Origin of the sequence: Salmonella sp. 2020_1459, assembly GCF_043847915.1 — a bacterium.
GTDB lineage: Bacteria > Pseudomonadota > Gammaproteobacteria > Enterobacterales > Enterobacteriaceae > Salmonella > Salmonella enterica.
Map to the genome: position 1 here is coordinate 230,687 of NZ_JBCMFA010000002.1, position 57,671 is coordinate 288,357.

51 protein-coding genes and 3 pseudogenes (2 of these 54 running past the window's edge) are annotated in these 57,671 nt (G+C 51.1%); 18 read left to right on the forward strand and 36 right to left on the reverse strand.

Going from position 1 to position 57,671, the window contains the following annotated elements; genetic code table 11:
• The 6 genes from citS to ACH0VJ_RS06050 all read left to right on the forward strand — a co-directional run.
• A protein-coding gene (gene citS, locus ACH0VJ_RS06025; RefSeq protein WP_000183596.1) for a citrate/sodium symporter CitS crosses the window boundary here: on the forward strand, positions 1-837 show its 3' portion. The gene continues 504 nt to the left of window position 1, outside the view; 837 of the gene's 1,341 nt are visible here — the last part of the coding sequence; the start codon falls outside the window, past its left edge; its stop codon occupies positions 835-837.
• Positions 838-995: 158 nt separating this feature from the next.
• Entirely contained in the window at positions 996-1,235 is a 240-nt protein-coding gene (locus ACH0VJ_RS06030; protein WP_001001151.1) for an oxaloacetate decarboxylase subunit gamma, read from the forward strand.
• A 15-nt stretch (positions 1,236-1,250) separates the two neighbouring features.
• On the forward strand, positions 1,251-3,020 hold the full coding sequence (oadA, locus tag ACH0VJ_RS06035; protein ID WP_000150404.1) for a sodium-extruding oxaloacetate decarboxylase subunit alpha: 1,770 nt from the start codon (positions 1,251-1,253) through the stop codon (positions 3,018-3,020).
• A gap of 15 nt (positions 3,021-3,035) precedes the next feature.
• Positions 3,036-4,337, forward strand: a complete 1,302-nt coding sequence (locus tag ACH0VJ_RS06040; protein ID WP_000444905.1) for an oxalacetate decarboxylase subunit beta — start codon at positions 3,036-3,038, stop codon at positions 4,335-4,337.
• 134 nt (positions 4,338-4,471) lie between these two features.
• Entirely contained in the window at positions 4,472-6,091 is a 1,620-nt protein-coding gene (locus ACH0VJ_RS06045) for a sensor histidine kinase (protein ID WP_031606551.1), read from the forward strand.
• 1 nt (position 6,092) lies between these two features.
• Entirely contained in the window at positions 6,093-6,779 is a 687-nt protein-coding gene (locus ACH0VJ_RS06050) for a response regulator (RefSeq protein WP_000377415.1), read from the forward strand.
• A gap of 21 nt (positions 6,780-6,800) precedes the next feature.
• Here the strand turns inward: ACH0VJ_RS06050 and rihC are convergent, their stop codons facing one another.
• The 8 genes from rihC to ACH0VJ_RS06090 form a co-directional block, all read right to left on the reverse strand.
• Positions 6,801-7,721: a ribonucleoside hydrolase RihC gene (rihC, locus tag ACH0VJ_RS06055; protein ID WP_000127274.1), complete on the reverse strand. Its 921-nt coding sequence runs from the start codon at positions 7,719-7,721 to the stop codon at positions 6,801-6,803.
• Positions 7,722-7,736: 15 nt separating this feature from the next.
• Positions 7,737-8,939, reverse strand: a complete 1,203-nt coding sequence (locus tag ACH0VJ_RS06060; RefSeq protein ID WP_000516325.1) for an XAC2610-related protein — start codon at positions 8,937-8,939, stop codon at positions 7,737-7,739.
• Between the two features lie 199 nt (positions 8,940-9,138).
• Positions 9,139-10,089, reverse strand: coding sequence for a 4-hydroxy-3-methylbut-2-enyl diphosphate reductase (gene ispH, locus ACH0VJ_RS06065; protein ID WP_001166428.1), 951 nt, complete (start codon positions 10,087-10,089; stop codon positions 9,139-9,141).
• Positions 10,090-10,091: 2 nt separating this feature from the next.
• The gene (fkpB, locus tag ACH0VJ_RS06070) at positions 10,092-10,541 is read right to left on the reverse strand and encodes an FKBP-type peptidyl-prolyl cis-trans isomerase (protein WP_000047269.1); all 450 of its coding nucleotides are present in this window, start codon (positions 10,539-10,541) and stop codon (positions 10,092-10,094) included.
• A gap of 154 nt (positions 10,542-10,695) precedes the next feature.
• Positions 10,696-11,196 (reverse strand): signal peptidase II, encoded by a 501-nt coding sequence (gene lspA / locus ACH0VJ_RS06075; protein ID WP_000042736.1) that lies wholly within the window; start codon positions 11,194-11,196, stop codon positions 10,696-10,698.
• Entirely contained in the window at positions 11,196-14,030 is a 2,835-nt protein-coding gene (gene ileS / locus ACH0VJ_RS06080; protein WP_001674865.1) for an isoleucine--tRNA ligase, read from the reverse strand. Before ileS ends, lspA begins: the two co-directional genes overlap by 1 nt.
• Before the next feature lie 44 nt (positions 14,031-14,074).
• Positions 14,075-15,013, reverse strand: coding sequence for a bifunctional riboflavin kinase/FAD synthetase (gene ribF, locus ACH0VJ_RS06085; RefSeq protein WP_000767311.1), 939 nt, complete (start codon positions 15,011-15,013; stop codon positions 14,075-14,077).
• A gap of 7 nt (positions 15,014-15,020) precedes the next feature.
• Positions 15,021-15,236 carry a DUF2575 family protein gene (locus tag ACH0VJ_RS06090; protein ID WP_001726890.1) on the reverse strand — a complete coding sequence of 72 codons (216 nt, stop codon included), beginning with the start codon at positions 15,234-15,236 and terminating at the stop codon, positions 15,021-15,023.
• Positions 15,237-15,341: 105 nt separating this feature from the next.
• On the opposite strand from ACH0VJ_RS06090, the gene rpsT reads away from it, so the two are divergent.
• The 3 genes from rpsT to ACH0VJ_RS06105 all read left to right on the forward strand — a co-directional run bounded on the left by rpsT (position 15,342) and on the right by ACH0VJ_RS06105 (position 19,513).
• Positions 15,342-15,605 (forward strand): 30S ribosomal protein S20, encoded by a 264-nt coding sequence (rpsT, locus tag ACH0VJ_RS06095; RefSeq protein WP_001518655.1) that lies wholly within the window; start codon positions 15,342-15,344, stop codon positions 15,603-15,605.
• Positions 15,606-16,060: 455 nt separating this feature from the next.
• A complete protein-coding gene (locus tag ACH0VJ_RS06100; protein ID WP_000099989.1) occupies positions 16,061-17,434 on the forward strand; it encodes an MFS transporter in 1,374 nt (457 codons plus the stop codon).
• 39 nt (positions 17,435-17,473) lie between these two features.
• Positions 17,474-19,513, forward strand: a complete 2,040-nt coding sequence (locus ACH0VJ_RS06105; RefSeq protein ID WP_001116452.1) for a TIM-barrel domain-containing protein — start codon at positions 17,474-17,476, stop codon at positions 19,511-19,513.
• A gap of 54 nt (positions 19,514-19,567) precedes the next feature.
• Here the strand turns inward: ACH0VJ_RS06105 and nhaR are convergent, their stop codons facing one another.
• From nhaR to ACH0VJ_RS06145, 8 genes and pseudogenes are all read right to left on the reverse strand, one after another.
• Positions 19,568-20,467 (reverse strand): transcriptional activator NhaR, encoded by a 900-nt coding sequence (gene nhaR / locus ACH0VJ_RS06110; RefSeq protein ID WP_000062872.1) that lies wholly within the window; start codon positions 20,465-20,467, stop codon positions 19,568-19,570.
• A gap of 61 nt (positions 20,468-20,528) precedes the next feature.
• Positions 20,529-21,695: a Na+/H+ antiporter NhaA gene (nhaA, locus tag ACH0VJ_RS06115; RefSeq protein WP_000681340.1), complete on the reverse strand. Its 1,167-nt coding sequence runs from the start codon at positions 21,693-21,695 to the stop codon at positions 20,529-20,531.
• Positions 21,696-21,857: 162 nt separating this feature from the next.
• Positions 21,858-22,085, reverse strand: a pseudogene (locus ACH0VJ_RS06120) (arylsulfatase); the annotation flags it as partial.
• Positions 22,007-22,264 carry a hypothetical protein gene (locus tag ACH0VJ_RS06125; RefSeq protein WP_000528983.1) on the reverse strand — a complete coding sequence of 86 codons (258 nt, stop codon included), beginning with the start codon at positions 22,262-22,264 and terminating at the stop codon, positions 22,007-22,009. The gene ACH0VJ_RS06125 and the pseudogene ACH0VJ_RS06120, both read right to left, overlap by 79 nt.
• Before the next feature lie 118 nt (positions 22,265-22,382).
• The gene (locus ACH0VJ_RS06130; protein WP_000457885.1) at positions 22,383-23,636 is read right to left on the reverse strand and encodes a hypothetical protein; all 1,254 of its coding nucleotides are present in this window, start codon (positions 23,634-23,636) and stop codon (positions 22,383-22,385) included.
• A 17-nt stretch (positions 23,637-23,653) separates the two neighbouring features.
• The gene (locus tag ACH0VJ_RS06135; protein WP_001189145.1) at positions 23,654-24,850 is read right to left on the reverse strand and encodes an anaerobic sulfatase maturase; all 1,197 of its coding nucleotides are present in this window, start codon (positions 24,848-24,850) and stop codon (positions 23,654-23,656) included.
• A gap of 103 nt (positions 24,851-24,953) precedes the next feature.
• Positions 24,954-26,447 (reverse strand): sulfatase, encoded by a 1,494-nt coding sequence (locus ACH0VJ_RS06140; RefSeq protein WP_000754366.1) that lies wholly within the window; start codon positions 26,445-26,447, stop codon positions 24,954-24,956.
• Between the two features lie 20 nt (positions 26,448-26,467).
• Positions 26,468-27,232: an outer membrane protein OmpK gene (locus ACH0VJ_RS06145; RefSeq protein ID WP_371354646.1), complete on the reverse strand. Its 765-nt coding sequence runs from the start codon at positions 27,230-27,232 to the stop codon at positions 26,468-26,470.
• A 440-nt stretch (positions 27,233-27,672) separates the two neighbouring features.
• Between ACH0VJ_RS06145 and ACH0VJ_RS06150 the strand changes: the two are divergent.
• Positions 27,673-28,070, forward strand: a pseudogene (locus ACH0VJ_RS06150) (5'-nucleotidase C-terminal domain-containing protein); the annotation flags it as partial.
• Between the two features lie 137 nt (positions 28,071-28,207).
• On the opposite strand, the gene ACH0VJ_RS06155 reads toward ACH0VJ_RS06150, so the two are convergent.
• On the reverse strand, positions 28,208-28,399 hold the full coding sequence (locus tag ACH0VJ_RS06155) for a hypothetical protein (protein ID WP_012218477.1): 192 nt from the start codon (positions 28,397-28,399) through the stop codon (positions 28,208-28,210).
• Between the two features lie 747 nt (positions 28,400-29,146).
• On the opposite strand from ACH0VJ_RS06155, the gene ACH0VJ_RS06160 reads away from it, so the two are divergent.
• Positions 29,147-29,596 carry a transcriptional regulator gene (locus ACH0VJ_RS06160; RefSeq protein WP_001248822.1) on the forward strand — a complete coding sequence of 150 codons (450 nt, stop codon included), beginning with the start codon at positions 29,147-29,149 and terminating at the stop codon, positions 29,594-29,596.
• A gap of 99 nt (positions 29,597-29,695) precedes the next feature.
• Here the strand turns inward: ACH0VJ_RS06160 and ACH0VJ_RS06165 are convergent, their stop codons facing one another.
• The 12 genes and pseudogenes from ACH0VJ_RS06165 to ACH0VJ_RS06220 form a co-directional block, all read right to left on the reverse strand.
• Entirely contained in the window at positions 29,696-29,983 is a 288-nt protein-coding gene (locus tag ACH0VJ_RS06165) for a hypothetical protein (protein WP_000839833.1), read from the reverse strand.
• Between the two features lie 38 nt (positions 29,984-30,021).
• On the reverse strand, positions 30,022-30,867 hold the full coding sequence (locus tag ACH0VJ_RS06170) for a DsbA family protein (protein WP_000291394.1): 846 nt from the start codon (positions 30,865-30,867) through the stop codon (positions 30,022-30,024).
• A 64-nt stretch (positions 30,868-30,931) separates the two neighbouring features.
• Positions 30,932-31,663: a fimbrial chaperone BcfG gene (gene bcfG, locus ACH0VJ_RS06175; protein WP_023994349.1), complete on the reverse strand. Its 732-nt coding sequence runs from the start codon at positions 31,661-31,663 to the stop codon at positions 30,932-30,934.
• Positions 31,629-32,147, reverse strand: a complete 519-nt coding sequence (locus ACH0VJ_RS06180) for a fimbrial protein BcfF (protein WP_001243232.1) — start codon at positions 32,145-32,147, stop codon at positions 31,629-31,631. Before ACH0VJ_RS06180 ends, bcfG begins: the two co-directional genes overlap by 35 nt.
• A gap of 15 nt (positions 32,148-32,162) precedes the next feature.
• Positions 32,163-32,708, reverse strand: coding sequence for a fimbrial protein BcfE (locus tag ACH0VJ_RS06185; protein ID WP_001082038.1), 546 nt, complete (start codon positions 32,706-32,708; stop codon positions 32,163-32,165).
• Positions 32,709-33,716 carry a fimbrial protein BcfD gene (locus ACH0VJ_RS06190; RefSeq protein ID WP_000701240.1) on the reverse strand — a complete coding sequence of 336 codons (1,008 nt, stop codon included), beginning with the start codon at positions 33,714-33,716 and terminating at the stop codon, positions 32,709-32,711.
• Positions 33,717-36,338 carry a fimbrial usher BcfC gene (gene bcfC / locus ACH0VJ_RS06195; protein WP_001245850.1) on the reverse strand — a complete coding sequence of 874 codons (2,622 nt, stop codon included), beginning with the start codon at positions 36,336-36,338 and terminating at the stop codon, positions 33,717-33,719.
• Positions 36,339-36,342: 4 nt separating this feature from the next.
• Positions 36,343-37,029 carry a fimbrial biogenesis chaperone BcfB gene (bcfB, locus tag ACH0VJ_RS06200; protein ID WP_000742551.1) on the reverse strand — a complete coding sequence of 229 codons (687 nt, stop codon included), beginning with the start codon at positions 37,027-37,029 and terminating at the stop codon, positions 36,343-36,345.
• 100 nt (positions 37,030-37,129) lie between these two features.
• Complete coding sequence (locus ACH0VJ_RS06205) at positions 37,130-37,672, reverse strand: fimbrial protein BcfA (protein WP_000743357.1); 543 nt, start codon at positions 37,670-37,672, stop codon at positions 37,130-37,132.
• Between the two features lie 429 nt (positions 37,673-38,101).
• Entirely contained in the window at positions 38,102-38,806 is a 705-nt protein-coding gene (locus ACH0VJ_RS06210) for a winged helix-turn-helix transcriptional regulator (RefSeq protein WP_000738617.1), read from the reverse strand.
• Positions 38,807-39,086: 280 nt separating this feature from the next.
• Positions 39,087-42,083, reverse strand: a pseudogene (locus ACH0VJ_RS06215) (chitinase).
• Between the two features lie 91 nt (positions 42,084-42,174).
• Positions 42,175-44,274, reverse strand: a complete 2,100-nt coding sequence (locus ACH0VJ_RS06220; protein ID WP_000235812.1) for a glycosyl hydrolase family 18 protein — start codon at positions 44,272-44,274, stop codon at positions 42,175-42,177.
• Positions 44,275-44,654: 380 nt separating this feature from the next.
• On the opposite strand from ACH0VJ_RS06220, the gene ACH0VJ_RS06225 reads away from it, so the two are divergent.
• Positions 44,655-45,098, forward strand: coding sequence for a transcriptional regulator (locus tag ACH0VJ_RS06225; protein ID WP_000860682.1), 444 nt, complete (start codon positions 44,655-44,657; stop codon positions 45,096-45,098).
• A 16-nt stretch (positions 45,099-45,114) separates the two neighbouring features.
• Positions 45,115-45,648 carry a glycoside hydrolase family 108 protein gene (locus tag ACH0VJ_RS06230; RefSeq protein WP_001068132.1) on the forward strand — a complete coding sequence of 178 codons (534 nt, stop codon included), beginning with the start codon at positions 45,115-45,117 and terminating at the stop codon, positions 45,646-45,648.
• 60 nt (positions 45,649-45,708) lie between these two features.
• On the opposite strand, the gene ACH0VJ_RS06235 is transcribed toward ACH0VJ_RS06230, so the two are convergent.
• The 4 genes from ACH0VJ_RS06235 to dnaK form a co-directional block, all read right to left on the reverse strand.
• Positions 45,709-46,053 carry a phage holin family protein gene (locus ACH0VJ_RS06235; RefSeq protein ID WP_000026889.1) on the reverse strand — a complete coding sequence of 115 codons (345 nt, stop codon included), beginning with the start codon at positions 46,051-46,053 and terminating at the stop codon, positions 45,709-45,711.
• Between the two features lie 126 nt (positions 46,054-46,179).
• Positions 46,180-47,127, reverse strand: coding sequence for a LysR family transcriptional regulator (locus tag ACH0VJ_RS06240; RefSeq protein ID WP_000534905.1), 948 nt, complete (start codon positions 47,125-47,127; stop codon positions 46,180-46,182).
• A 284-nt stretch (positions 47,128-47,411) separates the two neighbouring features.
• Positions 47,412-48,551, reverse strand: a complete 1,140-nt coding sequence (gene dnaJ, locus ACH0VJ_RS06245; protein WP_001119009.1) for a molecular chaperone DnaJ — start codon at positions 48,549-48,551, stop codon at positions 47,412-47,414.
• Between the two features lie 85 nt (positions 48,552-48,636).
• Positions 48,637-50,553, reverse strand: a complete 1,917-nt coding sequence (gene dnaK / locus ACH0VJ_RS06250) for a molecular chaperone DnaK (protein ID WP_000516125.1) — start codon at positions 50,551-50,553, stop codon at positions 48,637-48,639.
• Positions 50,554-50,901: 348 nt separating this feature from the next.
• On the opposite strand from dnaK, the gene ACH0VJ_RS06255 reads away from it, so the two are divergent.
• The 3 genes from ACH0VJ_RS06255 (at position 50,902) to satP (ending at position 52,771) form a co-directional block, all read left to right on the forward strand.
• Positions 50,902-51,306 (forward strand): DUF2541 family protein, encoded by a 405-nt coding sequence (locus tag ACH0VJ_RS06255; RefSeq protein ID WP_001258090.1) that lies wholly within the window; start codon positions 50,902-50,904, stop codon positions 51,304-51,306.
• 35 nt (positions 51,307-51,341) lie between these two features.
• Positions 51,342-52,055: an acidic protein MsyB gene (gene msyB, locus ACH0VJ_RS06260; RefSeq protein ID WP_001103477.1), complete on the forward strand. Its 714-nt coding sequence runs from the start codon at positions 51,342-51,344 to the stop codon at positions 52,053-52,055.
• A gap of 149 nt (positions 52,056-52,204) precedes the next feature.
• Entirely contained in the window at positions 52,205-52,771 is a 567-nt protein-coding gene (gene satP, locus ACH0VJ_RS06265; RefSeq protein ID WP_000528527.1) for an acetate uptake transporter, read from the forward strand.
• Positions 52,772-52,827: 56 nt separating this feature from the next.
• Here the strand turns inward: satP and mog are convergent, their stop codons facing one another.
• Together mog and tal are read right to left on the reverse strand one after the other, a co-directional pair.
• Complete coding sequence (gene mog, locus ACH0VJ_RS06270; protein WP_001094677.1) at positions 52,828-53,418, reverse strand: molybdopterin adenylyltransferase; 591 nt, start codon at positions 53,416-53,418, stop codon at positions 52,828-52,830.
• A 110-nt stretch (positions 53,419-53,528) separates the two neighbouring features.
• Positions 53,529-54,482, reverse strand: coding sequence for a transaldolase (tal, locus tag ACH0VJ_RS06275; protein ID WP_000130175.1), 954 nt, complete (start codon positions 54,480-54,482; stop codon positions 53,529-53,531).
• Positions 54,483-54,750: 268 nt separating this feature from the next.
• Between tal and ACH0VJ_RS06280 the strand changes: the two genes are divergently transcribed.
• Both ACH0VJ_RS06280 and yaaA read left to right on the forward strand, forming a co-directional pair.
• Complete coding sequence (locus ACH0VJ_RS06280; RefSeq protein ID WP_001113817.1) at positions 54,751-56,181, forward strand: sodium:alanine symporter family protein; 1,431 nt, start codon at positions 54,751-54,753, stop codon at positions 56,179-56,181.
• A gap of 78 nt (positions 56,182-56,259) precedes the next feature.
• Positions 56,260-57,033, forward strand: coding sequence for a peroxide stress protein YaaA (yaaA, locus tag ACH0VJ_RS06285; protein WP_000906175.1), 774 nt, complete (start codon positions 56,260-56,262; stop codon positions 57,031-57,033).
• A gap of 93 nt (positions 57,034-57,126) precedes the next feature.
• Here yaaA and thrC read toward each other — a convergent pair whose 3' ends face one another.
• A protein-coding gene (thrC, locus tag ACH0VJ_RS06290; RefSeq protein WP_000781107.1) for a threonine synthase crosses the window boundary here: on the reverse strand, positions 57,127-57,671 show its 3' portion. The gene runs 742 nt beyond the window's last position; 545 of the gene's 1,287 nt are visible here — the last part of the coding sequence; its start codon lies beyond the right edge, outside the window; its stop codon occupies positions 57,127-57,129.

Sequence of the window (57,671 nt, forward strand, 5' to 3'; positions counted from 1 at the left end):
CCGGTCGACCGTATCATGATGCTGTACGTTCTGCCGATTATGGGCGGTGGTAACGGCGCGGGCGCCGTGCCTCTGTCTGAAATTTATCACTCGGTTACCGGACGTTCTCGCGAAGAGTATTACTCAACGGCTATTGCTATTCTGACCATTGCGAATATCTTCGCCATTATTTTCGCCGCCCTCCTCGATATGATAGGCAAAAAATACACCTGGCTTAGCGGTGAAGGTGAATTGGTTCGTAAGGCTTCCTTCAAAACCGAAGATGATGAAAAGGCCGGTCAGATTACCCATCGTGAAACGGCGGTTGGCATGGTGCTATCCACCACCTGCTTCCTGCTGGCCTATGTCGTTGCCAAAAAAATTCTGCCAAGCATCGGCGGCGTCTCTATTCACTACTTCGCCTGGATGGTCCTGATTGTTGCTGCGCTGAACGCATCAGGTCTTTGCTCACCGGAGATTAAAGCCGGGGCGAAACGTCTTTCTGACTTCTTCTCCAAACAACTGCTGTGGGTGTTGATGGTAGGTGTGGGTGTTTGCTACACCGATCTGCAAGAGATCATCGATGCCCTGACGTTCGCGAACGTCGTTATCGCCGCAATCATTGTGGTCGGCGCTGTCGTTGGCGCAGCTATCGGGGGCTGGTTGATTGGCTTCTACCCGATTGAATCATCCATTACTGCGGGTCTTTGTATGGCCAACCGCGGCGGCTCCGGCGATCTGGAAGTGCTCTCCGCCTGTAACCGTATGAACCTCATTTCATATGCACAAATTTCCTCTCGTCTGGGCGGCGGTATTGTGCTGGTTATCGCTAGCATCGTGTTCAGCATGATGGTGTAAAAAAACGCACGGCGGTGTCTTTGCCGCAAACGACCTGGAGAAAAGTAGAGGCCAAAGCCAGAGGTGGCCAAGGGAAATCCACTCTACTCCTTAGCCGGATTCACCAGGAAGGTTGTCGTCAAGGCCACCGTCGTGCCTCTCATTATGGAAAATGATTCATGAATGAAGCTGTACTACTGGGTGAAGGTTTCACCCTGATGTTTTTAGGGATGGGGTTCGTACTGAGCTTTCTGTTCCTGCTCATCTTTGCCATTCGCGGCATGTCTGCCGTGATTACTCGCTTCTTCCCGGAACCCGTCGCCGCGCCCGCACCGCGCGCCGTTCCCGCCGTGGACGACTTCACCCGCTTAAAGCCGGTGATTGCCGCCGCCATTCACCATCACCGCCTTAACGCTTAATTCCCGGAGGGATCCATGACTATTGCCATTACCGACGTCGTCCTGCGTGACGCCCACCAGTCCCTGTTCGCCACCCGCCTGCGCCTTGACGATATGCTGCCGATTGCCGCCGCGCTCGATGACGTGGGCTACGGCTCGCTGGAGTGCTGGGGCGGCGCCACCTTTGACGCCTGTATCCGTTTTCTCGGCGAAGACCCGTGGCTGCGCCTGCGCGAACTCAAAAAAGCCATGCCCAAAACCCCGCTGCAGATGCTGCTGCGCGGCCAGAACCTGCTCGGCTACCGCCACTACGCCGATGACGTGGTGGAGCGCTTCGTCGAACGCGCGGTGAAAAACGGCATGGACGTGTTCCGCGTCTTCGACGCCATGAACGACCCGCGCAATATGAAAGCCGCCCTGCAGGCGGTGCGCAGCCACGGCGCGCACGCCCAGGGCACACTCTCCTACACCACCAGCCCGGCGCACACGCTGCAGACCTGGCTGGACTTAACCGAACAGTTGTTAGAGACCGGTGTTGACTCGATTGCGATTAAGGACATGTCCGGCATTCTCACCCCGATGGCCGCTTTTGAGCTGGTCAGCGAAATCAAAAAACGTTTTGAGGTGCGCCTGCACCTGCACTGTCACGCCACCACCGGGATGGCGGAGATGGCCCTGCTGAAGGCCATCGAGGCGGGTGTTGACGGCGTCGACACGGCGATTTCGTCCATGAGCGCCACCTACGGCCACCCGGCCACCGAAGCGCTGGTGGCGACGTTGGCAGGTACTGAGCACGACACCGGGCTGGATATCCTGAAGCTGGAGAGCATCGCGGCCTACTTCCGCGAGGTGCGCAAGAAATATCACGCCTTTGAAGGCCAGCTGAAGGGCTACGACAGCCGCATCCTCGTGGCCCAGGTGCCGGGCGGGATGCTCACCAACCTGGAAGGCCAGCTGAAGCAGCAGAACGCGGCGGACAAACTCGACCAGGTGCTGGCGGAAATCCCCCGCGTGCGCGAGGACCTCGGCTTTATCCCGCTGGTCACCCCGACCTCGCAGATTGTCGGCACCCAGGCGGTGCTCAACGTCCTGACCGGCGAGCGCTACAAGACCATCGCGAAGGAAACCGCCGGGATACTGAAGGGCGAGTACGGCCACACGCCGGTGCCGGTGAACGCCGCGTTACAGGCCCGCGTGCTGGAAGGGGGCGCTCCGGTGACCTGCCGTCCGGCGGATTTACTCAAACCGGAACTGGCTGAACTGGAAGCGGACGTGAAGCGCCAGGCGCAGGAGAAGGGCATTCAGCTTGCGGGAAACGCCATCGACGACGTGCTCACCGTGGCGCTGTTCCCGCAGATTGGGCTGAAATTCCTCGAAAACCGCCATAACCCGGCGGCGTTTGAGCCACTGCCGCAGGCGGAAGCCGCGCAGCCGGTGGCAAAAGCAGAGAAGCCTGCCGCTTCCGGTATCTACACCGTGGAAGTGGAAGGCAAAGCCTTTGTGGTGAAGGTCAGCGACGGCGGCGATATCAGCCAGCTCACTGCGGCTGCACCTGCTGCCTCTTCTGCTCCTGCCACCGCCCCGGCAGGCGCCGGCACCCCGGTCACCGCGCCGCTGGCGGGCAACATCTGGAAGGTGATTGCCACCGAAGGCCAGACGGTGGCCGAAGGCGATGTGTTGCTGATTCTGGAAGCCATGAAGATGGAAACCGAAATCCGCGCCGCGCAGGCCGGGACGGTACGCGGTATCGCGGTGAAGTCCGGGGACGCGGTCTCCGTCGGCGACACCCTGATGACGCTGGCGTAAGGACGAGGAGCGGAAATGGAAAGTCTGAACGCCCTGCTTCAGGGGATGGGGCTGATGCACCTTGGCATCGGCCAGGCCATCATGCTGCTGGTGAGCCTGCTGCTGCTGTGGCTGGCGATTGCGAAGAAGTTCGAGCCGTTGTTGTTGCTGCCGATTGGCTTCGGCGGCCTGCTCTCCAACATCCCGGAAGCGGGTATGGCGCTGACCGCGCTGGAGAGCCTGCTGGCGCATCACGACGCCGGGCAGCTGGCGGTGATTGCCGCGAAGCTCAACTGCGCGCCGGACGTGCATGCCATTAAAGAGGCGTTAGCGCTGGCGCTGCCGTCGGTGCAGAGCCAGATGGAGAACCTGGCGGTGGACATGGGCTACACGCCGGGGGTGCTGGCGCTGTTCTACAAAGTGGCGATTGGCTCCGGTGTCGCGCCGCTGGTCATCTTCATGGGCGTCGGCGCGATGACCGACTTCGGCCCGCTGCTGGCGAATCCGCGCACCCTGCTGCTCGGCGCGGCGGCGCAGTTCGGCATCTTCGCCACCGTGCTGGGGGCGCTGACGCTGAACTACTTCGGCCTGATTTCCTTCACCCTGCCGCAGGCGGCGGCCATCGGCATTATCGGCGGCGCGGACGGCCCGACGGCGATTTATCTGTCGGGCAAGCTGGCGCCGGAGCTGCTGGGGGCCATCGCGGTGGCGGCGTACTCGTATATGGCGCTGGTGCCGTTAATCCAGCCGCCGATTATGAAGGCGCTGACCACGGAGACGGAGCGGAAAATCCGCATGGTGCAGCTGCGCACGGTGAGTAAGCGGGAAAAAATCCTGTTCCCGGTGGTGCTGTTACTACTGGTGGCGCTGCTGCTGCCGGACGCCGCGCCGCTGCTGGGGATGTTCTGCTTTGGCAATCTGATGCGCGAAAGCGGCGTGGTGGAGCGTCTGAGCGACACGGTGCAGAACGGTCTGATTAATATCGTGACCATTTTCCTGGGGCTTTCCGTTGGCGCAAAACTGGTGGCGGACAAGTTCCTGCAGCCACAGACGCTGGGCATTCTGCTGCTGGGTGTGATTGCCTTTGGTATCGGGACGGCGGCCGGGGTGCTGATGGCGAAGCTGCTGAACCTGTGCAGTAAGAACAAAATCAACCCGCTTATCGGTTCGGCAGGGGTGTCGGCGGTGCCGATGGCAGCCCGCGTATCGAACAAAGTGGGGCTGGAATCAGACCCGCAGAACTTCCTGCTGATGCACGCGATGGGCCCGAACGTGGCGGGGGTTATCGGTTCGGCGATTGCCGCCGGGGTGATGCTGAAATACGTGCTGGCGATGTAATAGTGGATGGGATACGCATGTCGTATCCCATTTTCATCCAAATTTTTTCTGAAAGAAAAGTAAGTATGAACTGGTTCAGGTTCCGGTGATGCCGAATGCAAGAAAATACCGTAATTAAATATCTAAATACCAATATGTTTATACGGGAAATTACACGCTGGTTTGCCAGACGCTCGTTTCAAAACCGGATATTTCTACTGATCCTGTTTACATCCACCATCGTGATGCTGGCAATCACCTGGTATCTGACCGATATCACGAAAGAGCGCCTGCATTATCAGGTGGGCCAACGTGCGCTTATTCAGGCAATGCAAATATCCGCTATGCCAGAATTAGTTGAAGCCGTAGAGGCGCATGATTTGTCACGCATCAAAGCGCTGATTGACCCAATGCGCTCGTTTTCGGACGCGACTTACATTACCGTTGGCAACGAAAAAGGTCAGCGACTGTATCACGTCAACCCGGATGAGATCGGCAAATATATGGAGGGCGGTGATAGCGACGACGCTCTGTATAACGCTAAAAGCTACGTATCTGTGCGCAAAGGTTCATTAGGCTCTTCCTTACGTGGTAAATCCCCGATTCAGGACAGTACCGGTAAAGTCATCGGTATTGTTTCCGTCGGCTATACTCTGGAACAGTTGGAGAGCTGGCTTAACTTACAAATCAGCTCGTTGCTGTTCCCGATGGCGTTACTGCTGCTGGTACTGTTGTACTGCGCCCGCCGCTTCTCGCTGCATATTAAAAAGCAGATGCTTAACATGGAGCCGCAGCAGCTTTCACAACTATTAATTCAGCAAAGCGTGTTGTTTGAGTCGGTATTTGAAGGGTTGATCGCCATTGACTCCCATCACCGTATTACCGCTATTAACCAAACGGCTCGCCGCTTACTGAATCTGAGCCAACCGGAGTCTGAACTCATTGGCTATGCAATCCACCATGTCGTGTTGCCGGAGGCCTTCTTTTACGATGCGCCGCAAAAAAACAAAAAAGATGAGATCGTCACCTTTAACCAAATGAAAGTCATCGCCAGTCGCATGGCGGTCATTATTGACAACCAGCCTCAGGGCTGGGTTATTAGCTTTCGCAACAAAGACGATATCAATACACTCAGCCTGCAGTTAAGTCAGGTGCGGCAATACGCCGATAACCTGCGCACTGTGCAGCATGAGCATCGCAACCTTATTTCCACCATTGCCGGACTGCTGTTCCTGAAGCGCTACGATAATGCGCTGGCGCTGATTCAGCAGCAGTCGGAAAGCCACCAGAAAGTACTCGATTTTATTTCCCATAATTTCCGCGACCACCACCTTGCGGGGCTATTAATCGGTAAATATTATCGGGCAAAAGAGCTGGGGCTGGAGCTGATTTTCGATCCTTCAAGCTTTGTTGAACACCTGCCGTCATCGCTCTCGCATAATGAATGGATTTCGATTGTTGGCAATTTATTGGACAACGCCTATAACGCCACCCTGCTCAATCGCGAAGGCTCGCGACAGATTGAGTGCCTGATCAACAGCGAAGGTAATGAAGTCATTATTGAAGTTGCCGATCAGGGATGTGGTATTGACGAAAATATCCGCCAGCATATTTTCGAGCGTGGAGTGACCACCCACAATAACGGCGATCACGGAATTGGATTATGGTTGGTGCACAGCTACGTCAAGCAGGCCAATGGCGACATTATCGTCGATAACAATAATCCTTTTGGCACCATTTTTACCCTCTATATCCCTTTTACCAGAGAAGAATAACATGGATAGCATTACGACACTCATCGTTGAAGACGAACCGATGCTAGCGGAAATCCTGGTGGATACCATCAAGCTTTTTCCCCAGTTTTCAATCGTCGGCATCGCAGACAAACTGGAAAGTGCGAAGAAGCAAATACGCCTCTATCAACCACAGTTAATTCTATTGGATAATTTTTTACCCGATGGCAAAGGGATCGATTTAATTCGTCATACCATCAGCACCAACTACACAGGGCGAATTATTTTCATTACCGCCGACAATCATATGGATACCATCAGCGATGCCTTACGCATGGGCGTATTCGATTATCTGATTAAGCCGGTACATTATCAGCGCCTGCAGCATACCCTGGAGCGGTTCACCCGTTACCGCAGTTCGTTACGTTCCAGTGAGCAGGCAAACCAGACGCACGTTGATGCCTTATTTAATATCCAGGCCAAAGAACAAACCGCAGAACCGAATAGCGGACTGCGGGGAATTGATGAAAACACCTTCAACCGGGTACGACAAATATTCGCCGACCCGCAGGCAGTACATACAGCAGACACTCTGGCGCAAATTCTGGGCAGCAGTAAAACCACTGCCCGACGCTATCTGGAACAAGGCGTGAAAAATAACTTTCTCGAAGCGGAGATCAGCTACGGAAAAGTGGGCAGGCCGGAGAGACTCTATCGCGGCAAAGTATGAGATTATGGCGCCAACATGTAATTACGGCGCATAGGCAAACACCTCAGCCACCCACTGACGAAAACCGTCCACATCCAGCGCCAGCGCCACCTGCGCGTTGGCGGGCTGCCCAAGACGCCCTTCAATATCTACCACCGTGGTACCGGCGGTATATTGCCCCTGCGTTTCTACGGCCACAAAACAGGATTGCAGGGTAAAAAGCTCCGGACGCACCAGCCAGGCGATCGCGCAGAGATCGTGCATCCGGACGCCAGTGCGCATACTACCACTGCGATAATGGTTGAACAGGCTGTGCAACATCTTACCGGTACGATTAAGCGCAGGCAGTTTATTCAGAAAATCTGGCGAGAGCATTGCCTGATTCGTGACGTCCAGCCCACACATCACAATCTCCAGACCGCTGCGGAACACCAGCGCCGCGGCCTCCGGATCGACAGCAATGTTAAATTCAGCATTAGGCGTAAAATTGCCGCGCCCTGCGGAACCGCCCATCAACACCAGACGGCGAATGTTACACGCGCACTCCGGATAGTGCATCAGTAGCAACGCAATATTGGTCAATGGCCCAATCGCCACTAATGTCATGGGCTCCGGGGCGTTCATCAACACATCCCGGATAGCGATAAACGCAGGCTTCGCCAACGGTTGGCGCTGATGGTCGACAAAATCATAGCCTTCCATACCGGATTCGCCGTGGACGTATGCCGCATCGCGTAACGGACGCAGCAGCGGCGTCGCGGCCCCTTGTGCAAGTGGCACATCGGCGTCCCAGAAATGCAGAAGCTGCAACGCATTACGGGTCGTTTTTTCAACCGAAACGTTGCCGGCAACGGTGGTTATTAGTTGCAGATCCAGCTCGGGGGCGAACAGCGCAGCGGCAATCGCAGCCGCGTCATCAATGCCCGGATCGGTATCAAGAATAATGTGTAGGGATGCTGTCATTAACGCTCTCCTGACCTATTGTTTTATATCTTCATACTCAGCGCGACTGATACAGGTATCAGGCACATCGTCATCCGTCACCAGACGCGGACTTAGCTTATCACCTTCGATAAACGGAACTAATGGGCAAAAACGCCCTGGCGATGCTTTGTTTTCCTGCCACTGAATCTCAAGCGATTCGGGCTCAGCGCCGGGTTTTTCTGCCTGAATCACGGTACGAACATTACCGGTTAGCCAAAAAGGTTGACACGTCTCATCAAGGCTAAAAGGCGGCGTCAAATGACCATTTTTACGTACTAGCGGATAAATAATACGCCCATCAGCGTAGGAAGGTGTCATGTAGCAGTTATACATTTTGCCTTTACTTATCACAGGCTGAAAGTAGCTTTCACCGCGATCGATCAGTTCAATCGTTTTTCCTTTCCAGCGATACACATTGACGCCATGGCTGCAGCAACCGCCGCGCCAATAGCTGACAATCTGTTTATGTTCAGCATCGATCTCTGGTGAAGTGATTTCCTGATAAGACGCTGGCGCATCAACATAACGCTGTTTGGCGGGGTCATAGAGCCATGTTTGAACTGGAGCATTCGGCCCTGCAAGTAACTCTGTTACAATCGACAGATCCGGGTAGCCATCAAAATTGACATCCCCCCATTGAGGCATAAACGGGCTACAAGTGCCCACCGAGGCGGTATCTAAGGTCTGTATGAGTTTACCATCACGGTATAATTTTATCGCCGAAATGGCCGGCGTATTGCCGCAATCAATCTCTTTGGAAGGGTCGTAACCCCCTGCATCATTCGTGTTCGTGACCAGCACAATATCAGGGGAGTTTTTAGGTTTGTAATAGATAAGGGCAACAGGAAAATGTCGTTTTTTATCTGCGGACGTCCATTCGCCTTTAATCTCACTGCTGGAGATTTCCGCATTCCAGTAACCCGAAAGCGCCTTTACGCGTTCTTCAAGATGCACCTCTTTATCCTGGAGTGAGCCGCGTAGAACAATCACTGCCTTGTGCTGATTGCAAGGTTCATAGCAGTAATACCCATTAAGAGAGTTACCAAATCGCGTGATATTAACGTTTACCGGTTTCCCCGCGATAGTCCCGGTATAGTTTCGCTCCCAGGCAGGTAGCTCCAGCACCGTGGCGCTTGTTGCGTCCATCCAAAAGCCGATGGCGAGTAACGTTGGCAATCCATATTTTATTTTGCCCATTTCCCTTATCCCTGTAGGCATTACAACCAAAAAACCAGCAACGATTGTGCTGGTTTTTCAGATGAATAGCAAAAAGGTGGGGCATTAGCAACGGATGACGACTACGCCTTATTCTTCCTGTCGCACATTGAATATCAAAAGAAATTCTTAAGATCTGGTCAACGTAGCGTCATCAGGCAGATTTCTGAATTGTGAAATCTTATTCGACCTCACGAACATCCACACGCAGCTCTTTCGGCACTTCAAAAACAATATTTTCTTCGCGCCCCTCAAGCGTGACGGCTTCGCCGCCGCCAAACTCGCGCAGACGCGCAATAACATTCTGCACCAGAATATCCGGCGCGGAAGCGCCAGCGGTGACGCCGACGCAGGCGGCTTCTTTCACCCACGCCTCCTGGATATCCGCCGCATCGTCGATAAGAAACGCGGTTCTTCCCATCCGTTGGGCCAGTTCCGCCAATCGGTTAGAGTTAGAAGAGTTTTTCGAGCCGACCACCAGCACCACGTCAGCCTGCTCCGCAAGCGCCCGCACCGCTTCCTGACGATTAGTAGTGGCATAGCAAATATCGTCTTTGCGCGGGCCGACGATTTTCGGAAAGCGTTTACGCAGCGCATCAATCACATCGGACGTATCGTCCACGGAAAGCGTGGTTTGCGTCATGAAGGAGAGCTTGCCTTCATTTTTGACATTCAGCGTCCAGACGTCCTCTGGCGACTCAACCAGGTACATCCCCCCTTCCGGGTTGCTGTACTGACCCATGGTGCCTTCCACTTCCGGGTGCCCGGCGTGGCCGATGAGAATAGATTCTTCACCGCGACGGCTGGCGCGCGCCACTTCCATATGGACTTTCGTCACCAGCGGGCAGGTGGCGTCAAAAACGGTAAGATCGCGGCTTTTCGCCTCGTTACGCACCGCCTGGGAAACCCCATGAGCGGAGAAGATCAGAATGGCGCCATCCGGCACTTCGCTAATTTGCTCTATAAAGATCGCCCCGCGCTGGCGCAGGCTGTCCACTACATAGCGGTTATGCACGACTTCGTGCCGAACGTAAATTGGCGCGCCGTAAATGGCGAGCGCATTTTCAACAATGCTGATAGCGCGGTCTACCCCGGCGCAAAAACCGCGTGGGTTGGCCAACAGGATCTGCATGTTTATGCCTCCAGCGCCGGATCGATTTCCAGCACTTCAATATCAAAGTGAACGGTATGCCCGGCCAGCGGATGGTTAAAATCAACGGTAATCGAGTCGCCGTTGATTTCGCGAATCACGCCAGGCATTTCGCTGCCATCCATTGCGGTAAAAAGCATAATCGCCCCGACTTCCGGTTCGCCCGCCGCCATAAACTCACGGCGTGAGAAATACTGGATCAAGTCCGGACTGGGGACGCCAAACGCGGCGTCAGGCTCCAGCGAAAACGCTTTCTTTTCCCCTTCTTTCAACCCCAGAAGCTGCTGCTCCAGACCTTCGGAAAGCGAGGTATCGCCAAGACGGAACAGGGCTGGCTTGCCGTTATTGCGGGTAGATTCCGCCGTTGAGCCATCATCCAGTTTCAGGGTGAAGTGAACGAGGATCGCGCTGTTGCTCTGTACGGATTTAGACATGCAAATTGCTCACGTGTTTTGCCCGGAGGCATAAAGAACGATAAAACCGTAGGCCGGATAAGGCGTTTTCACCGCCATCCGGCACCACGTTTGCCTGATGGCGCTGCGCTTATCAGGCCTACAAAACCGGATAAGCGCTACCCGGTATTTACGCTTATGCCTGTTCTTTCGCTGTCGGCTTCGGCAAAAAGCCTTCCAGTACAATCAGCGCCGCGCCGATACAGATCGCGCTATCGGCAAGGTTGAACGTCGCGAAATGCCAGTCGCCGACGTAAAAATCGATCATATCGACAACAAAGCCGTGCCACAGGCGGTCGAACAGGTTACCCAGCGCGCCGCCGATGATTAACGCATAAGCGATGTTATTCAGCTTCTGCGTCGCTTTCGAGCGATACATCATCACCAAAAGAATTACGCAGATCCCTATCGCAATCCCGGCAAAGAACCAGCGCTGCCAGCCGCCGCTATCCGCCAGGAAGCTAAAAGCCGCGCCGTAGTTACGCGCATAATGCAGATTAAGCGACGGGAACAGCCCTACCGTATCCCCCAGAGCGAAATTCTGGAGGATCAGGTACTTGCTGCCCAAATCGATAATCAGCACGACTACTACCAGCCATAGCCAGCGTAGTCCTGTTGAACAGAGTGGTTTACTCATCAGGCAAATTTACGTTGTTCGCCATTACCGGCGATGTTGCTGACACAGCGTCCGCAGATATCTGCATGTTCCGCCACCTTGCCGACATCAGTAGTGTAGTGCCAGCAGCGCGGACACTTATCACCCTCGGCACGCGTTACCACTGCCTGAACTGTCGTATTACCAGCATTGTACTGAATATTTTCATCATCAATACCCCCCGCTTGCTCAGAAATCACGAACTGGGAAGTAATGAAGATAAATCTGACCTCTTCACCCAACAGTTTTAGCTTCTTGATCGTACCGTTAGCATCGTCAGCATATTTCAGCGTCACTTTTGCTTCCAGGTTCGATTTGATGCCATTGGCTTTCTGATTTTCCAGCTCTTTGTTGACCTGGTCCTTGATATAGCGGACATCGTCCCAGAATGCGTCATTAAATTCTTCATTCTCTTCCAGGCCAAACAACCCGTCGTACCATTCGCCGGTGAAGACATATTTTTCACGCTCGCCCGGCAGGTAGCCCCAGATTTCATCAGCCGTGAAGGACATGATCGGCGCCATCCAGCGAACCAGCGCTTCTGCGATATGATACAGCGCAGTCTGGCAGCTACGACGCGCGACGCTATCAGCCTTCGCGGTGTACTGGCGGTCTTTGATGATGTCGAGGTAGAACGAACCCATTTCAACGGAGCAGAAGCGCATCAGGCGCTGTACCACCTCATGGAAGTCGTAAGCTTCGTATGCCTTCAGAATCTCTTGCTGCGCCGTTTTCGCGCAGCCCACCGCCCACCTGTCCAGCACAACCATCTCTTCCGGTTTGACCATATCGGTGGCCGGATTGAAGCCATTAAGGTTCGCCAGCAGGAAGCGCGCGGTATTACGGATACGGCGATAGCTGTCGGCAGCACGTTTCAGGATTTCGTCAGAGACCGCCATTTCGCCGGTATAGTCAGTAGACGCTACCCACAGACGCAGGATATCCGCGCCCAGTTTATTCATCACATCCTGCGGCGACACGGTGTTACCGATGGACTTGGACATCTTGCGCCCCTGACCATCGACGGTGAAGCCGTGAGTCAGTACCTGGCGGTATGGCGCTTTGCCTTTCATCGCCACGCTAATCATCAGGGAGGACATAAACCAGCCGCGATGCTGGTCAGACCCTTCCAGATACATATCGGCAGCATGACCGGCGAATTCCGGACGTGCATCAACCACGGAGTAACTGGTGGAACCGGAATCAAACCAAACGTCCAACGTATCCGGAACTTTCTCGTATTGATCGGCATCTTCGCCGAGGATCTCTTTCGGGTCGAGATCCCACCACGCCTGGATACCGTCAACTTCGACGCGTTTCGCTACCTCTTCCATCGCCGCCAGAGTACGCTCAATCGGCAGCAGCTCCTGCGTTTCTTTATGCACGAACAGCGACATCGGTACGCCCCAGGTACGCTGACGTGAGATACACCAGTCAGGACGGTTAGCGACCATTGATTCAATACGCGCCTGACCCCAGTCCGGGATCCACTGAACGCCTTTGATCTCTTTCAGCGACTGTTGACGAAGCCCTTCTTTATCCATGCTGACGAACCACTGCGGGGTCGCGCGGAAAATGATCGGCGTTTTGTGACGCCAACAGCACGGATAGCTGTGCTGCATTTTTTCGACATGCAGTAGCGCGCCTTTTTCTTTCAGCAGTTCAATAACGATATCGTTCGCTTTGAAGACGTTAACACCGTCAAGCGTTGGATATGTGCCTGGCAGGTAAGCGCCGTCCGGGCCAACCGGGTTAGCGGTTTCCAGGCCATACTTTTGACCGATCACGTAGTCATCCGGGCCGTGACCAGGGGCGGTATGTACCGCGCCGGTACCGGCGTCCAGGGTGACGTGATCGCCGAGGATCGCCGGCACGTCAAAGCCCATAAACGGATGGGTAAAGCGCAGCAGTTCCAGCTCCGCGCCTTTAACGGTGCCGAGAATGGTGTATTCAGCCGCGCCAATACGCTGCATGACGCTTTCAACCAGATCTTTCGCCAGAATCACCGCCTGGCCGTCAATCTGCACCAGCGCATAATCAAAGTCCGGCGCCAGGGAGATGGCGCGGTTAGCCGGTAGTGTCCACGGCGTGGTGGTCCAGATAACCAGCGACACAGGGCCGCTCACGCCCGGCAAACCAAACTTCGCTTTCACCGCATCCTGATCGACGGCGCGGAACGCCACGTCGATAGACGGCGACGTTTTGTCGTAATATTCAACTTCCGCTTCCGCCAGCGCGGAACGGCAGTCAACGCACCAGTGCACCGGCTTAGCGCCTTTGTGCAGATGACCGTTTTTGATAATTCTGCCCAGCGCGCGGATGATGTTGGCTTCGGTTTTGAAGTCCATGGTCAGGTACGGATGCGACCAGTCGCCCAACACGCCCAGACGAATGAAGTCTTTACGCTGGCCGTCAACCTGCGTAGCGGCATATTCGCGGCACTTGGCGCGGAATTCAGCGGCAGTGAATTTCTCGCCCGGCTTACCGAACTCCTGCTCGACTTTCAGCTCGATAGGCAGACCGTGACAGTCCCAGCCCGGCACGTAAGGCGAGTCAAATCCCGACAGTCCTTTGGACTTCACGATAATGTCTTTCAGAATCTTGTTAACTGAGTGACCAATATGAATGCTGCCATTCGCATATGGAGGGCCATCATGCAGAATGAAGGTTTTTTTGCCTTTTTTGGCCGCACGAATGATGCCGTACAGATCATCATCGGTCCAACGCGCCAGCATTCCCGGTTCACGCTTGGCGAGGTCGCCGCGCATCGGGAACCCTGTTTCCGGCAAATTCAGGGTCGATTTATAGTCACTCATCAGATTCTCGGTTCCGTATTTCGGTTTGATAAACACCGTCAGGGTTACACCTGCCCGGCTAGCCCAAAAAACTTGCGGGCCGTTAACTCATCGCGTGCGATTTGCGCTTTTAGCTCATCAAGCGACGCAAATCGCTGCTCATTACGTATCTTTTTACGCAGTATTACATCTATATGGCGACCGTAGAGGTCCATTACAACATCCAGCAGATGCACTTCCAGTTGTTGACGCACGCCAGCCACCGTTGGACGAGTGCCAATGTTCGCTACGCCGGGTAACGGCTTATCGCCAAGCCCGGTGACTTCCACCGCATAGACCCCTTTGACCGGGGAGACCTGACGGCGCAGCGGTAAGTTCGCCGTCGGGAAGCCAATGGTACGTCCCAGCTCGTCGCCATGAACGACACGCCCGGAAATAGTAAAGGGATGTCCCAGCAGGCTTTCGGCAAGCGCCAGGTTATCCTCCGCCAGCGCCTGTCTCACTGCGGTACTACTGATACGCACGCCGCCTTCACAAAAGGTTTGGGTGCTGGAAACCGCAAAACCATACTCCGCCCCCGCCTTCTGTAATAACAAGAAATCGCCCGCGCGGCTAGCACCAAAGCGGAAATCATCGCCGACGGCAAGAAATTGCACGCCAAGTCGCTCCACCAGCAGTTCGCTGATAAACGTTTGCGCCGTCAAAGCGGCAAAGCGGCGATCGAATTTCACGCACAGCACATAGTCCACGCCGCACTGCGCAAGGTAATGCAGTTTTTCACGCAGGCGCGTCAGGCGGGCGGGCGCTTTATCCGTCGCGAACAGCTCCAGCGGCTGCGGTTCGAAAATCATGACCACCACCGGCAGACCGCGTCTGCGTCCTTCTTCCTGCAAACCCTGCAGTAGAGCGCGATGCCCCCGATGTACGCCGTCGAAATTACCAATGGTCAGCACACACCCATGCGGGGCCTGACTGAGATTATGTATGCCGCGTATCAGCTTCATGTCTGACTCAAAACAGTGAAAATCGCAAGAGTATACCTTGTACAGCGGTCAAGGTTAACCGACTATTGCCCTGATGAAACATAAAGAAGATGCTTTTCATCGCCATGCGGCAAACTCCGCCCCAAAACCCGCCGCTTAATGCAATTTTTCTCATGGAAAGGCTGTATTCACAGCACGCAAGCTGGTAGAATCCTGCGCCATCACTACGCAACGAGTGCTGCAATTTAAACGGCGCTTATTTGCACAAATCCATTGACAAAAGAAGGCTAAAAGGGCATATTCCTCGGCCTTTGAATTGTCCATATAGAACACATTTGGGAGTTGGACCTTGGCTAATATCAAATCAGCTAAGAAGCGCGCCGTTCAGTCTGAAAAGGCTCGTAAGCACAACGCAAGCCGTCGCTCTATGATGCGTACTTTCATCAAGAAAGTATACGCAGCTATCGAAGCTGGCGACAAAGCTGCTGCACTGAAAGCATTTAACGAAATGCAACCGATCGTGGACCGTCAGGCTGCTAAAGGTCTGATCCACAAAAACAAAGCTGCACGTCATAAAGCTAACCTGACTGCACAGATCAACAAACTGGCTTAATCGCCTGCTTGTTATCAGCTTTGTAGAAAAACCCGCGTAAAGCGGGTTTTTTTATGCCTGCTATCTGCCGTTTTGCTCGACAACCGCTGGCTCTGACCTCACTCGTTCACGCTCTTCCTGACCAGCCTATTTTTTCAGCTACCCCTCCCTCAGTCACGTAATACTTGAAAGTTATTTTCTTTCACTGTTTTCCTTTTCTTATTTCATTACTGAAAAAACTGTGACCACCTTAGCAAATAAAAACATCGCTCATTCAAAAACTAATAAACGCAATCCTGATGTAAGATTTAATAATTGATTGATGCCGTCGGGTTAACTACTTTTCATGTACACCTTACTTACTCATTTTAATCTGAGGTTAAATTCAAAAACGACATAAAAATAATATTCAAAACTTGCTTAGAAAGTAGAGGTTGTTTTTCTGGGCGTATCGTACCAATATCGGAGTTATCATTATGAGTTCTGTCATTGAGGATACCCAGCCTTCCGGGTCAGCATCATTGTCTTTACTACAGCGTATTAGCTACGGCTCTTTGGATGTGGCGGGTAATCTGCTGTACTGCTTCGGTTCAACGTACATTTTATATTTCTACACAGACGTTGCGGGCATTAGCCTTGCCGTAGCAGGCGTTATCCTGCTGCTGGCGCGTATTATCGATGGCATAGACGCCCCCATATGGGGGATCATCATCGATAAAACACGTTCACGCTACGGTAAATGTCGTCCCTGGTTTTTATGGTTACCGCTGCCTTTTGCGGTATTCAGTGCGCTGTCATTTTGGTCTCCAGATATCAGTATGACAGGAAAAGCCATCTATGCAGCAATATCTTATATGATTGCCAGCATTCTATTTACCGGACTTAATACACCACTCAGTGCAATATTACCCCTGATGACCTTATCTCCCAAGGAAAGACTGGTTTTAAATTCCTGGCGAATGACCGGTGGGCAAATTGGGGTTTTATTAATGAACGCGACCGCCTTGCCGTTAGTCGCTTTTTTAGGTAACGGTGATGATCACGCTGGTTTTATTTATACGGCAATTACGTTTGCCATTATATCCTGCGCGCTAACGCTCTTTGCGTTTAAAAACATTCGTGAAATGGATACGGATAAAATACAGCATGAACCTAAGTTGCCGATGAAAAAAAGTTTCGCGGCGATGAAAGGTAACTGGCCGTGGATCCTGATGGTGCTGGCTAATCTGATCTTCTGGATTGCCCTACAGCAGCGCAACACGACCATTGTCTATTATCTGACCTACAACCTCGACCGTAAAGATCTGGTACCGCTGATTAACAGCCTGGCGACGATTCAGATCCTGTTTATCATCGCTATCCCCTTCTTTAGCAAATATCTGGCTAAAACCTGGATATGGGTAGGCGGTCTGCTGGTCGCCACGTTTGGCGGCGTCATGATGTGGCTGGCAGCGGACAACATTACTTTCCTCATCGCCGCCTGGATACTCGGCAATATCGGCAGCGGTATCGCCTGCTCAATGCCGTTTGCCATGCTGGGCTTCGCCGTTGATTTTGGCGCCTGGAAGACCGGTATTAAGGCTACCGGCATTCTTATCGCCTTCGGCAGTACCTTCTGCATCAAGATGGGTAGTGGCCTCGGCACCGCTTTCGCCGCCTGGATCATGAACAGTTTTGGCTATGTCCCCAACCATGCCCAGAGTGCTGCGGGTCTGGAGGGCATTATCTGGGCCTTTATCTGGGCACCCGCCCTACTCTTCGCGCTCGCAGCGATCCCACTACTTTTCTTTCGCAAATACGAAGCGATGGAAGAGAAGATTCGCCACGATCTGGAAACCGTCAACTCATAACGTTCTTTACCTTCACCCTCGAATATGGGAGGCACCACCATGCCATTTATGCAACAAGACCCGCGTCGTCTGGTCTGGCAGCAAAACGATCGCTATTTATGGATTGAACCCTGGGGCGAGAACAGCCTGCGCGTACGCAGCGGCCGTCATCTGCCGGTAATGAGAAATGAAGACTGGGCATTGACTGAGCCAGTCGCAGAAAGCCAGTGCCACATTGATTATGAGCACCACCAGGCAACGCTGACCAACGGCAAAATTATCGCTATCGTCAATCAAAAAGGACAGGTTACCTTTTACCGCCATCCACACAAACCCCTGTTGCAGGAGTTCTGGCGCCTGCGGGGCGAAATTGGCGAGGATGAATCATCTCACGGCCAGTACGTCAGCGCACTCAACCTTGAGGGACGCGAGTTCCGCCCTATTCAGGGTGGGAAATATTCACTGAAAGCCCGCTTCGAGGCCACCGAAGGGGAAAAAATTTATGGTATGGGGCAGTATCAACAGGCCAACCTGGATCTCAAAGGATGCGTGCTTGAGCTGGCGCAACGTAACTCCCAGGCCTCAGTACCGTTTATGCTCTCCAGTCTGGGCTACGGATTTTTATGGAACAACCCGGCAGTCGGACGCGTAACCTTTGCCCAAAACGTTACCGAATGGGAAGCGCAGGTCAGCGAACAGCTGGACTACTGGATCACGGCTGGCGATACCCCGGCAGAAATTAGCCGGGCTTACGCGCTGGCTACCGGCACGCCGCCGATGATGCCGGACTACGCCATGGGCTTCTGGCAGTGCAAACTCCGTTATCGTACGCAGGAAGAGCTGCTGGAGGTCGCCCGCGAATATAAGCGCCGCAATCTGCCTATCTCAGTGATCGTAATCGACTTCTTTCACTGGCCGAATCAGGGTGACTGGATGTTCGATGCGCGCGACTGGCCCGATCCTGATGCCATGATTGCCGAGCTGAAATCGCTGGGAATTGAGCTGATGGTCTCCGTCTGGCCGACGGTGGATAACCGTACCGAAAGCTATCGGGAGATGCGCGAAAACGGCTGGCTGGTACAAACGGAACGTGGCTTGCCGATCAATATGGATTTCCTCGGCAATACCACTTACTTTGATGCGACTCATCCGGGCGCGCGCGACTACGTCTGGGGCAAAGCCAAACGCAACTATTACGATAAAGGCGTGAAGTTATTCTGGTTAGATGAAGCCGAACCTGAGTTCAGCGTTTACGACTACGACAACTATCGCTACCATGCCGGGCCGGTACTGGAAGTGGGCAATATCTACCCACGTATGTACGCTAAAACCTTTTTTGACGGCATGAAAGCCGATGGCGAAGACCAGGTTATCAACCTGCTACGCTGCGCCTGGGCCGGCAGTCAGAAGTACGGCGCTCTGGTCTGGTCTGGGGATATTCACTCCTCGTTTAGATCGCTGCGCAACCAGTTTGCTGCCGGACTCAATATGGGAATCGCGGGGATACCGTGGTGGACGACGGATATCGGCGGTTTTCATGGTGGCAATATTCACGACCCGAAATTCCATGAATTGCTGATTCGCTGGTTCCAGTGGGGCGTCTTTAGCCCGGTGATGCGTCTGCACGGCAACCGCGATCCGCAGATTTTACCCGCGCAACCATACCGGGATGGTATCGCCCAGTGCCCTACAGGTGCGCCGAACGAGGTCTGGAGCTACGGTGAGGAAGTATGCGACGTACTGACAGGTTGCCTGGCGTTGCGAGAAAAACTCAAGCCCTATATCAAAGCGCTGATGGAGGAAACCCATAAGCACAATACGCCAGTGATGCGCCCCCTGTTCTTTGAATTCCCCGAACAGGAAACAAGTTGGGCAATCACCGACCAGTATTGTTTTGGTCCTGACCTGCTGATCGCCCCCGTCATGCATGAAGGTATGCGCGAACGTGATGTCTGGCTACCGGAAGGGGAAACATGGACGGATCTTGCGACCGGTGAAAGCTATTCAGGAGGGCAGACGCTGCATTACGCTACGCCACTGAACAGAATTCCGGTGTTTATCCGCGAAGGTGGGCAGTACCGTAGCCTGCTGAACTTGTAGAATGATTCCGGCTGCGGGCTAGTTCCGCAGCCGGAAGTATTACAGTAGGTACGTCTACTGTAGCTTAAACAATGCCGAGTAGTCCGCATTGCAAATACGCTGCACCGCCGGATGCTGGATCATTCTCTCGGCAAAAATCGCATGATATTCTTCCATGACATTCTCCACGCGCCCAATCTCTATTACCGACTCATCGGCATAAAAATCCAGCGAATAAAGGCTCGGCGCCACAAAAATCGCATCGTGCGTCGCGCCAAACGCCTTCATTAAGGCCGCGTCATCAAATTCGCCGAGGATCTCAACCTGCAACCCCTGCGAATTAAACCAGTTCAACAATTTACGCCCCAGCATCGAGCGCCGTCCCGGCACCAGCAAACGTCGCTCTTCCAGGCAGGCAGGGAACGCTTTTTCGGGAAGTGGATTCGTACACCAGAAACTGACGCTACATTCGCCGATTTTGACTGAGAATAGCCCCTCCTGCTGCGTGGAATCTATCGGGCAGTCGGAGATAATCATATCCAGCTTGTGCTGGCTGAGCTGTTCGAGCAACATTTCGTGCGTGGACTCGAAGCAACGCAGATGTATGGGTTCGTCTACCACCACCGCCGCATCCAGAACGCTGCTGACCAGACGCTTGGATAAAGCATCGGCGACGCCGACATCAAACAACAGGTTTGATTCTTTGCGGTAATTGACGATATCCAGCATCTCCTGGCTTAGCGTAAACATTTTGTCCGCATAGCGAAAAACCAGCTCGCCCAGTTCGCTGGGTTCAAGACCGCGTCCCTTACGTTTAAATAGCTTCCCCTGTAAACGCTCTTCCAGGGCTTTAATTTGACCAGTAATGGTTTGCGGCGTCAGAAAAAGCGCCTCTGCGGCACCCACGACAGAACCTTCTTTATAGACATGCCAGAAGTAATAAAGATGGTTGTAGTTAATATGAGACATGCTCATTCCTCTCCCTGTTCAATGTCGCAAGGGAGCGATACATCGCTCCCCCTTTCCTTCGTACTGGTTATGCCGGCGCGTTCAAACGCGCGCGCAACCAGCTATACCCCACCACTGCGGAGAGCAATGAACCAATCAAAATGCCCAATTTCGCCCAGTTAATAAGTTCCGGATCGACATTGCCAAATGCCAGGCTGGCGATAAAGATGGACATCGTAAAGCCAATGCCACACAAAATGCCGACCGCCATGATTTGCTGATAAGTGGTCCCCTGCGGCAGATGCGCCAGCTTGAAACGCAGCGCCAGCCAGCAAAACAGGCTAATCCCCAGCGGCTTACCAATCAGCAGACCGGCAATAATTCCCAACGGCAGCATGGAGGTCAGACCGTCAATCGTGACGCCCTGAAGAGAAACACCGGCATTCGCAAAAGCGAAGAGCGGCAGGATCAGGTACGCGACCCACGGGTGCAGAACATGCTCCAGACGCTTGGCCGGCGAGCGACCGTGTTTTTCTTTCAGCGGAATAAAGAAACCGACAATGACGCCTGCCAGCGTCGCGTGAACGCCGGACTTCAGTACCGCCGTCCACAGCACTGCCCCGACCAGAATATATACCCCTGTCCGTCTGACGCCGCACAGGTTCAGCAGCGCCAGCACGGCAATCGCGAACGCCGCCACGCCCAGCGATACGATAGAAAGATCGCTGGTATAAAACAGTGCGATAATAACGATGGCGCCGAGATCATCGATGATCGCCAGCGCCATCAGGAATATTTTCAGCGCCAGCGGAACCCGGCTGCCCAACAGCGCCAACACGCCCAGCGCAAAGGCGATATCCGTCGCGGCAGGAATAGCCCAGCCCTCGCGAGTGACCGGATCGGAGTAGTTAAAGGCCAGATAGAGCAATGCCGGTACAATCATCCCGCCGATGGCGGCAATCACCGGAAAAGCGGCCTGGCGCAGACTGGCTAACGAGCCTTGCATCAGTTCGCGCTTAACTTCCAGGCCAATCAACAGGAAAAACACGGCCATCAGCGCATCGTTGATCCACAGCAGCATGTTTTTGTTGATTTCAAGCGCCCCAACCCGTAGCTGAACCGGCGTCTCCAGAAAATCATGATACCATCCACTGGTCGCGCCCATATTGGCCATCAGCATAGCCAGCGCAGCGGCGATGATGAGAATGATGCCCCCAGAGGCATCGCTGCTAAAAAATCGGTGCAGATGTTTCACTTTTTATTCTCTCAATCAGGTGAATTCTTCGAATCTACTATCTTACCTCGCCTGACTCATCGTTAAAATTAGATTATATATGATGAATAGCTCGTTTTTTACGAAATGAAGTCCGACTTACGCCGGACTTTTTTAGTGCAGTCAGTCATTGATGATAGACCGCTACGCGTACAGATCCATTTTATACACCCGGAAACTGGTAATATCGTAGCGATAGCCTTCCCCGTTCGTTTCCGCGTTTTTGTAGTAACCTGACGTCATGGTCGCTTCAAAAAGCACGGTTTTCTCCGTAGGCGCAATCTCCTGTAAAATTAGCAGCCCCATCGCCTCGCTGCCCGCCTGCGGATCGATAATATCGCTCTCGCCAGGCTGGCAAGAGATGGCGCGGCCATAAGCGGATTAAGAATAATCAGCGCATTTTGTACTGTATTACTTTCTGTAATCTGGCTGAGGCTGTGCTCATAAATCGCCGTATGGTTGAGCACCATCGCATTTTGCTTATCAAGCCTCTGATTGACGGCAAGACACGGGGCAGGAAGCGTATTCTTTTGATGTTTGAACGGCCCCATGATCTCTCCAGTATATCGTTGTCGTTCCTTGCTGGAACAACGAAATAGATACGCTGGAGAGGGTTGGGCTGATAATCAAAAGCCATCGACTCAGCTCTATCACACGGCATGCGATGCGTTATCCGACCTTACGGGATTGATTATATTCATACTTCAGATAATCCAGCGTTGCCGTCACATTTGCCGGTGACAGACGATTAAGCTGCGCCAAAAAAGGATGCGCATACAGATAATTAATGAACGCCGTCGCGCCTTGTAACGTAGCATAACGTTGCTGGGTAATTTTTTTATTACCGGTGAGATTACACACCGCCATAGCATAATCGCGGGTAGAAAAAGTACGCCAGACATTGTTACGGATACCGCCGCTTAAAAACAGGCGTGGCGGAATATCTTTTTGCAGCGGCGTCGTACCGCGTTCTTTGACAAATGAAATATGGCAACGGCCCTGATGGACATGCGGCATATTCGCCATCATGCATCCCCCCAGAATAAAGCATTCATGATCGAGGTAATGCTGAACGTTTAAGGAGCGTTCGTCCGTCAGCATCCGCACCAGTTCAAAATGGCGGTAGGCAGGCAACACCGGCTTTACGATCATTCCGGAGTCATTCTTATATAACGAGGCCGGACCGTAGTCGATATCAAATAAAGTTTCGCGGCGCGCTGTAATCGCTTCCTTACGTTGCACCATATGCGCCAGCGTACCCGGAGGTAGCCGTTCTTCATAATACGACTGATACTGCCAGGCTTTATCCAGCGGCTGTGCTGAATAATTTGACGAAATCGCCACCACCCTTCCGCTTTGTTCTTCTGCCGTCACCAGAACATACAGGCTGCTGTCTCCACCGTTATAGTTCACCCTGAAAGCGCGGGTGCTGAGTGCGATATCGAAGGCCGGAAACTGCTGGCATCGCTCTGCAAGGTTTGCATTACGGGATAGTTTAAACAGCGCCCGGTTAAGACCTGTGCTGTCTAATTTCAGCTGTGAGCGGATCCCGGCAAGCGACGTCCCTTCCTCAATTAGGGTTGCCAGCTCGTCCTGTCGGCAATCGCTTTTTGCCTTTTCGGGGACGATGAACGTTTTCCGACACTGACTACACGCCATGCGGTGTTCGCCCTGAGTCGAGAAGCCGTATTTCTTTAATGAGGTGCTGCCGCAGGCAGGACACTGTTTGACCAGGCCTTTCCATCCCCGGTTTACCGTGTGGCGAAAAAGATTTAACGCCCCAGCGGAAATAACAGGAAACAGGAAACCACATTCCCGACAAAGAACATCTTTTCCCTGGCGGACATAATCCGGACTGTTCAACACGCCCAGATTTTTACATCCCGGCGTTTTACAGCAGTCCACATTAATATTGGCAAACATGCGTTCCTCCTTGAGCATTACTTAAAAAAAACAGACCGGATCTCCGCCGGTGACAGGTTATTTACGTAAAGGGTTTTCATCGCTTTCATCATTGGCGCGGTATGAGAGAAAAAGCACTGATAGCCGGCACAAAGATAGTTTTGCTTCATCGGTCCGCAAGCCGAAGGCAAAAAGCGGTGTTTAGGGCAACCGCCATAACAGGCGAATTGCCACGGGCAGGTATGGCATTCCTGCGCCATCGTGCGGCTTTTATCGAGACCAAACTGCTGGTTTTGCGCGCTATTATTCATCTGACGCAGCGGCGTGTCGTTAATATTGCCGAGCTTATATTGCGGGTAAACGAAATGATCGCAGTTATACACATCGCCATTCATTTCCATTGCAAAAGCGCTACCGCAAACGGGCGCAAAAACGCAAACCTGAGGGGGGAGTCCACACCATGCCGCCAGCGTTTGTTCAAAGAGTTGAATGCCGATATCACCAATATCTTCGCGGATCCAGATATCAAAAATGGCATTCAGGAACTTTCCAAACTGTAATCCGTCCACTGACCAGGGGGTTACTGCGGTTTGCTCGTCCTGCGGATGCGCCAGCATTCCGTCTTTATTTGCCGCTCTTTCCACTAGCGGAATAAACTGCATATAGCGGCTGCCGATAGATTTCAGATACGCATAAACCCGCTGCGGGTGCAGCATATTGCTCTGACTCACCACCGTGAGAGTATTAAATTCAACGCCATGACTCGCCAGGCATTTTATCGCCTGTTCAACTTTATGATGGGTAGGTTGCCCTGCGCGAGTTACTCGCCATTCGTCGTGCAGCGCCGCATCGCCATCAATCGAAATACCAACCAGAAAGTCATGCGCCCTGAAGAATCTCGCCCATTCATCATCAATCAGAATGCCATTGGTCTGAAAAGTATTAACGATGGCTTTTCCATTAGCATAACGTTGCTGGAGCGCTACAGCCTGGCGGTAAAATGGCAGCCCCATCAGCGTCGGTTCCCCACCCTGCCACGCAAAAATCACTTCATCCACGTCCTGCGCCGCAATATGCTGTTGCACAAACAACGCCAGCGTTTCTTCCGTCATCTTGTAATGGTTTTTTCTATCGGGATAGAGCATTTCCTTTTCCAGATAGAAGCAATATTTACAATCAAGATTACACACCGACCCGGTCGGTTTGATCATTACCTGACAGCTTTTCCGTTGCATATTTTCCGTATCCCTAAAATAAAAGAACCTGACTCAGCACGAGGGCGCTGAATCAGGCGGGCAGAGCCCTAAGTGGCATACTTAATTTTTTATAATTATCCTTTTAGCCCCAGGTCACCGGCGTTGGTTTGTCGCCACGGGCTTTCATTAATGAGTCGTTATCGATGTCCTGTTTCATTTTCAGGAACTTGCCATACAGCTGTTTTTCAATTTCAGGCTGTTTGCCAATTTGGTTCAGCGTTTCGAACCGATCTTTTTTCAGGTTATAGAGGTATTTAGGTTTATTTTCACGATCGATGATCATTTTCCAGTCACCGTCGCGGATCGCCCATTCATCGGTCGGATCATCCTGGAACGGCATATCAATACCGAAGATCAGCGGCTTATTACGTTTTAACGTTTTCTGCTCCAACAGCGGAACCAGCGATTGCCCGTCGTATGTACGATCAGTAGGCAGTTTGAAATCCATCATGTTCGCCAGCGTCGGCATCCAGTCCAGACCATACACAGGCGTATCGGTAACGACGCCCTGTGGAATGTGTTTACCGTATTTGATAATTGCCGGAACGCGAATACCGCCTTCCCACAGGTTATCTTTACGTCCGCGCAGACCGTCAGTCTCGCCTGCGAGGTTCAGCTCGTAGACTTTACGCGCTTCACGCGTCACCGGGCCGTTATCACTGGTGAAGATGACAATGGTATTATCTTCTTCCCCCATCGCTTTAATTTTATCCAGTACTTTACCGACTTGCGCATCCATATAGCTGATATTGGCGTAATATTCACCGGTACCGCGCCACGGTTTATCCGCCCAGTCGCCGTAGAACAGATCGGGATGCTGCTTCTGGTATTCGCTCATGTATTGTGAATACATATCGAGGTATTTTTTCGGCGAGGCCAGTGGGCTGTGAACTTCCGTAAAGGCAACGTATAAGAAGAACGGTTTGTCGTCTTTCTTGTTATCTAGCCAGTTCACCACTTCAGAACTGACAAATTCGCCGCTGATGCTATCGGCACGATCAATATGTTTGCCGTTACGCATCCAGCCGGTTGGGTGGACGACGCCGTAACGCGGGCGCTCTTTGGCATTATCCAGCGTAGCATCGGTCACAAAGCCAGCCGGGTTCACCAGAGAGTAATCAAAACCTAACTCTTTCGGCTGCGGCTGATCGGTACGATCGCCCCCGGCGTTGAGATGCAGTTTACCCATCATCGCGGTATCGTAACCCTGCTGTTTCAGCAGATTGGCTATGGTCAATTCGTTACGTCCAATAGAAACATTAGTACCTTCAGGGATCCAGGAGCGTACACCGGTGCGGAAGGGCATACGGCCTGTTAACATCCCGGCGCGGGAAGGAGAACACAAAGGAGCCGGCGCATAGTATTCAGTGAATTTGACCCCTTCTTTCGCCAGGCGGTCAATATTCGGGGTTTTCACTATCTGGTGACCGTAAGTCGCCAAATCACCATAGCCAAGATCATCTGCCACAATAAAAACTAAGTTCGGGCGTTTTTCGGCAGCCGCGTGCACGACAGATAACGTACTTGTCGCACAAAGCGCCAGTCCAATCATGCTGGCAATGACTGTTTTTTTCATTTCAACTCCTTTGATTTTATTTAAAATGAATATCCGACCATATAAATCATCTGGTCTCCATATCCGTCATAACCTAGTTTGTTCGCGAAATAACGATATGTCACAGTAGCTTTCCAGCGGGGATAAAATTTCCATGCCAGTGTTAATCCACCATTTAATCCATTTCGACCGAATTGCTGCTCCGTATAAGCGTCATTTCTATCTAGTTCGATTTCATTCCAGTCAGATAAAACAAAATCTTCACCAAATAAATTAAAATTATAGGCTGCAGTCCAGCCAATAACATAGCCATTCCAGCCGCTTGTCTGCCCATATTTCTGCGAGACATAATCACCAGATTGATTATGCAGATCAATATAGGGTTTGAAGAACCCCCAACTCCCGCTCCAACCTAAATACCCCGCTCCATAAAACATATCGAGGTCATCGCCCCATGAGTTATCCCATTGACCATATATCTTACCGAAGAAAGTATAATCTGAATCAAAGAGTCGTACATGAGTCATGGCAGAAACAGTATGATTTCTTCCAGCAACAGCGTGATTTAACACGTTGCTTTCAATAAATGAATAGAATTCTGCCTCTTTGAAATTGACACCAAAGTCAGCAGTTACTTTCCACACCTCCCCACGATGTACATTGACGAATCCACTATTCCAGTCAGCATAACCGGCATTAATTGATCCAAATGAATTCTTATATTCCAGTGCATGTACAGAATGGCTAAAAACAGTAGATATTGTAAGTAAGAGACTAAATAATACTGTTCGCTTTATCAGAGACATTGAATATATTTCCCATAGTTATATTTTATTCATCAATGAATATGTTTTACTCCGGTGTCGAAGTTTAACCAAATCTAGTTATAGAATAGTGATATAAATCTCACATCACGCAGGATAAAAGTATTTAAAAATAATGTGTCGAGAAATGTTTTTTTATAAAAAATAACTCAATGTTTATTATTAAATCAACACTTCATCTTTTTAGGTCATACCGCAGATTTAGTGTTGTACTAAGCTTTACCTTTTGGATAACTGATAGCAAAGATTGATGTGATTTGCCCCGCTGTTCCGTAACTCAGGGGGTGATCCGAAACGGTCATTTCCCCCTCAGGAGTGCAACTCTATCGCTGTAAGCAATACCTGAAAACCTGCCAGCACAGCCATCACAACAACGGTGCCCTCCATCACACCATTATTGATATGACGATGATTACCTGCTCGGCGATGTTCTGAGTATGTATCCTTTTACTAACGACGTAATGAACGTGGAAATTAGCGGTAAAGATCTGAAGGCGATGATGTCTCATGCAGCCGATCCGAAGAACGGCATGCTGCATGTGTCGAAAACGGCCAAATTCAAACACTACAACACAAAACCGCTGGGACAGCGTATTGTCGAATTTGATATCAAAGGTAAACAGGTCGCAGACAAGATATTCAGTACCGTCGCGCTGACTCCTTTATCGGTAAAGGCCGTGGCGGATTTGACTTCACGAAAGGTAAAAATGTCAAAGACATTAAAGGGCTGTAAACCTCGCAGGCAATTGCTGATTATATGGAACATATCAATAACATCGTTCCGGATCACACCATGCGTGTTGACGACATCAGTAAATAAAACAACTCTCATGCGGTCGTTACCCGGTGGCGGCAGATTGATATTATCTTCGCGGAAACGGTAATTACCGTTGTCAAAAACCAGAAACTCCACGATACCCGGTTCGCTGCTTTCAACTCAGACACCAGGATAAAGGCTTAACGGCGCGGTGCCATAAGGATTAAGGTAATAACGGCATGTGTATATGTATTGTCATCACGAATTTGGTCGAGGAGCTGTTGGTATATGGCGTTATGGTTTTGCACCATCGCGTTATCGGTATCAATTTTCTGATTCATCGGCGCTCTTGGTGCAGGCATGGCGAGTGAGGACTGTTGGTTTACGTACATAATGCTCTCCAGACTATACGTTATGAGACTTCTGCAATGCAGAGGCAATTTCTCTGCCCGTCCAACATAATATTCCGAAGATGTTCAGCATAGTTATCATGTATAACGCAATAACAAAAAAAATCATAAAAATATTTTATATCGCCATCTACTCATAAAATTTCATCCTGAGAAAGCAAGTCATCATCGAATATTTATTTAGTTCTTTTTACCTATATCCTATAGCATCCATAAGACCGACCAATAGGCCGAAATAAAAGTTACACCAGATAACATAAATTATCATTCAAGCACATAAAAAATGCTTAACCTAAAATCATAGCACCACTTAATAAAATTAATCATAAACGGTGGCAAAATATTATTTTTATGTCCTTTTTTGTAACTAACCGCATTTTCAAATTAATGAATCACAACAGACAATTCTCATCAACTGAATAAAAAATAATGACATACATATTATTTACCGCTCAAAAACATGGTTTGAGAATCCTTAAACGACACGTTATATGCATACCTCATTAAATATTGATAAAACAGAATCAACATGCTTATAGAAAGAACACAAAAACAATAACACAATAACATTTATTTCACTTAAACAATTTAGCCAATTTAATGACAGTTGATTTTTCAGGCCTGTCGCCCCAACCTATCCTTGCTCATAGCATAGCGGACACGTTGCAACGATGCTGACTATACGGAACAAGTGGGATGTCATGGCCTGAAAGCACAAATGGAGTAATCATGAGACAGCATAAAATAAATAATGAGTTTATTTACAATGAATCATTAAGGGAAATCACGTCCTTGCGCAGCAATGCAGCGTTCAAAATGACATTTATGCGGGCCTGGTGCCTAAGCTATTTAATAGAAAACGCACATCAGGAATTGATTATCCGTGAAGGTGTCGCGTACGCAGTTTGGGGAGAGCGAAGTCAATTTGTTAGCGATGCTAATTTGACGCAACTTCTTTATCTGCTGCGACGAGATTTACAACAAATCGGGCTTTTCGAACTGTTTGTTACGCTCCCCAGGCAGGGGATAAAAATCGATGAAAGATTTATCATTGACGCTGCTGACATACCGCCACAAGCTATTCAATATCATACTCACCGATGTAATAAAATTATATCCATTGGTATTCCCACTCTTTTTTTATTGATGGTACTTTTCTTTTTAGCGCCGTTTATCTGAAGATAAAGTCTGTAGACCGTGTCCCGGGAAGGTGAGAACATTTTTCATAATATCCTCACACGACACTGACGGGACACTACCTGCGGTCTGCTACGCGGTTCAGTCATAGACAATGCGTAGCACTGTTAATTGCTTATCTTCATCCAAATAATCTCGTTTTACCGTTGCATGAGGAGACGATATCGGCGTGATAATATTCTCGACAATAATATAACGTTCAACTCCCTCTTTATTATGGCATTGAATTTCTAAGGTTCCTACGTCATTCCAGCAGCCTGCCTCAACAACCGATCCCATAAAATGAATCTGAGCGGTCGGTTTCGCTGTCCCTTCATGAACGATAAAGGAAAGTAAAATCACCGGTATGACGCAACGCATAGACTTCATTTTACTTTCACTCCTGTGCGTTCTCCTCTGAGCGAATATCACCCCTTCGCTTTCTGAATCGCCATTTGCAACATATCCTGAGTCGTGCTTCCCGGGATCACGGTCACCCGTTTTACATCACCGTTTTGCGTCTGAGGCATGACGACAAAAGCAGGCGTGCCGCTAAAATCCATATGCTGCGCCAGTGCCTGGTTAGTGAGGAGCGCATCATGTACTGCACCGCTGCTTTGCGCTTCTTTTACGACGGCCAACTGCGTCGGCGTTAGATAATGTTGCGCCAGGGTATAGACATCGTGTTCCGTTAACGCGCCTTCCACCTTCCCTGTGGCATAAAGCGCATTATGCCAGTCGAGATATTTTGCCCCGCCCTGGGTGAGCCATACCTGTTCGCCGACTCTTGCCGCCAGTCCGGATACCGGCCAGCGGGAGGAAAAAATAGGAAACTCTTTGAAAATAAACCGGGTATCCGGGTTCGCCTTAATCAGGTTTTCGACCACAGGCGCCATTTTGCTACACCACGAGCACTGGTAATCAAAGAACATCACCACCGCCGCTTTTGCCTCGTTTGGTCCAACGGAAGGACTGCTGCTACTGAGCAACTCAGCACGATACTGTAATGCCAGTTGAACATACGCCTGTTGTTGCGCAATCTGCTGACGCTGATGCAATGTCTCGCTGGCGGCGACCAAAAATTCCGGATGTTCGGCCAAATACGTTGCCACCACCTCTCCCACTTTATCCGGATGACTGACGATGTAGGCTTCCGCCGTCGGGCCAATTTGCGACGTCGGGGCAGAATCGGCGGCGATTGCCGAGGCGGATACGGCAACGCCTGCCAACGTCAACATCGCCAGTCGGGAAAGTTTTAACGCGTGATAATACATAATAAAAGTCTCGTTCGATAAGATCGGAAAGCCTCCCGCTATCGGGAGACGCCTGAAAAATAGGTTAATGAATACGCGTCAGATCCACGGTTTGCGCTGGCATTACCCGCCCATAGTCATTAATACTTTGCCAGCGCACAGTGCAGCGAACCGTGTGCCAGCACCAGTCCGTTTGACGCGTTGCAAAGGGAGCCACGACCCCGGCGTTGTCCTGGGCGCGCTCGTTAGCGCGTAATAAAAAGAGCGTAACGTAATAGGGTGTCGGATTGCGTACCGTCGCGCCATCGGGGGTAAGCGACCAGATCAGATGCCGGTAGGCCTGCTGCGGATTGCCGGCGAGTCCCTCAGGGCGATAGAGCAATTTTAAAGCCGAACGAAACGCCATTTGTACACGGTTCGCTTCCGGTTTACCGGAGGGAATAGCGGCGATACTCAAGGTAAACAGACTTTCCCTGTCGGCGGGTAGCGGTCCGCCGGTATAAACCACCCGCATTGAGTTTTCCTGGCGCGCTGAAAGCATAAATAATGGCGGCGTGACCACGAAGGGCGTGATATTCCCTTCGTTTTTGGTTCCAGGCCAGCGGCCACCAGGTAAAATATGCGTATCAATTAACCAGGACGCTTCTGAATGGTTACTTACCGGTACGCTTAATGCCGGGGCGCCCGCATGATAGATAAAGCGAGTACCGCCAATTACCACGCCAGCCTGCGCCCATGATATGGGAAGCAAGCACCAATATATCGCGCAGCGTAAAAAGAACTTATTCATAGGCAAGAATGAAGGTGGCGGAGGCATTGGCGTCCCCGGGCGTTACCGCGCCGCCATCGGCAAGATAACGCGCGTAAAATTGCAGATGCGCCGACGCCTGACCCGGACTAAGCGTCACCACATCACTCTCCTGCCCCAGTGGGATTAAGGTTTTATTTTGATCATAAAGCGCAATCCCAATGCCTGAAGCGTCGCTTTCCCCTGCGGTAAGCGCCAATAAATCCGTATTACGACTGTCCGCCGCACCGCTAAAACTGACCGTTACGCCGCTGGCAGTGCTGCCGCAGTTTTGTAAATCGATAGCAAAAGGTTGCCATGCGGAACCGTCGCCTGCGCGATAAAACTGCCGTTGAGAAACCGCGCCCATCGCCACGTTAATATTTTCCGAGCCTGGAGAGAGCGAACACGTATTGTCCGTGATGGTTCCGGAGACATAGACCCGGCCATCGTGCGCCTGGACGCCGGATGCCGCCAGCAGCATCCCGATGCCGTACAGGATATCGTTACGCATAATTACGATGGCTCCTCATTCATACTGCATATCGAAATACATGACCGCCGTCGCGTTCCCGGACGTGACCGTAGGCCGGGTCGATTTATAGCGAATATAAAAAGACAGCGTGTTGCGTCCGGCTTTCAACGGATAGACCACCGAGTCGGCATTATTGATACTGATGGTATCCTGATCATCATTCAGAATTTCCACCCCAACCCCGCTTGCTAACATGTTTCCGCTTCCCATCCCGGTATCGGTGATCGCCAGTAGCGCGGGATTGTCCGGATCGGGTTCGCCGGTAAACCAGATCTTCGCCCCGGCAATTCCTCGGGAACAATTTTTGAGGTTGATATTAAAGGGCTTAAATTTTGTCGTTGTTCCTGTCGAAGGAAAGTCGCCAACCGCAAACTGTCCTAAATCAATACTTTGACTGAGGCTGGAGATATCTATGTCGCAGGTTTGCGCCACAATAGTGCCGGTAAATTCGAGGTTATAAGCGAGGTCGTCAGCGCTGGCATTGATTTGTGGACACAACATTAGTCCCATGGCAAAAAGAGCGCAGTGTGATCTGTTCATTTAGTCAAAGTCCACTCGCAGGCTGGCCAGTGCGGTAAACGCCCCTTCCGCTGGCGTTTCGCCTGTTGTACTCACCGGGTAGGCTTGCAATGTGATGTTAGCGCGTCCGGCGCTATCGGTGATAAAAGGCGCGACGCTCTGTACATCATTGGGGATAAGCGCGTTTCCTTCATCGGTTTCGACCACTACGCCGACATCGGCATTATCCGAAGCGATAGCCTGGGGAACGTGGCTATCCGGCGTAGCGATAAGACGCATTGTTAAATTGACCTGCGAATCCAGACCGCTGCACTTTACCGGTACGCTGAATTTTTTCGCTCGTACCCCCTCCGGCTTTTGGCCTGCATGGTTGAAATTGCCGCTGTATAATGCGCCGAAATTTACCAGAATCGTTTGTCCGGCGTTGATTTCACAGCTTTGCGGTACGGTCACCGTTCCACTATAAAGAATGCTGTACACGACATCTGTCAGCGGATCGCCTGCGGCGGTCATGACATAAACATTGAACATAGTCTTAGGACTAATATTCACCGTGCCGACGAACGGTTTAACAATTTTGAGCTGAAACTCCAGATTTGAGTCACGAACGTAAAACGGTTGACCCGCTTTCACATTTTCATCATATCCCATCAGGACATTGTTCATTGGCGGATAGATATCGCCCGCCGAAGAATCCTCAATTCGCATTCCGCCTTCCAGGTAGTCCGGATCCAGCTTTAAATATTTCCAGTTACCGCTTGTTTCTACGACCGGATATGGCGACACATAGGAGCGATAAGTCTGGCTATAGGTCGCCGCGCCGGCGGGACACACCGCCTGTACATTAACTTCCTGGCTTTTTTCCAGTTGAACCGTCTTTCCTACCTGGTTTTGTTCTGCCGTCAGAGTGGTCGTTAAATCGTAATTAATACTGGAAGGTACACCGTTAACGTTTTTACACACGTCTGCGAATGCGTACTGCGATACGACACTTCCCGCCAGCAGAGCAAATAAAAGAGGTATTTTCATTTAATGACACTCCGCATGTTGTCGACTCAGAATCTGACGGGAGGAAGAGAGATGATAGGACGCGACGCACTGTTGATCCGGCAGGTTCCCCCAGCGAACGTGCAGAACGCCTTGCGCTGACAACCCGGAAAGATAGACCTCCCCGGCCTCGTCAACAATCGCCTCCGCATGGCGATCATTCACCGTCACCGTTGCGCCAAAGGGTACAGGCTTACCGTTATGATTCAGCGTTACCAGGGCACGCGCGCCAACCCGCGCTTTAAAGCTGGCCAGAACCAGCGCGCCTTCGGTCGGCACAACGCGAGTCACCGCGTCATCAATATCGACATCATCCGCCATGGCGTTAACGTCCAGCGCCATACGGTTTTGGCGATATGTTGTCGCATACGGCACCACCGCATAGCCACGCGCGTCCGTATGAATACCCGGCTGGTCGACAACGCCGACATTGGCTGCGCCCGGCGCGGCAATCAAAATATTGGTATTGCCTAACGGCTGGCTTAGCGTCACTCCATGCGCGTGCGCCACCAGGCCGCCGCTCAGGCCATAATTCACCTGCTGGTAATCGCCGTTATCGCTAACGTTATAGCCAATATTGGCGTTGCCTTTCGCGCCATCGTATTCCAGGCTAGCGGCGCCGCTTTCGCCAATACCGTGATTCTGATAACCTTGCTGTATGTTGTAACTAAGATTGTTTTCGTCCAACAGTGTGCCGCTAAGGCCCGCATTCTGCGTAACGTTATGCTGTTTGTCCGTACTGGTGCTAAAGGTAGCGTAAACATTGTGATGGCGCGTGACCTCATCATCGTGTTGCAGCCATTGACTTAGCGGCACCGAGATATTCAGCGCGAAAATTTGATCGCGCTCCGCATCGCCTGCGGATTTGTTATTGTTGTAAGAAACGCTCCATGCAATACCCGCCAGCGTATCGCTGTATCCCACCTGCAACAAAGAATCCTTTTCATCAGTGTGCCAGTAACTTTGCTGACTGCCGGTAATAAAAAGCGATCCCAACCCGCCTAGCTGTTGATTGATATCGAGTTGTACTTTCCCCCTCCTGGTATAATAAAGATTGTAATAATCCGCCCATTCCGGCCTGCTTTTATCGCTGTCAGTCCGATTGTCATCGTCATAGCCGCTCATCCGTTTCCACGTGGTATCATCCAGCGTATAAAAGCCCGAGGTTGAATAGCGATAGCCCATAAGCTGTAAATTGGTTCCTGACTGTGCAAGCGATTTGGCATACAGGAAACGCAGCGATTGCCCCTGGTAGGTGTTATTATCCGCCAGCGTACTGGTAGCCTGGGTGACATCCAGCGACACCGCGCCCCAGTCGCCCAGATTTGCGCCGCTGCCGATCGCCAGCGCGTGATAATGACTGGAAAGTTGTGTTCCGCCATACAGCGTAAAACCATGCGGTACCCCCCATATCAAGGTCGCCTGACTGAATTTCACCTTCTCTTTTTGACTACTCTCGCTGCGATACTCCGCCACCGTCGCCGCATACTTCAGCCGCCCTTCTCGTTGTAGAATCGGCACGGCGGAATAGGGCACGTTATAACGATTAATAGAACCGTCGGACTCTTTGACTTCCACAGTCAAATCGCCGCTGGCGGCGGTAGGATAGAGATCATTAATAGTAAATGCCCCGGGCGGCACATAGCGCTGATTAATGATGTAGCCGTTTTGCCGAATGGTCACTTGCGCGTTGCTTCTGGCAATGCCGTGAATGGTCGGTGCGAAGCCCTTCATGCTGTCTGGCAACATATTGTCGTCAGACGCCAGTTGTAGCCCGCGAAAAGGAAGGCTGTCGAATAATGCGGAGGGGGTATAACTATCGCCTGCCGTCAGTTCTCCCTGCAAAAAGACCACATCACGTTCCAGATAAGTACTGATGTGCTGCCAGTCGCTGTCGCTATTCTGATCGCCGCTATTCGCGTTCCATGTGGAGTAGTCGCGTAACCGCCAGGCCCCCAGATTAAGGCCGCTATTAAATCCAAGAAAATAGCTGTTCTCCGCACTGCCGCCTGGGCTCCGATCCTGACTATTCGCGCCGGTAAAGGTGTAATTCAATAGCAACGCATTAATACCTTCATCCCAGTATTTCGGTGGGATATAGCCTCTGGCGCTGGCAACCATCGCCGCCTGCGGGATGCTAATGTCGAGACGTTGCTGCGCAAAATCAAAGCGGGTCCGGGCGGCCGGTATCGCACTGGCGAGATCCGGGCAACTTCCCGCCGCCGCCTTCGCCAACAGTGGAAACGCCCCGGTGTTTACCCCCATATTTTTAAGCATTTCAGGCGTCAGGCAGGCGCGTAATCCGCTGTCATCGGTGGGCGCGCTTTTTCCCGTCGTTTTCACCGCCTGGAAGGCAATGTCTCTGGTTGCGAGAAACGTATTGTTCAGGTAAACGTCAACGCGATACATCCCCGCCGCCTGGGCATTACGGGAAAAGGTCGATAGGTCGGCCACCGCAGACGGGTCGTCAGACAGAAATGCCGGGTTGAAATAGTTTTCCGCCCACCCCGGCGCAGGCGCCAGTGCGATAGCCAACGCCAGCGGGGTTAATACGGGTTTAGTTACGCTGGAGTAATATCGCGTCATGAAAAGCTGATTACGCATAACATCATGAAGCTGGACAAACGCGTGCTGGCGTCGTTGCGCCAAAATCGTTTACCGTGCGCAAAGATACCTGGCCGGGCGTCGCCGGGAGAGTGATCGCGCCTTTCGGCGGTACCATAGTATTCGGCAGTTTTTTCCCCGCGCTATACAGTTCAACCATCGAAACGTAGTACGGCGAAGGGTTAGTAATCGTTAGCTGGCCGCGCTCGTTACGGCAGCGAAGCGTCGACGGGGCATGAGCTGGCGCCTCCGCCAGATTTTTCGGGCGGATAAATAGCTTAATCACGCTTTGCGTCGCAATTTGCAGGGAGTTGCCGGTCAATTTATTTTTATCGACAGAGGGTATCGCTTTACTGTTTAAATAAAATACGCTTTCGCGATCGGTCGGTAATGACGGCCCGACATACATAATACGTAATATATTTTCTTTTTTAGGCTGGATCACAAAGAGAGGCGGCGTAATGATAAAATCCGTCGAGCGTGAACCATCGGCATTGGCGACCCATGACTGAATTAAAAAAACATTGCTGGCAGAAGAATTAATAATCGGCAAGGAGGTTTGCTTACTTCCCTGCGGATAAATCACCCTGGTCGCGCCCAGCGCAATGCCTCCCGCCTGCGCGGCAAACGACAGGCCGGCCGCCGACAGCAGTAGCAATAATCGAAGGAAAATCGGTACGTTTTTTTTCATCTGCGTAATATCCTGATGCCGTCGGTTTGTTACGCGCAGTGACGCGCGTAACGCCCCTTTCTCGCCTCCCAACAGACGAGAAAAAAATCCCGATAAGGAATCAGGAATAAACCATGCTAAATGTCGCCGTCGCGGTAACATTACCGGCAGTCGCCGTACCGGTAGCGATATAATCCACGCTAAGCGGAATAACGTTTTCGCCATCGTTCAAGGTAACAGTACTGGACGATTCACCGATATTCAGCGCCTGGCCATCTGGTCCATAAAGTTGTAATGCCACATTCGTCGCCGAACCTGCCCCAGCGGTATTCGCCAGCGACCCCGGCTGGTTTGCGTCCTGTTGGCCATTAAAAATCACCGCCGCATTCTGGCTGGTCTGAGTATCGCAGTCTTCCAGTTTGATGGTGAAATCTTCTTTTTGATTCGCCACCATACCGGCCTCGGTTAATTTACTGGCGCGAACCTGGCCTAATGTCACGGTCTGATCGACAGAGTCAGCGGAAACAGAACAGGCGGCGTCAACGACCTGTCCGACAAAATTTACCGTACCGCCAGTGACGGTTGTAGTATCCGCTTGCGCGGTGGACAACATTCCGCCAAAGGCAATGGCAGAGACCATTAATGCTAGTACAGGCTTTTTCATTCAAGCTCCTTTTAAATATAAAAATGAGGGTAATCAGATTTTTTAACGAAACGGCTGCTGATATTTCTTCACAGCAATATCACGACTTTTTCTTATGCGAAAAAAAGTGTCTTCTTGTTCTGATATAAATGTCAGAGGCAATAAAACAGCCACTCAACGTCGTGAGTTAATCTTTACGTTATAATGAGATAACGATGTTATTAATTATTAGCAAGCCAACGGCAAGTTGCAATCATCGACATTTGGTTTTATAGGACTAGGCATAACCTATTGTTTTATATTAACTTTACACCAGTCGTTCAGCCTATCTCCTTTAGCCATATTGACTTTTTAAAAATAGCTTTCATAACAACCTTCAGTAAAACATTCTATTAACGATACCAGGCAAATTCAGTCGAGATATGTAAATATATCGTTGCGTATAGTACATTAATACGCCACTGGCAGTTTTCCGAGCGCCGTCAGCCGCCCATTATCAATATGGATATACCCGCCTTTTTTTAGTTCAGACAGAATCTTCATAGTCCGACTGCGCGATATCCCGGTACGCCGTTGAATAAAATTCAACACGATAATGCTTTCCCGGTAGGCCTGTGGATAAGCCCAGATTTCAGTCAGCAACGCCCGAACTTTCAGATAAGAATCGACGCCGACTAATTCACGATCGCGCGCGCTCATCACCATCAGACGGTAAGCCAGACAACGGGCCACGTCGTGCCACAAATCGCATTCATCGGCGATTTTTATAAAATCCGGCAGGCGAACAAATCTACCGGTACAAACCGTTTCTGCGAGCAAAAAGTGTTCCGGTCGCGCGGGGACATTATAGGTAGCGCCATAGCTGTCAACCATACCCACGACCGATGGCGCAAACGATGAAGATATATGGAGTCGTTTGTCATCATGACAGAAAGAAACAACGCCTGACTCCAGTAATACAATGTAGTGTTCATCATTTGCCTGTAAATAAAACTCATCGCCGATACCCAGCGTAAACGGTTGACCAAATGGCAACAAGGCCGAAAATAAGGCATCAATTGCCGCGTGAGGTTTAGCCTGCTGAGAAAAAAGAAAAGAGTGTAATGAATTCTCATTATTATCTTTAGCAAAAGCGTCGTTCATCATTTTTTTCATTAACGGTTGTCTACTCAATGTAGCGTCACAGTATAACCTCTCAAAAAGTACTTAAATTAATAATAAATAACATCGCTATGCAGTATTTCTGTATTCACAACGCACTAATACGCAATATTTTTAAGATTAAGACAATTCTTAATACAAAATGATTACAGAAAATTAATAACAAATTACGCATAAAGAATGAGAGGTCAGGGGGCGCAGGAAAAGAGATTCGAAAGAACGCGCCTTCGAATCTCAAACTAATAGTCCAGATTAATGCAAATAAGCAGTGATATTATCTGAAATAGCGAGGGGCAGCATAATACTCTACCATTTTATCCGCCAGCCAGCCGCCGTCTTCACCGTTAGAATGGATTGTCGTAATACTGATAGTAGAACCACCGCCCCATAAGATCGAAAAGACGTTAAAGTCCGGTAGGTTCAGCGCCTGCATCTGGCCCCAGTCATACCCTTTATCTTTACGTAAAAAGTCGCCGACGGTTGGGACGCCGTAAGTCGCGCTATTTAAGGCCGTATTGAGTAGCTGCAAAGAGAGCGTGTCAGGATCGCTGCCAATACGGGCGTCACCCATAAAAAAGGTTCCGCCGGATGCAAAGTGCGCAGCGCTGATTTTACTGACGCCCTCTTCTACTGTAGGCATATGGCCGCCTGGGATTTGCCACAGCATGGCGGGCGTCAGCAGCGCTTTCGTCACCTGTTTGACCATCGCCAGGTAATTAAGCCAGCATGTCGCATTCCAGCCATAGTGGGCAAGCGCATCAGGACTGAAACAGTCTCGCTCAAATTTATCAAACGCAATAAAGTCCGGCGCATATTCTCCACTATAAACGCCCAGTTCATGAATAAATCCGGCGATCGCCTGCCCTTCAGCTACCGGATCAGCGGTATCGCGCAGCACCCAGTCCGCCGTTCCTGTCGCCCAGACATTCGTCTGCCAGCCAAAAGCCACATCCGGGGCAAACTGACGAACAAGATAGTTCACCGCCTGAATATAGCCGTAGAGATCGTCGCTAAACGTCGGCAACGAAGGCACGATAAAGCCAGCCATCGCCGGTAATGCTTGTATCGCCGCCGCCAGTTGGGCATTCACCGGCACACTGTTTTTTTGCCGTACTACGGTATAGCCATACGGTCCTTGCTGTAGCGCCCCGAGAAAATCCGGGTTAAGCACAAAGGTGGCCGGGACAGGATGCGTCTCATCTTTGTATGACTACGCCGCCAGACACTGGGTAATAAAGTTACCAAAATGGTTACGTAGCTTTTGCGCATCCTGTAAATCCGCCAGCGCGCTACCGCCGCTGGCATTCGCGGTATAAATGACCATTACCGGCATGACGCTACGCCCGGCTTCTTTTTCTATCTGGCGCACCAGCGCAACGGTTTTATGGATCGGTAACGTCGCGTAATCCAGAAAACCATCCCCGTTCACGTCAACCTCCGCGGCCGGAACCGGATCGCCGCCGCCGTCAAAACCATCGTATTTAAACAACGCGCTAAACGGTATATCGCGATAAAGAGAAACCGTCTCTGGCGCGTTAACCGTCACGCCGCCATGAGCAAGGTAATCAGGCCAACCTTTTACCTGTAGCGTCACGCCGGGCAGAAACTCCAGCGCCACATGGTTGACCTTTTGCAACAACCGTAGCGGCCCGGCCTGTTCACAACGCCACGGCACGCTGTCGATGAAAATATCGTCCGTCTGAACATCATACAGCCCGGGCGCAAAGCGTAATGCCAACGTCTGCCGATCGCTGCCGCTCTCCAGCATTAATGAGTATTGATATTTACCGCTGCTGAACAGATAACGCTGCGGCACGACGCCATCGGGCAGACCCAGTATAGTGGCATCCACCGTCACGAAACTCGCCGTGTCGAGCGCTGACTGTTGGTAAGCGACAGCAACCTCGGCAACCTGCGCCGCAGCAGGGATAAAACCCGTAAGCTGTATGGGTGCCGCTATAAAGCGGTTATTAATCATCGCAGGCTGCAGATTGACCGTATAATGATGCCCCGCCAGTAGCCGGGTGATTAACTGCGGTTGGTTGGCGATCAGCGTGACGGTACGCTCATCCGCTTGCGTAACATCGGCGATCTCAACGGTCAATTTCGCATTACCAAGCGCAGGGGCGTCAATCATCAGACGCGCGCTGGCATAACGGACAATCGGCAGACAGGATACCTGGACCTGCGCGGCGGCATCGCCGGATTGCAGCGTAACGGTAAAAGAGGACTCGACTGGCGCGATTTGCATCTCATCATTCGCCAGTACCGGTACGGTAAGCCGATACGTTCCTGCGCTAAGATCGCCTATTGTCAGAACCTCGCCCCACTCACCGACAAAGCGCCGGGTTTCGCCGGCAGGAAACAGCAGCTCAATCACCGGTTTGAGCGCCACGGTCTGCGTCATGGCAGGAAAATGAACGCAAATTTTTCCCTGGCGGGCAGGGTCATGGGCCAACGTCGCGTTCAAATCGCTGATGGCAACTGGCGTCTGCGTGGCGGCCAGATAGCACTGTAATTCGGCGATATCCCCTGCCGCCAGCATCAGCGCGCCGTCATGATTAATGGTGATGGTATTCTTCTCGATGGGCCATCCCCCATCGCTGGCCAGCGTCACGGCCTGATTCCCCAGCATTGTTCCCTGAAACGGACTGTAGGGATCGGGGTGCGCGCTGGCCGTAAAATTCAGTTGAAGCTGATTGAGATCTACCGCCTGGGCGTAGAGGTTGGTCAGCGTAAAGGTGACGCGTTGATACCAACTCGCGGTATTCAACTCGCTAACGTTAAGCGTAAGGCCGCGTTCCTGAAGGTCATTGTCCTTTTCCGGCACATCGGGTTCGGCGGGTTGTTCGTCTGCGGCGGGTATCGCTGGCGTCTCCTGATCGGATGGGGTTTCAGACTCTGCGTCTTCGGATGACGATGACGCCAGCGTCAAGGTGATGGCGGACATTTTTACCGGCACCTGCGTCGCCGCGAGGCTGAAAGAGAGCGTCCCGCGTTCGCCCGGCTGAAGAAGTAATGCATCGCTGTTATTAATGATGATGTTGTTAGTTTCCAGCGTGCCATACGAACTCTCATTCAGCGTAAGCGGCAGGTTCCCTTTGAGCGTACCGCCGCTATTTCCCCATGGATCGATGTGCCCGGAAGCCGTGAATGATATTGCGGCATGGTTCATATCGACCGCATTACCGCTCTCATTGATGAAAGTTAAGGTGATTTTTTGATACCAGCTGTTGACGTCAAATGCGCTGGCGTAAATGGAAATGGTCATGGTCTACTCTTCCTCTGTCCCTGGTGGAGAAAAGCCCCGGTAAACCGGGGCTTGAATCATGAAGCCCAATACATCGGCTTAATACCGTGTATTAGTAAGCGCCAAGATCGGTCCATGCACCGCCGACACCGCAGTTCAGATCAGGCTGGTTGCCCATAGACCACCATTTCACCTGATAGTTATGGCCTTTCCAGCTAACGATTTCGAAAGAACCCCAGTTTGCGCCATAAACGGTAGAAGCATCCCACTGCGCGTAAGGTGACGTTTTGTCATCTGCTGGCGTATCATCCTCAGCCGGCGTGGTATCTTCTTCCTCGTCCGGTACAGGAACGATAATCTCTTCTTCCTCTTCCGGTTCCGGTTGAACCTGAGATAGCGCAGGCACAGCCGTCAGAACAAAGCGCTGTTGAGAGGACGGTTCGTTGTAGCAGTCGCGTACAAACAGGGTGAACTGAAAGGCTGTTTTTTCGCTAACTTCCGGTACCACAACCTCAATGATTTCTGCCGTTTTGTCTGCCACATCGATTTGAGAAGGCACGCCCCAGCTAAAGGACAACTCATCGTTATCTTCATCAGAAGAACCTGCGCCAGACAGCTGTACCGTAGATCCGCCTACAACCATCAGTTCAATCGCCGCTTTCGGCGCGTGGTTGACCTTCTGCGCGTCGTCGCTGTCGCTCTGCTCTTCATCTTTTTCTACATTGATACCTTCAAAGTAGAACGGTTCCATATCGATAACTTCAGATTCGATTTCATAACCCAGACCTTCACGCACGGCGTTAACCAGCACGCCGTTGTCCTGATCGATAGTCCAGGTAAACACGCCGCCCAGGCCCAGTTTCGCTGCATATTCGCCTTTTGCTTTGACAGTACGCGGCGTATCCAGGGATAAAAACAGTTTGGATTCCGGGCTATACAGGTAGTCAGCATCAGCGACCTGGTCGGTGTAAACGTTGAAACCGTTACGGCCTTTCTGGTTTTCCAGATCCAGGTAGCTATAAATGACGTCATACCATTCGCTGGTGCCGGATTCGAAGGAACCGGTAGTAGGGCCTGAACCTGGGTTGTAAGAACCTTTCAGCGGCGACAGGGATTCAATTTCTACCTGACGAGCGTTACGGGTATAGCCGGCATAACCGATGTTGATACGGTCAGCGGAGAAACCTTCCGCCAGCAGGTGATCAACGATAGTTTCGACAGCCCAGCCGCCCTCTTCCAGCGCTTTGCGGTTGGTGTGGTGGCCCAGCGTTTCCGCCCACGGCGTACCGAAGAAGTCATAGGTCATCAGGTTGATGCCATACAGGCCAGCAGCCATCAGATCTTTTACTTTCGCATAGTCAAAAATAGTAGTGACAGCAGAAGCGGCAATAGAGATCTTCACATTGCTCAGACCCGCGGAATCCAGCTGTTTACGCAGTTCGGCAATCAGCAGCGCGTAGTTAGCGCCATCTTCCGGACCAAACGGGTTGCCCGCCCCTTCATTGTTCGGGTATTCCCAGTCAATATCCACTTCGCTGAACATCGGGAACTGTTTGAACAGTTTCACCACGCCTTTGGCGAAGATTTTACGAGAAGAGTCAGAAGCGGCGGTTTCGTGGAACCCGTTACTCATGCTCCAGCCGCCGATACTCATGGAGAGCGCCAGCGTGTGACCTGCGGCTTTCGCTTTTGCCTGCATATCACGCAGCGCGCCCAGCAGACCCTTGGCGTTAGACTGAGTTACAGTCTTCGGATCCACATCCCAGCCGCTGACATCAAAGCCGAGGTTGATATAAGACTGGAAGTCGCCCCATGGGTCGAGGAAGGTCGGCTCATATTTCACTTTGCCGCACAGCGCTGCCGCTTCTGCTACGACATCGCGGTCTTCTGTATCAATTTTTCTGAAACCGGTGATGCCAACAAAGCCAAAAATCAGTTTGTCATAAGCCGTCGGTGAAACGTTGGTTAAATCATAACCACGGCCCGGTTGGGACATATTGCCTTGCAGACGGCTGTCATACTGTGACCAGTCGGTGTAATAACCGAATACCTTCGGTTTAGTCGTGGAATTTTTATATTTATTGTATACCGGTTTCGCAACACGAGCGGAAGTATAGCTTATTTTATCATCGCTTGTTGCAGGGTCAAAACCATTCGCTGCATGAGTAGTTTCAGTAATTGTATCGCCTTGAATCAGTTTGCTTGTAGCCATTTTCAAATTTCCTTTTACGTTTCAAAATTGTCGCAGCTCGTTCTGCGGGGTCCATAATCGTTACAGGCATAAAAAATAGCTAATCACAAAACATCATCTTTTTAGATGATATAAAAATCATAAAAATGAGGTTAACAACACCGTCTAACGAAGAGAAAACAACACCTCTCAGCGCCCGCTTACTCCGTTCTGGTGAGAACATAGTAAATATCATTTATCATGTAATTAAATATCATTTAATTACAATGAAATAATGTGATTACACTCGCTATAGACAATGACAATACAATAAAACCAGTGACATTTATTGGATTAAGACATTTCTCATACAATATAGTCACCACAGACAACCAGGATGTACATTTCTAAAGGAAGACGTTATGAAAACTTATATCATTAATAGCAATTGCATTTACAATGAAGGTAAATATGAACTGAGGACGGTCTCAAATTCACAGGTTATTAAAATGACTGCGATGAGAGCCAAATGTCTCAGTTTCATCATCGAGAATGCTCATCTGGAGATTATCGAGCGACAAAAAATAACCACTGCGTTATGGGGAAGTCGAAGCCATTATGTTAATGATGCAAATCTAACGCAGATTCTCTATTTAATCAGACGTGACCTTAAAGCGCTGGGTATTAACGATCTTTTTATTACCATTCCAAGACAAGGTCTCAAAGTGAATAGTGATATCACCATTATCGCGACGGATAGCGAAACAAAGGGAAGAAAAAAACAGATTGTACGGCAAACCATCGCCGCCCTGACGACCGTATTTTCAGTAACGTTAGGTTCTCTCATGTATCTGCATATTCACTAAGCGAAGGAAAAGGAAGATGAATCCAATTATAGATGGAATTATTGCGCTTGAAGGCGGTTACGTATTTAACCCTAAAGATAAAGGCGGCGCCACCCATTGGGGCATTACCGAAGCCACGGCGCGAGCGCATGGCTATGCTGGCGATATGCGGGATCTGACCCACGCTGAAGCCTACGCGATTCTCGAAGAGGATTACTGGATAAAACCAGGTTTTGACGTCATCTCGACGCTATCGTGGCCAGTCTCCTTCGAGCTGTGCGATGCGGCAGTCAACATAGGCGCTTACCACCCCAGCGCGTGGCTGCAACGCTGGTTGAACGTCTTTAATCACGAAGGTAAACGCTACCCGGATATTCATGTGGATGGCAATATTGGCCCGCGGACGCTTGCCGCTCTCGAACATTATTTGGCCTGGCGAGGCCAGGAAGGGGAAGCCGTTTTGGTGAAAGCCCTCAATTGCAGTCAGGGCACGTACTACTTAAACGTTGCTGAGAAAAACCACAATAACGAACAATTTATTTATGGCTGGATCAAGAATAGAGTGACCTAGACCAGGCTGAAAAAAGACGCGTAAAAGGCTCACGGATGAGCCTGATACTGCAAATGATAATTAATCTGAATTATTACCTTCGATAATTTTTTTAATCCGCCGCCCAAGAATCTTTAAGATCGGACTCGCGAAAACACCGCCTAAGCCTGCCGCCAACAGAACAATGTTGAAACTGCACTCTTTTTCGATTGCAATCGCGCTTAACAAGAAACTGGTGAAGCAGGAAATCACGATCTGCGTTAAGCAATATTTAATACTTTCATGAGAACTATTATATTCTGTCTTATCTTTGCGTAAAAGATAGCTGACAAAGCCTCCCCACGCGCCAATCGAAATAATAGTGAGTAAGATCTCTAGCTCCAATAGCACAACTTCCGTTGTCGACACATGGTTGGGAATAGACATTTTAACACTCCGAAATCATTATAAATGAATAATTAACACAAGGAGTGTAAGCGCCCTGTCAGAAGGGTAAAAATCAAAGCACATCATTTAAAACCATATTAAATCAAAGCGTAAAAATGAGGTGTATTAGCGACGGAAGGAGGAGAGTGTTTGTAACATACTTACCATCTCATTAATCGTCGATATATTTCTACTATTTTTATTCCAGGATGCATAGACCTGAACTGACTTCAAAGCCAGTTCGGGCGGAGGCTGAATAAACTTAATGTCATATTTACGATGATTTTTATAAAAAAGCGCTAATTTCAAAGGCATCAATGCAATCAATGAGGTTCGTTCGATCATGCTCATCAAACCGTTAAGCGAATCACTGCGATAGCCGACAATACGCCTGCCAGTATAGTAAAGCTCATCCTTAAATAACTCGCTATCATGATATATCACTGAAGCCCCCATCCCCGGCTGATATAACGCATGACGCGAAGAATAAAAATGATGTAGCGACAGTTGTGAGAGGGTACTCAGCATGTGTTTACTGCTGCAGATACAAACAAATGATTTAAAACTATCAATGATTTGATTCTCTATGCCGGACTCCAGCAAAGGTTCGGCACTAATCAACAGATCGCCTTGCGCAGTAAACAGAAGTTCGCTGATATGCTCCCGACTCATATTTCTGACGGAGAAATGATTTATCAAAATACGGTCAAATATATCGCTGTTATAGAGCTGAGAAAGATAATAGCTTTCAACAATATCACTGCCTAATAACGTTATCTGGAACGCTTCGTCTTTTTTGCTATTACAGAGAAATGTATCATCCACCAGTTTCATCACCTGACTGAAATTTTGGTGAATGTCGACAGCCTTAGCTGTGGGGATGAGCCCGCCTTTCCCTCTGCTAAACAGTTCCTCCGGGTAATAACTCTGCAGGCGCTTTAACGCCAGAGAAACGGCAGCCGGTGTAATGCCTAACTTTTTTGCCGCCATAGCCGCATTTCCTGACAAAATAACAGCGTCAAGAATTTTGATTAAATTATAATCAAAGCTCTTGTTGGCACCTTTCGATCCCATTCGCTGTCTGCCTCCGGAAACTAAAAAAAGCAATATAGATAATACTCAAGATAAATCAATTCACAGCATCTAAAAAAGCAATCGTTAATGTCATCGCATCACGTTTTTTTAAAGAATAAGCGTATACAAAACTGCTGATTAACATCAATTTGTTTATCAGTAAAAACAAAATATCAACAAATGAGAGGATACGATGCGTTTAGCAGAAGCCTGGGCGCGTACAGGCAGAAAAAAGCCCGGATATACATACACCCGGGCTGAAGAAAAATACAACGGGAAAAAGGTTAGCGAGTCAAATCGTCAAAGAATTTTTTCACGCCGTCAAAGAAGCTTTTTGAACGCGGGCTGTTTTTCTCTCCCGTCGGGCCGCCAAAACTTTCCTGAAGATCTTTTAGCAATTGCTTCTGTTTTTCGCTCAGACCGACCGGCGTTTCAACCACCACACGGCACAGCAAATCACCCTGCGCGCCACCCCGTACGGACTTCACGCCTTTGCCGCGCATACGGAACAGCTTGCCCGTTTGTGTTTCGCTCGGTACTTTCAGCATCACGCGACCATCTAACGTCGGCACTTCAATTTCACCGCCGAGCGCCGCCATCGCAAAGTTGATCGGCACTTCGCAATAAAGATTATTGCCTTCACGCTCGAAAATAGGGTGTTGTTTCACCTGGACCTGAACGTACAAGTCGCCTGCCGGTGCGCCATGCTCGCCCGCTTCGCCCTCGCCTGCCAGACGAATACGATCGCCGGTATCCACGCCCGCCGGGATTTTAACGGACAGAGTTTTACTCTTTTCAACACGCCCATGACCGTGACATTTATGGCACGGATCTTTGATCAGCGTACCGCGTCCCTGACAGTGTGGGCAGGTCTGCTGTACAGCAAAGAATCCCTGGCGCATCTGTACCTGACCAGAACCATGACAGGTCGGACAGGTTTGCGGTTGCGTACCAGCTTTCGCGCCGCTGCCGTGGCAAACGTCGCACTCCTCCAGCGTCGGAATACGGATCTCTTTGGTCACGCCACGCACCGCTTCTTCCAGGGTGAGATCCATGTTATAACGCAAATCAGCCCCACGCGCCGCACGTTGGCGACCACGCCCGCCGCCAAAGATATCGCCAAAAACGTCACCAAAGATATCACTGAAATCAGCGCCGCCATTAAAGCCGCCGCCAAATCCGCCGCCCATCCCGCCTTGTTCAAACGCGGCGTGACCATACTGATCGTAGGCTGCGCGTTTTTGCGCATCGGTCAGCACTTCGTAGGCTTCTTTAATCTCTTTAAACTTAGCTTCGGCCTCTTTATCACCCTGATTGCGGTCCGGATGATATTTCATGGCCAGGCGCTTATACGCCTTTTTGATTTCACGCTCTTCCGCTGTTTTGGAAACGCCTAAAATCTCGTAGTAATCTCTTTTCGCCATCTCTTTTTATCTGCCCTTAACATGCATACACGGGCGGAGAGGAAACCTCTTCGCCCGTGCCAGTAATTACCCGTTCAAAGGGCGATTATTTTTTATCTTTTACTTCTTCAAACTCAGCGTCGACAACGTCGTCATCTTTCGCGTTGTTTGCAGAAGCGTCAGCGGAGCCAGCCTGCTGCTGCGCATGTTGCTGCTGAGCGATTTCCATCAGTTTCTGGGAAACCTGCGCCAGTTCCTGCATTTTCGCTTCGATAGCGGCTTTATCTTCGCCTTTCAGGGCAGTTTCCAGCGCGTTCAGGGCAGACTCGATAGCGGTTTTGTCATCAGCCGGCAGTTTATCGCCTGCTTCTTCAACCTGCTTACGGGTGCTGTGCAGCAGATGGTCGCCCTGGTTACGGGTCTGAACCAGCTCTTCGAACTTACGGTCGGATTCAGCGTTCGCTTCTGCATCGCGAACCATTTTCTGAATTTCTTCCTCGTTCAGACCAGAAGACGCCTTGATAGTGATCTTCTGCTCTTTACCGCTATTTTTATCTTTCGCGGAGACGTGCAGGATACCGTCAGCATCGATATCGAAGGTGACTTCGATCTGCGGCATACCGCGCGGCGCCGGGTTGATGCCATCCAGGTTGAACTGACCCAGAGATTTGTTATCAGACGCACGTTTACGCTCACCCTGCAGCACATGGATGGTTACCGCAGACTGGTTGTCTTCCGCAGTAGAGAACACCTGGCTGTGCTTGGTCGGGATGGTGGTGTTTTTGGTGATAAGCGGAGTCATCACGCCACCCATCGTTTCGATACCCAGAGACAGCGGGGTAACGTCCAGCAGCAGTACGTCTTTCACATCACCGGTCAACACGCCGCCCTGTACCGCTGCGCCGATAGCCACAGCTTCGTCCGGGTTAACGTCTTTACGCGGCTCTTTACCAAAGAATTCAGCCACTTTTTTCTGCACCATTGGCATACGGGTCTGACCGCCGACGAGGATCACGTCGTTGATATCAGACACGGACAGGCCAGCGTCCTGCAGTGCGACTTTCAGCGGCTCGATAGAACGGTTCACCAGATCTTCAACCAGGCTTTCCAGTTTCGCACGAGTCACTTTGATGTTCATGTGTTTCGGACCGGTGGCATCTGCGGTAATGTACGGCAGGTTCACGTCGGTCTGCTGCGCAGAAGACAGCTCGATTTTGGCTTTTTCTGCGGCTTCTTTCAGGCGCTGCATGGCCAGCGGATCGTTACGCAGGTCAATGCCCTGATCTTTCTTAAACTCGTCAACGAGGTAGTTGATCAGGCGGGTATCGAAGTCTTCACCACCCAGGTGGGTATCACCGTTGGTTGCCAGAACTTCAAAGGTTTTTTCGCCATCAACTTCGTCGATTTCGATAATAGAGATATCGAAAGTACCACCACCGAGGTCGTAAACCGCGATAGTACGGTTGCCGACTTCTTTATCCAGACCGTAAGCCAGCGCTGCGGCAGTCGGTTCGTTGATGATACGTTTAACTTCCAGCCCCGCGATACGACCAGCATCTTTGGTTGCCTGACGCTGCGCATCGTTAAAGTAAGCCGGTACGGTGATAACCGCTTCAGTTACCGGTTCGCCCAGATAATCTTCAGCCGTTTTCTTCATTTTCTTCAGCACTTCGGCAGAAATCTGCGGCGGCGCCATTTTCTGACCTTTCACATCAAGCCATGCGTCGCCGTTGTCGGCGCCGATGATTTTGTACGGCATGATAGAAACGTCACGTTGAACTTCTTCGTCCTGGAAGCGGCGGCCAATCAGGCGTTTAATCGCAAACAGGGTGTTTTGCGGGTTTGTCACTGCCTGACGTTTAGCCGGCTGACCAACCAGAGTTTCACCATCCTGGGTATAAGCAATGATAGAAGGCGTAGTGCGATCGCCCTCGGCGTTCTCCAGCACGCGTGCCTGCGTTCCATCCATAATCGCTACACAAGAGTTGGTAGTACCCAGGTCGATACCAATAATTTTACCCATCTAAACGTCTCCACTAAAAATTCGGTCATCATGTGGTTGTGAATCTGTAATAAGGGCGAAACGTGCGGTTTCAACTACCCTGAATCGTTTTTTTTCAGACTCACCACTGCGGTTGACTACAAGATGGGGTCGTAACCCACGTCATCAAGGGGGAGATGAAAAAATTTTTTAGTGACGAGAGGGCGCGATGGAAAACCAGACAGATAAATATTCATGAAATAAATTAAAAAACGAATACCATTCACAGAAAAATTGTAATAAAAAGAAAAGATTACAAAACTGAATCGTTGCCATGAGCAGAGTATGATAGACGGTAATTGCTTATTGAACCCGTCAAAGAGAAATTTCATGCGATCTGTGTTAACGATTTCCGCCAGCCTGCTTTTCGGCCTGGCGTTAAGTAGCGTCGCGCACGCGAACGACCATAAAATACTGGGTGTTATTGCCATGCCCAGAAATGAAACGAACGATCTCACGCTGAAAATTCCCGTCTGCCGCATCGTGAAGCGCATTCAACTCACGGCGGATCACGGCGACATCGAACTTAGCGGCGCATCCGTCTATTTTAAAACTGCGCGTAGCGCCAGCCAAAGCCTGAACGTCCCTTCCTCAATCAAAGAGGGCCAGACAACAGGCTGGATCAATATTAATAGCGATAACGACAACAAACGCTGCGTATCAAAGATTACCTTCTCAGGCCATACGGTAAATTCTTCCGATATGGCGAGACTTAAAGTCATTGGCGACGATTAATCGCTGTTATTTCTATTCCAAAAGCCAGACTGAAAATGAACGTCACCTATTTACACGACGAGGATTTAGACTTTCTTCAGCATTGTAGCGAAGAACAACTCGCCGATTTCGCCCGTTTGCTGACGCATAACGAAAAGGGCAAGGCTCGCTTGTCAAGCGTCCTTAGTCATAACGAGCTGTTCAAAGCGATGGAAGGTCACCCGGAGCAACACCGCCGTAACTGGCAGCTCATTGCCGGCGAGTTTCAGCATTACGGCGGCGACAGTATCGCCAACAAATTGCGCGGGCACGGAAAACAGTACCGCGCGATTCTGCTGGATGTCGCAAAACGGCTAAAACTCAAAGCAGATAAAAGCATGTCGACGTTTGAAATAGAACAGCAACTGCTGGAGCATTTTTTACGTCATACCTGGCAGAAGATGGACGCAGCGCATAAGCAGGAATTTCTGCAAGCCGTAGACGCCAAAGTTTCTGAACTGGAAGAACTGCTGCCGCTGCTCATGAAAGATCGCAGTCTGGCAAAAGGGGTCTCCCACCTGCTTTCCACCCAGCTTACCCGCATTTTGCGTACCCATGCCGCAATGAGCATCCTGGGCCACGGATTGCTGCGCGGCGCAGGTCTTGGCGGCCCGGTCGGCGCGGCGTTAAACGGCGTCAAAGCGATGAGCGGCAGCGCGTATCGCGTGACTATTCCGGCGGTGTTGCAAATAGCCTGCCTGCGACGAATGATGGCAGCCGTTCAGGCGTGAATGCCCTCACTGGGGGAAATATTTTCTTTTCCCCCTTATTAGATCATAGACAGTCCTCTTCCCCCTGATTATTATGCCGCGCCCCGAATACGGAACTCGTTATTCTGGGAAACTATTTCACCATTCAATTATGATGATTTTGAGGAATTATGGGCAACACTAAGTTGGCTAATCCGGCACCGCTGGGCCTGATGGGCTTCGGCATGACCACCATTCTGCTTAACCTGCACAATGCCGGTTTTTTCGCCCTGGACGGTATTATTCTGGCGATGGGGATTTTCTACGGCGGTATCGCGCAAATTTTTGCCGGTCTGCTGGAGTACAAAAAAGGCAATACCTTTGGTTTAACGGCCTTTACCTCTTACGGTTCGTTCTGGCTGACGCTGGTCGCTATCCTGCTGATGCCGAAAATGGGCCTGACGGATGCGCCTGACGCTCAGCTACTCGGCGCTTATTTAGGTCTGTGGGGCGTGTTCACGCTGTTTATGTTCTTCGGTACGCTGAAAGCCGCCCGCGCGCTGCAATTTGTTTTCCTGAGCCTGACCGTACTGTTCGCTCTGCTGGCGGTCGGCAATATCACCGGTAACGAAGCAACTATCCATATCGCAGGCTGGGTTGGTCTGGTTTGCGGCGCCAGCGCTATTTATCTGGCGATGGGTGAAGTGCTAAACGAGCAATTTGGCCGCACTATTCTGCCAATCGGCGAGGCGCACTAAATCTCTTTTATTCCTCCCGCACCGGGAGGAATAACCCTATTATCAGTATCTCCCGGTCAGGACGACATATTCTCACGTCTGGCGCTCTTTGGGCGGAAAGCGGCAACCACTTCCGGCGCGGTTTCGACATACGGCCCGTCAAGCAGCTGTATGCAATACGGCACGCTCGCAAAAATGCCCGGCACGCTAACGCTGCCATCGTCCGCTTTTACGCCTTCCAGCGTTTCTTTGATCGATTTTGGCTGTCCAGGCAGATTAAGAATTAACGCCTGTTTACGGATAACGCCCACCTGGCGGGAAAGAATGGCGGTCGGCACAAAGCGCAGGCTGATCTGGCGCATCTGTTCGCCAAAACCAGGCATTTCACGGTCGGCGATGGCAAGGGTCGCGTCCGGCGTGACGTCGCGACGTGCCGGACCGGTACCGCCAGTGGTCAGCACCAGATGACAGCTCATCTCATCAACCAGTTCACATAAGGTCTGTTCGATGATCGCCTGTTCATCCGGGATCAGTCGCGTTTGCAGCTCAAAAGGGGTGGTAAGGGCAGATGCCAGCCACTCTTCAAGGGCCGGGATACCTTTATCCTGGTAAACGCCGCTGGAAGCACGGTCAGAAATGGAAACCAGGCCAATGCGTAAAGTATTCATGATTATTCCGTTTAAACAGTCTCGTTAAACAGAATGATACACTGCGAAAGGAAGGACAGACAGGTTTCAGAAGAGGTAGCGTGACCCATATCAGGGCCACGCGTTAATGATTACAGCAGATCGCCGATCATTTTTTCCAGTTTTTCCTGGTCTACCGCAAACTTACGGATACCATCCGCCAGTTTGTCAACCGCCATGGGGTCCTGGTGATGCTGCCACAGGAACTCGGCTTCGGTAATGCGTTCCGGGCGCGCTTTGACTTCGCCGGAGAAAGAGAGCTTACGCTCAATCGCCCCTTCGCTTTCCGCCAGTTCTTTCAGCAATGCCGGTGCGATAGTCAGACGGTCGCAGCCCGCCAGCTCCAGAATTTCGCCTACGTTACGGAAGCTTGCGCCCATAACGACGGTTTCGTAACCATGCTGTTTGTAGTACTCGTAGATTTCCGTTACGGAAACCACGCCCGGATCTTCAGCTGGCGCATAGTCTTTCTTGTCGGTATTGGCTTTATACCAGTCAAGAATACGACCTACGAACGGCGAGATCAGGTAGACGCCCGCTTCGGCGCACGCACGCGCCTGCGCGAAGGAGAACAGCAGCGTCAGGTTACAGTTGATGCCTTCTTTTTCCAGCTGTTCGGCTGCGCGAATGCCCTGCCAGGTGGACGCCAGCTTGATCAGGATACGATCGTTGCTGATACCCGCATCATTGTAGAGTTTAATGATACGTTTTGCTTTGGCGATAGACGCTTCAGTGTCATAAGACAGACGCGCGTCAACTTCGGTAGAAATACGCCCCGGCACCAGCTTCAGGATTTCCAGGCCAATATTCACCGCCAGCTTATCGGTCGCGTCAACAACCTGCTGCGCGCGGTCGCTGCTCTGCTGTTTCGCCCAGGCGACAGCATCGTCAATCAGCTTACGATATTCCGGGATTTGCGCTGCGTTAAGAATGAGAGAAGGGTTAGTTGTAGCATCCTGCGGCTGGTACAGCTTCATTGCCGCGATATCTCCGGTATCAGCCACTACGGTGGTGAACTGACGAAGGGAGGTCAATTTGTCCGTCATGATAGAGTTTCTCTTTAAACAGCTTGTTAGGGGATGTAACCGGTCTACCCTGATGATAACACGACGCACTCACAGCGCAACCGCCTACATGCACCTGGCTGCCCTTGTGCACTGTTTGCGTATCTGCCGACGGTTGATGCGCAATTAAAGGATACCGCCGTATTTATGGTAAACTGCCGTTAATATTAGTCTGACAAGGTCATCTACATCATGGGTCACGCTTATACAGGATCATCAAAGCGTGACGGCATCAACAAGAGGGACGTTAATGCCTGAGTTTTTCAGTTTTATTAACGAAATACTCTGGGGCTCGGTAATGATTTACCTGCTGCTCGGCGCAGGATGTTGGTTTACCTGGCGTACCGGATTCATTCAATTTCGTTATATTCGCCAATTTAGCCGCAGTCTGAAAGGCAGCCTTAGCCCGCAGCCAGGCGGCCTGACGTCATTTCAGGCGCTGTGTACCAGCCTCGCGGCGCGGATTGGCAGCGGTAATCTGGCCGGCGTGGCGCTGGCTATCGCCGCAGGCGGTCCCGGCGCGGTATTCTGGATGTGGGTCTCGGCCATCATTGGCATGGCGACCTCCTTCGCCGAGTGTTCGCTTGCCCAGCTTTATAAAGAACGTGACCCGACAGGCCAGTTCCGCGGCGGCCCGGCGTGGTATATGGCGCGTGGGCTGGGAATGCGCTGGATGGGCGTGGTTTTCGCCCTCTTTCTGCTCGTCGCCTACGGGTTGATTTTTAATAGCGTGCAGGCGAATGCCGTCTCACGCGCGCTCCATTTCGCCTTCAACATTCCGCCGCTTATCTCCGGCATTGCTCTGGCGTTCTGTGCCCTGTTAATTATCATTCGCGGCATAAAAGGCGTCGCCCGCCTGATGCAATGGCTGATTCCCCTCATCGCGTTATTGTGGGTCGCCGGCAGCGTGTTCATTTGCCTCTGGCATATTGAGCAAATGCCTGGCGTTATCGCCTCGATAGTCAAAAGCGCATTTGGCTGGCAGGAAGCCGCGGCAGGCGCAGCCGGATATACGCTCACTCAGGCTATTACCAGCGGTTTTCAGCGTGGGATGTTCTCTAATGAAGCGGGAATGGGGTCAACGCCTAATGCGGCCGCAGCGGCAACGTCGTATCCCCCTCACCCTGTCGCGCAGGGGATTGTGCAAATGATTGGCGTATTCAGCGACACCATTATCATCTGTACCGCCAGCGCGATGATTATCCTGCTGGCGGGGAATCACGCGTCCCACTCGTCAACAGAAGGCATTCAGCTTCTCCAACATGCAATGGTTTCGTTGACCGGTGAATGGGGCGCCAGTTTTGTCGCGCTTATCGTCATTCTGTTCGCGTTCAGTTCTATCGTCGCCAACTATATTTACGCCGAGAACAATCTGTTTTTTCTGCGGTTACATAACGCAAAGGCCATCTGGCTATTACGCCTTGCGACGCTTGGCATGGTCATCGCCGGTACGCTCATCAGTTTTCCGCTGATATGGCAGCTCGCTGACATGATCATGGCCTGTATGGCCATTACCAATCTGACGGCGATTTTGTTGCTCTCACCGGTGGTGTATACCCTTGCCGGCGATTATCTGCGACAACGGAAACTGGGCGTAAGACCGCAGTTCGATCCGCGGCGCTTCCCGGATATCGAACCACAACTGGCGCCAGATACCTGGGATGCGACATCGCGCGATTAAGCCGACAATCGCAACCATCGGTCAACTCTGCGGCGTTTTTTTGCTAAAGTCGCAGAAAATTCCCTGCAAGGACTGGATATGCTGATTCTGATTTCACCTGCAAAAACGCTTGATTATCAAAGCCCGCTGGCCACGACCCGCTATACCCAGCCGGAGCTGTTGGATCACAGCCAGCAGCTTATTCAACAGGCCCGCCAGCTTTCGGCGCCGCAAATTTCCAGGCTGATGGGAATTAGCGACAAACTGGCGGATCTCAACGCCACGCGTTTTCATGACTGGCAGCCTCATTTTACGCCGGATAATGCACGCCAGGCGATTCTGGCGTTCAAAGGCGATGTTTATACTGGCCTACAGGCGGAAACGTTCAACGACGCGGATTTTGATTTTGCTCAACAACATCTGCGTATGCTCTCTGGCTTGTATGGCGTATTGCGCCCGCTGGATTTAATGCAGCCTTATCGTCTGGAGATGGGGATTCGCCTGGAGAATCCGCGCGGCAAAGATCTTTATCAATTCTGGGGCGATATCATTACCGATAAGCTCAACGAAGCGCTTGAGGCGCAGGGCGATCGGGTGGTGGTGAATCTGGCCTCCGAGGAATATTTTAAATCGGTGAAGCCGAAGAAACTGAATGCCGAACTGATTAAGCCCGTGTTCCTTGATGAGAAAAACGGCAAGTTTAAGGTGGTAAGCTTCTACGCCAAAAAAGCGCGCGGACTGATGAGCCGTTTTATTATTGAAAACCGCTTAACGAAGCCGGAACAGCTTACCGCGTTTGACCGTGAAGGGTATTTCTTTGATGAAGAAACCTCCACACAAGACGAGCTGGTCTTTAAACGCTACGAGCAGTAACGGCATCGCCGGATGGCGGTTACGCCTTATCCGGCCTACAAATCGACACCACCCCATAGGCCCGGTAAGCGACAGCGCCACCGGGCGCAATGGTTACTGGCGGGTCATCATCAGCTTACGCAGGGCGGCAAAATCCGCAGGCAGATGATGTGAAAGCAGCGGCAGATCGGCGCGTTCGGCGAGCGCTTCAGGCAATGCCAGCGTTTCTCCCAGAATGGACTCCACGCTTTCTTTAAACTTCGCCGGATGCGCCGTTCCGAGAAACAAGCCATACTCGCCAGGGTTTAACTGGTCGCGTAATGCCCGATACGCTACCGCCGCATGAGGTTCCGAGATATAACCTTTCGCTTTCAGCTCGCGCATCGTCTGTTGTGTCGTAGAATCATCCACCGCCGCATAGCCCAGCTCAGTCAGACGCCAGATTTTACGGCGGAATAGCTCCTCCACCCGCGGCCAGTTATTCGGCTGGCTGACATCCATCGCATTCGACAGGGTCGCCTGCGTCGCTTTCGGCGCCCACTTTCCGTCATGCAGAAAACGCGGCACCGTGTCGTTGACGTTGGTGGCGGCGATAAAACGTTTCACCGGTAGGCCTAACGACTTCGCCAGCAGCCCTGCCGTCAAATCGCCAAAGTTGC

Excerpts from the sequence above, each read along its gene's own strand:
- yaaA (WP_000906175.1), top strand. The coding sequence starts at position 56,260 with ATGCTGATTCTGATTTCACCTGCAAAAACGCTTGATTATCAAAGCCCG.
- ACH0VJ_RS06210 (WP_000738617.1), bottom strand. The coding sequence starts at position 38,806 with ATGAAAAAAATGATGAACGACGCTTTTGCTAAAGATAATAATGAGAAT.
- ACH0VJ_RS06140 (WP_000754366.1), bottom strand. The coding sequence starts at position 26,447 with ATGAAAAAAACAGTCATTGCCAGCATGATTGGACTGGCGCTTTGTGCG.
- ACH0VJ_RS06155 (WP_012218477.1), bottom strand. The coding sequence starts at position 28,399 with ATGTACGTAAACCAACAGTCCTCACTCGCCATGCCTGCACCAAGAGCG.
- ACH0VJ_RS06240 (WP_000534905.1), bottom strand. The coding sequence starts at position 47,127 with ATGGGATCGAAAGGTGCCAACAAGAGCTTTGATTATAATTTAATCAAA.
- bcfC (WP_001245850.1), bottom strand. The coding sequence starts at position 36,338 with ATGCGTAATCAGCTTTTCATGACGCGATATTACTCCAGCGTAACTAAA.
- ACH0VJ_RS06145 (WP_371354646.1), bottom strand. The coding sequence starts at position 27,232 with ATGTCTCTGATAAAGCGAACAGTATTATTTAGTCTCTTACTTACAATA.
- ACH0VJ_RS06220 (WP_000235812.1), bottom strand. The coding sequence starts at position 44,274 with ATGGCTACAAGCAAACTGATTCAAGGCGATACAATTACTGAAACTACT.
- msyB (WP_001103477.1), top strand. The coding sequence starts at position 51,342 with ATGAACGTCACCTATTTACACGACGAGGATTTAGACTTTCTTCAGCAT.
- ACH0VJ_RS06045 (WP_031606551.1), top strand. The coding sequence starts at position 4,472 with ATGTTTATACGGGAAATTACACGCTGGTTTGCCAGACGCTCGTTTCAA.
- ispH (WP_001166428.1), bottom strand. The coding sequence starts at position 10,089 with ATGCAGATCCTGTTGGCCAACCCACGCGGTTTTTGCGCCGGGGTAGAC.
- ACH0VJ_RS06050 (WP_000377415.1), top strand. The coding sequence starts at position 6,093 with ATGGATAGCATTACGACACTCATCGTTGAAGACGAACCGATGCTAGCG.
- tal (WP_000130175.1), bottom strand. The coding sequence starts at position 54,482 with ATGACGGACAAATTGACCTCCCTTCGTCAGTTCACCACCGTAGTGGCT.
- ACH0VJ_RS06030 (WP_001001151.1), top strand. The coding sequence starts at position 996 with ATGAATGAAGCTGTACTACTGGGTGAAGGTTTCACCCTGATGTTTTTA.
- fkpB (WP_000047269.1), bottom strand. The coding sequence starts at position 10,541 with ATGTCTAAATCCGTACAGAGCAACAGCGCGATCCTCGTTCACTTCACC.
- bcfG (WP_023994349.1), bottom strand. The coding sequence starts at position 31,663 with ATGCCTCCGCCACCTTCATTCTTGCCTATGAATAAGTTCTTTTTACGC.
- ACH0VJ_RS06225 (WP_000860682.1), top strand. The coding sequence starts at position 44,655 with ATGAAAACTTATATCATTAATAGCAATTGCATTTACAATGAAGGTAAA.
- dnaJ (WP_001119009.1), bottom strand. The coding sequence starts at position 48,551 with ATGGCGAAAAGAGATTACTACGAGATTTTAGGCGTTTCCAAAACAGCG.
- lspA (WP_000042736.1), bottom strand. The coding sequence starts at position 11,196 with ATGAGTAAACCACTCTGTTCAACAGGACTACGCTGGCTATGGCTGGTA.
- ACH0VJ_RS06135 (WP_001189145.1), bottom strand. The coding sequence starts at position 24,850 with ATGCAACGGAAAAGCTGTCAGGTAATGATCAAACCGACCGGGTCGGTG.
- ACH0VJ_RS06060 (WP_000516325.1), bottom strand. The coding sequence starts at position 8,939 with ATGGGCAAAATAAAATATGGATTGCCAACGTTACTCGCCATCGGCTTT.
- mog (WP_001094677.1), bottom strand. The coding sequence starts at position 53,418 with ATGAATACTTTACGCATTGGCCTGGTTTCCATTTCTGACCGTGCTTCC.
- ACH0VJ_RS06185 (WP_001082038.1), bottom strand. The coding sequence starts at position 32,708 with ATGAACAGATCACACTGCGCTCTTTTTGCCATGGGACTAATGTTGTGT.
- satP (WP_000528527.1), top strand. The coding sequence starts at position 52,205 with ATGGGCAACACTAAGTTGGCTAATCCGGCACCGCTGGGCCTGATGGGC.
- rihC (WP_000127274.1), bottom strand. The coding sequence starts at position 7,721 with ATGACAGCATCCCTACACATTATTCTTGATACCGATCCGGGCATTGAT.
- ACH0VJ_RS06230 (WP_001068132.1), top strand. The coding sequence starts at position 45,115 with ATGAATCCAATTATAGATGGAATTATTGCGCTTGAAGGCGGTTACGTA.
- bcfB (WP_000742551.1), bottom strand. The coding sequence starts at position 37,029 with ATGAAAAAAAACGTACCGATTTTCCTTCGATTATTGCTACTGCTGTCG.
- ACH0VJ_RS06125 (WP_000528983.1), bottom strand. The coding sequence starts at position 22,264 with ATGGGGCCGTTCAAACATCAAAAGAATACGCTTCCTGCCCCGTGTCTT.
- ACH0VJ_RS06040 (WP_000444905.1), top strand. The coding sequence starts at position 3,036 with ATGGAAAGTCTGAACGCCCTGCTTCAGGGGATGGGGCTGATGCACCTT.
- ACH0VJ_RS06280 (WP_001113817.1), top strand. The coding sequence starts at position 54,751 with ATGCCTGAGTTTTTCAGTTTTATTAACGAAATACTCTGGGGCTCGGTA.
- ileS (WP_001674865.1), bottom strand. The coding sequence starts at position 14,030 with ATGAGTGACTATAAATCGACCCTGAATTTGCCGGAAACAGGGTTCCCG.
- ACH0VJ_RS06160 (WP_001248822.1), top strand. The coding sequence starts at position 29,147 with ATGAGACAGCATAAAATAAATAATGAGTTTATTTACAATGAATCATTA.
- ACH0VJ_RS06170 (WP_000291394.1), bottom strand. The coding sequence starts at position 30,867 with ATGTATTATCACGCGTTAAAACTTTCCCGACTGGCGATGTTGACGTTG.
- ACH0VJ_RS06180 (WP_001243232.1), bottom strand. The coding sequence starts at position 32,147 with ATGCGTAACGATATCCTGTACGGCATCGGGATGCTGCTGGCGGCATCC.
- ACH0VJ_RS06255 (WP_001258090.1), top strand. The coding sequence starts at position 50,902 with ATGCGATCTGTGTTAACGATTTCCGCCAGCCTGCTTTTCGGCCTGGCG.
- ACH0VJ_RS06165 (WP_000839833.1), bottom strand. The coding sequence starts at position 29,983 with ATGAAGTCTATGCGTTGCGTCATACCGGTGATTTTACTTTCCTTTATC.
- ACH0VJ_RS06235 (WP_000026889.1), bottom strand. The coding sequence starts at position 46,053 with ATGTCTATTCCCAACCATGTGTCGACAACGGAAGTTGTGCTATTGGAG.
- oadA (WP_000150404.1), top strand. The coding sequence starts at position 1,251 with ATGACTATTGCCATTACCGACGTCGTCCTGCGTGACGCCCACCAGTCC.
- ACH0VJ_RS06100 (WP_000099989.1), top strand. The coding sequence starts at position 16,061 with ATGAGTTCTGTCATTGAGGATACCCAGCCTTCCGGGTCAGCATCATTG.
- ribF (WP_000767311.1), bottom strand. The coding sequence starts at position 15,013 with ATGAAGCTGATACGCGGCATACATAATCTCAGTCAGGCCCCGCATGGG.
- ACH0VJ_RS06205 (WP_000743357.1), bottom strand. The coding sequence starts at position 37,672 with ATGAAAAAGCCTGTACTAGCATTAATGGTCTCTGCCATTGCCTTTGGC.
- ACH0VJ_RS06190 (WP_000701240.1), bottom strand. The coding sequence starts at position 33,716 with ATGAAAATACCTCTTTTATTTGCTCTGCTGGCGGGAAGTGTCGTATCG.
- nhaR (WP_000062872.1), bottom strand. The coding sequence starts at position 20,467 with ATGAGCATGTCTCATATTAACTACAACCATCTTTATTACTTCTGGCAT.
- ACH0VJ_RS06130 (WP_000457885.1), bottom strand. The coding sequence starts at position 23,636 with ATGTTTGCCAATATTAATGTGGACTGCTGTAAAACGCCGGGATGTAAA.
- ACH0VJ_RS06105 (WP_001116452.1), top strand. The coding sequence starts at position 17,474 with ATGCCATTTATGCAACAAGACCCGCGTCGTCTGGTCTGGCAGCAAAAC.
- dnaK (WP_000516125.1), bottom strand. The coding sequence starts at position 50,553 with ATGGGTAAAATTATTGGTATCGACCTGGGTACTACCAACTCTTGTGTA.